This is a genomic window from Streptomyces sp. 4N509B (assembly GCF_052245655.1).
In the GTDB taxonomy this organism is placed as follows: Bacteria; Actinomycetota; Actinomycetes; order Streptomycetales; family Streptomycetaceae; genus Streptomyces.
Genome location: NZ_JBQQBZ010000046.1, coordinates 1 through 50,075, shown reverse-complemented (window position 1 = coordinate 50,075; position 50,075 = coordinate 1). Strand labels below are relative to the sequence as shown.

42 protein-coding genes and 2 pseudogenes are annotated in these 50,075 nt (G+C 72.3%); 28 read left to right on the top strand and 16 right to left on the bottom strand.

The genetic code is table 11. The annotated features are described in order from the left end of the window. The first annotated feature begins 1,279 nt into the window (after positions 1-1,279). The 5 genes and pseudogenes from ACTWP5_RS28660 (at position 1,280) to ACTWP5_RS28640 (ending at position 5,683) form a co-directional block, all read left to right on the top strand. Positions 1,280-3,232: an ATP-binding SpoIIE family protein phosphatase gene (locus tag ACTWP5_RS28660; protein WP_443224061.1), complete on the top strand. Its 1,953-nt coding sequence runs from the start codon at positions 1,280-1,282 to the stop codon at positions 3,230-3,232. A 4-nt stretch (positions 3,233-3,236) separates the two neighbouring features. Next, positions 3,237-3,461 (top strand): annotated as a pseudogene (locus ACTWP5_RS28655) (transposase family protein); the annotation flags it as partial. A gap of 65 nt (positions 3,462-3,526) precedes the next feature. Next, positions 3,527-3,694, top strand: coding sequence for a hypothetical protein (locus tag ACTWP5_RS28650; protein WP_443224062.1), 168 nt, complete (start codon positions 3,527-3,529; stop codon positions 3,692-3,694). Positions 3,695-3,710: 16 nt separating this feature from the next. Continuing rightward, positions 3,711-3,866, top strand: coding sequence for a hypothetical protein (locus tag ACTWP5_RS28645; protein WP_443224059.1), 156 nt, complete (start codon positions 3,711-3,713; stop codon positions 3,864-3,866). A gap of 1,124 nt (positions 3,867-4,990) precedes the next feature. Next, entirely contained in the window at positions 4,991-5,683 is a 693-nt protein-coding gene (locus ACTWP5_RS28640) for a hypothetical protein (RefSeq protein ID WP_443224058.1), read from the top strand. A gap of 803 nt (positions 5,684-6,486) precedes the next feature. Here ACTWP5_RS28640 and ACTWP5_RS28635 read toward each other — a convergent pair. The 4 genes from ACTWP5_RS28635 to ACTWP5_RS28620 form a co-directional block, all read right to left on the bottom strand. Continuing rightward, the gene (locus ACTWP5_RS28635) at positions 6,487-6,792 is read right to left on the bottom strand and encodes a hypothetical protein (RefSeq protein ID WP_443224057.1); all 306 of its coding nucleotides are present in this window, start codon (positions 6,790-6,792) and stop codon (positions 6,487-6,489) included. A gap of 93 nt (positions 6,793-6,885) precedes the next feature. Further along, entirely contained in the window at positions 6,886-7,458 is a 573-nt protein-coding gene (locus ACTWP5_RS28630; RefSeq protein WP_443224056.1) for a hypothetical protein, read from the bottom strand. 529 nt (positions 7,459-7,987) lie between these two features. Next, entirely contained in the window at positions 7,988-8,194 is a 207-nt protein-coding gene (locus ACTWP5_RS28625; RefSeq protein WP_443224055.1) for a DUF397 domain-containing protein, read from the bottom strand. After that, complete coding sequence (locus tag ACTWP5_RS28620; RefSeq protein WP_443224060.1) at positions 8,191-9,003, bottom strand: helix-turn-helix domain-containing protein; 813 nt, start codon at positions 9,001-9,003, stop codon at positions 8,191-8,193. The genes ACTWP5_RS28625 and ACTWP5_RS28620 overlap by 4 nt, the downstream gene beginning before the upstream one ends. Positions 9,004-9,210: 207 nt before the next feature. Here ACTWP5_RS28620 and ACTWP5_RS28615 point away from each other — a divergent pair, with 207 nt between their 5' ends. The 10 genes and pseudogenes from ACTWP5_RS28615 to ACTWP5_RS28570 all read left to right on the top strand — a co-directional run bounded on the left by ACTWP5_RS28615 (position 9,211) and on the right by ACTWP5_RS28570 (position 18,194). Beyond that, positions 9,211-9,447, top strand: a complete 237-nt coding sequence (locus ACTWP5_RS28615) for a hypothetical protein (protein WP_443224054.1) — start codon at positions 9,211-9,213, stop codon at positions 9,445-9,447. Beyond that, positions 9,444-9,611: a hypothetical protein gene (locus ACTWP5_RS28610; protein ID WP_443224053.1), complete on the top strand. Its 168-nt coding sequence runs from the start codon at positions 9,444-9,446 to the stop codon at positions 9,609-9,611. Before ACTWP5_RS28615 ends, ACTWP5_RS28610 begins: the two co-directional genes overlap by 4 nt. 298 nt (positions 9,612-9,909) lie before the next feature. Beyond that, the gene (locus ACTWP5_RS28605) at positions 9,910-10,104 is read left to right on the top strand and encodes a hypothetical protein (protein WP_443224052.1); all 195 of its coding nucleotides are present in this window, start codon (positions 9,910-9,912) and stop codon (positions 10,102-10,104) included. Positions 10,105-10,318: 214 nt separating this feature from the next. Continuing rightward, positions 10,319-10,813 carry an NUDIX domain-containing protein gene (locus tag ACTWP5_RS28600; RefSeq protein WP_443224051.1) on the top strand — a complete coding sequence of 165 codons (495 nt, stop codon included), beginning with the start codon at positions 10,319-10,321 and terminating at the stop codon, positions 10,811-10,813. A gap of 154 nt (positions 10,814-10,967) precedes the next feature. Next, positions 10,968-11,213 carry a hypothetical protein gene (locus ACTWP5_RS28595; RefSeq protein ID WP_443224050.1) on the top strand — a complete coding sequence of 82 codons (246 nt, stop codon included), beginning with the start codon at positions 10,968-10,970 and terminating at the stop codon, positions 11,211-11,213. 48 nt (positions 11,214-11,261) lie between these two features. After that, positions 11,262-12,116, top strand: coding sequence for an SAM-dependent methyltransferase (locus tag ACTWP5_RS28590; RefSeq protein ID WP_443224049.1), 855 nt, complete (start codon positions 11,262-11,264; stop codon positions 12,114-12,116). 149 nt (positions 12,117-12,265) lie between these two features. After that, positions 12,266-14,068 (top strand): arginine--tRNA ligase, encoded by a 1,803-nt coding sequence (gene argS, locus ACTWP5_RS28585; RefSeq protein WP_443224048.1) that lies wholly within the window; start codon positions 12,266-12,268, stop codon positions 14,066-14,068. 199 nt (positions 14,069-14,267) lie between these two features. After that, entirely contained in the window at positions 14,268-15,227 is a 960-nt protein-coding gene (locus tag ACTWP5_RS28580; protein ID WP_443224047.1) for a phosphotransferase family protein, read from the top strand. A 211-nt stretch (positions 15,228-15,438) separates the two neighbouring features. Continuing rightward, positions 15,439-16,881: pseudogene (locus ACTWP5_RS28575) on the top strand (NF041680 family putative transposase). A gap of 17 nt (positions 16,882-16,898) precedes the next feature. Beyond that, positions 16,899-18,194 (top strand): methyltransferase domain-containing protein, encoded by a 1,296-nt coding sequence (locus tag ACTWP5_RS28570; protein ID WP_443224046.1) that lies wholly within the window; start codon positions 16,899-16,901, stop codon positions 18,192-18,194. A gap of 250 nt (positions 18,195-18,444) precedes the next feature. On the opposite strand, the gene gap is transcribed toward ACTWP5_RS28570, so the two are convergent. Together gap and ACTWP5_RS28560 are read right to left on the bottom strand one after the other, a co-directional pair. Then, positions 18,445-19,443 carry a type I glyceraldehyde-3-phosphate dehydrogenase gene (gene gap, locus ACTWP5_RS28565; RefSeq protein ID WP_443224045.1) on the bottom strand — a complete coding sequence of 333 codons (999 nt, stop codon included), beginning with the start codon at positions 19,441-19,443 and terminating at the stop codon, positions 18,445-18,447. A 108-nt stretch (positions 19,444-19,551) separates the two neighbouring features. Then, positions 19,552-20,508 (bottom strand): GlxA family transcriptional regulator, encoded by a 957-nt coding sequence (locus tag ACTWP5_RS28560; protein WP_443224044.1) that lies wholly within the window; start codon positions 20,506-20,508, stop codon positions 19,552-19,554. 99 nt (positions 20,509-20,607) lie between these two features. Here ACTWP5_RS28560 and ACTWP5_RS28555 point away from each other — a divergent pair, with 99 nt between their 5' ends. Both ACTWP5_RS28555 and ACTWP5_RS28550 read left to right on the top strand, forming a co-directional pair. Then, a complete protein-coding gene (locus ACTWP5_RS28555) occupies positions 20,608-21,147 on the top strand; it encodes a GNAT family N-acetyltransferase (RefSeq protein WP_443224043.1) in 540 nt (179 codons plus the stop codon). Positions 21,148-21,207: 60 nt separating this feature from the next. Beyond that, a complete protein-coding gene (locus ACTWP5_RS28550; protein WP_443224042.1) occupies positions 21,208-22,221 on the top strand; it encodes a hypothetical protein in 1,014 nt (337 codons plus the stop codon). A 69-nt stretch (positions 22,222-22,290) separates the two neighbouring features. On the opposite strand, the gene ACTWP5_RS28545 is transcribed toward ACTWP5_RS28550, so the two are convergent. Both ACTWP5_RS28545 and ACTWP5_RS28540 read right to left on the bottom strand, forming a co-directional pair. Next, positions 22,291-24,798 (bottom strand): ABC transporter permease, encoded by a 2,508-nt coding sequence (locus tag ACTWP5_RS28545; protein ID WP_443224041.1) that lies wholly within the window; start codon positions 24,796-24,798, stop codon positions 22,291-22,293. Continuing rightward, entirely contained in the window at positions 24,795-25,568 is a 774-nt protein-coding gene (locus ACTWP5_RS28540) for an ABC transporter ATP-binding protein (protein WP_443224040.1), read from the bottom strand. The genes ACTWP5_RS28545 and ACTWP5_RS28540 overlap by 4 nt, the downstream gene beginning before the upstream one ends. 252 nt (positions 25,569-25,820) lie before the next feature. Between ACTWP5_RS28540 and ACTWP5_RS28535 the strand changes: the two genes are divergently transcribed. From ACTWP5_RS28535 to ACTWP5_RS28525, 3 genes are all read left to right on the top strand, one after another. Next, positions 25,821-27,257, top strand: coding sequence for a sensor histidine kinase (locus ACTWP5_RS28535; protein WP_443224039.1), 1,437 nt, complete (start codon positions 25,821-25,823; stop codon positions 27,255-27,257). Further along, positions 27,254-28,021 (top strand): response regulator, encoded by a 768-nt coding sequence (locus ACTWP5_RS28530; RefSeq protein ID WP_443224038.1) that lies wholly within the window; start codon positions 27,254-27,256, stop codon positions 28,019-28,021. The genes ACTWP5_RS28535 and ACTWP5_RS28530 overlap by 4 nt, the downstream gene beginning before the upstream one ends. 139 nt (positions 28,022-28,160) lie before the next feature. Then, complete coding sequence (locus ACTWP5_RS28525) at positions 28,161-28,898, top strand: S1 family peptidase (RefSeq protein ID WP_443224037.1); 738 nt, start codon at positions 28,161-28,163, stop codon at positions 28,896-28,898. Between the two features lie 89 nt (positions 28,899-28,987). Here the strand turns inward: ACTWP5_RS28525 and ACTWP5_RS28520 are convergent, their stop codons facing one another. The 3 genes from ACTWP5_RS28520 to ACTWP5_RS28510 form a co-directional block, all read right to left on the bottom strand. Then, complete coding sequence (locus ACTWP5_RS28520) at positions 28,988-30,061, bottom strand: hypothetical protein (RefSeq protein ID WP_443224036.1); 1,074 nt, start codon at positions 30,059-30,061, stop codon at positions 28,988-28,990. Positions 30,062-30,248: 187 nt separating this feature from the next. After that, entirely contained in the window at positions 30,249-31,130 is an 882-nt protein-coding gene (locus ACTWP5_RS28515; RefSeq protein ID WP_443224035.1) for a hypothetical protein, read from the bottom strand. Next, a complete protein-coding gene (locus tag ACTWP5_RS28510) occupies positions 31,127-31,984 on the bottom strand; it encodes a hypothetical protein (protein ID WP_443224034.1) in 858 nt (285 codons plus the stop codon). Before ACTWP5_RS28510 ends, ACTWP5_RS28515 begins: the two co-directional genes overlap by 4 nt. Before the next feature lie 69 nt (positions 31,985-32,053). Between ACTWP5_RS28510 and ACTWP5_RS28505 the strand changes: the two genes are divergently transcribed. The 4 genes from ACTWP5_RS28505 to ACTWP5_RS28490 all read left to right on the top strand — a co-directional run bounded on the left by ACTWP5_RS28505 (position 32,054) and on the right by ACTWP5_RS28490 (position 38,030). Beyond that, positions 32,054-33,643, top strand: coding sequence for a hypothetical protein (locus ACTWP5_RS28505; RefSeq protein ID WP_443224033.1), 1,590 nt, complete (start codon positions 32,054-32,056; stop codon positions 33,641-33,643). Next, a complete protein-coding gene (locus tag ACTWP5_RS28500) occupies positions 33,640-34,743 on the top strand; it encodes a hypothetical protein (protein ID WP_443224032.1) in 1,104 nt (367 codons plus the stop codon). The genes ACTWP5_RS28505 and ACTWP5_RS28500 overlap by 4 nt, the downstream gene beginning before the upstream one ends. Positions 34,744-34,902: 159 nt before the next feature. Beyond that, entirely contained in the window at positions 34,903-36,600 is a 1,698-nt protein-coding gene (locus ACTWP5_RS28495) for a hypothetical protein (protein ID WP_443224031.1), read from the top strand. After that, a complete protein-coding gene (locus ACTWP5_RS28490; RefSeq protein WP_443224030.1) occupies positions 36,594-38,030 on the top strand; it encodes a CHAT domain-containing protein in 1,437 nt (478 codons plus the stop codon). The genes ACTWP5_RS28495 and ACTWP5_RS28490 overlap by 7 nt, the downstream gene beginning before the upstream one ends. A gap of 81 nt (positions 38,031-38,111) precedes the next feature. Here the strand turns inward: ACTWP5_RS28490 and ACTWP5_RS28485 are convergent, their stop codons facing one another. Then, positions 38,112-39,047 carry an NAD(P)-dependent oxidoreductase gene (locus ACTWP5_RS28485; protein WP_443224029.1) on the bottom strand — a complete coding sequence of 312 codons (936 nt, stop codon included), beginning with the start codon at positions 39,045-39,047 and terminating at the stop codon, positions 38,112-38,114. A 554-nt stretch (positions 39,048-39,601) separates the two neighbouring features. Between ACTWP5_RS28485 and ACTWP5_RS28480 the strand changes: the two genes are divergently transcribed. Further along, the gene (locus ACTWP5_RS28480; protein ID WP_443224028.1) at positions 39,602-41,008 is read left to right on the top strand and encodes a dicarboxylate/amino acid:cation symporter; all 1,407 of its coding nucleotides are present in this window, start codon (positions 39,602-39,604) and stop codon (positions 41,006-41,008) included. Positions 41,009-41,060: 52 nt separating this feature from the next. Here ACTWP5_RS28480 and ACTWP5_RS28475 read toward each other — a convergent pair whose 3' ends face one another. From ACTWP5_RS28475 to ACTWP5_RS28465, 3 genes are all read right to left on the bottom strand, one after another. Then, entirely contained in the window at positions 41,061-44,669 is a 3,609-nt protein-coding gene (locus tag ACTWP5_RS28475) for an NACHT domain-containing protein (protein ID WP_443224027.1), read from the bottom strand. Positions 44,670-44,855: 186 nt separating this feature from the next. Beyond that, positions 44,856-45,458: a TIGR03086 family metal-binding protein gene (locus ACTWP5_RS28470; RefSeq protein ID WP_443224026.1), complete on the bottom strand. Its 603-nt coding sequence runs from the start codon at positions 45,456-45,458 to the stop codon at positions 44,856-44,858. Positions 45,459-45,596: 138 nt separating this feature from the next. After that, complete coding sequence (locus ACTWP5_RS28465; RefSeq protein WP_443224025.1) at positions 45,597-46,604, bottom strand: NAD-dependent epimerase/dehydratase family protein; 1,008 nt, start codon at positions 46,602-46,604, stop codon at positions 45,597-45,599. A gap of 107 nt (positions 46,605-46,711) precedes the next feature. Here ACTWP5_RS28465 and ACTWP5_RS28460 point away from each other — a divergent pair, with 107 nt between their 5' ends. Beyond that, the gene (locus ACTWP5_RS28460; protein ID WP_443224024.1) at positions 46,712-47,581 is read left to right on the top strand and encodes an AraC family transcriptional regulator; all 870 of its coding nucleotides are present in this window, start codon (positions 46,712-46,714) and stop codon (positions 47,579-47,581) included. On the opposite strand, the gene ACTWP5_RS28455 is transcribed toward ACTWP5_RS28460, so the two are convergent. Next, on the bottom strand, positions 47,524-47,979 hold the full coding sequence (locus ACTWP5_RS28455) for an Lrp/AsnC family transcriptional regulator (protein WP_443224023.1): 456 nt from the start codon (positions 47,977-47,979) through the stop codon (positions 47,524-47,526). The two genes, ACTWP5_RS28460 and ACTWP5_RS28455, sit on opposite strands and share 58 nt — an antisense overlap. A gap of 93 nt (positions 47,980-48,072) precedes the next feature. Between ACTWP5_RS28455 and ACTWP5_RS28450 the strand changes: the two genes are divergently transcribed. Both ACTWP5_RS28450 and ACTWP5_RS28445 read left to right on the top strand, forming a co-directional pair. Beyond that, positions 48,073-48,582 carry a rhodanese-like domain-containing protein gene (locus ACTWP5_RS28450; protein WP_443224022.1) on the top strand — a complete coding sequence of 170 codons (510 nt, stop codon included), beginning with the start codon at positions 48,073-48,075 and terminating at the stop codon, positions 48,580-48,582. Between the two features lie 262 nt (positions 48,583-48,844). Further along, on the top strand, positions 48,845-49,939 hold the full coding sequence (locus tag ACTWP5_RS28445; protein ID WP_443224021.1) for a family 43 glycosylhydrolase: 1,095 nt from the start codon (positions 48,845-48,847) through the stop codon (positions 49,937-49,939). The last annotated feature ends 136 nt before the right edge of the window (positions 49,940-50,075 follow it).

Below are 50,075 nucleotides of genomic sequence, written 5' to 3'. Positions count from 1 at the left end.
CGCAAGCGCTGGACCAGCCGCTGGAAGACCGCCCTCAACGCCTTCGACATCACCTTCGACGGCCGCCTCACCGCAGCTCGCCACTAATCCCCACACAACTCACATACACCGTTTATTTGACAGACCCGGCCGCGCCGAGGACGGCGACGGGGACGACGGCCTCAGTGTGACCGGTGACCAGGAGTAGCAGCAGCGTTGCCGAAGTCAGCAGTCCTGATGCCGCCGAGATCCAGCCGAGGATGCGGGAGGTCCGCAGGGTGCGGCGGGTGCGGTGAACGTGCGGTTCGGCGGCCATGTGGTAGAGAGTCCCTTCAGGTTCGCTCGTGCCTGGGATGGCGGGGAAGCGTGAACTTGACGATGCACCAGCACGAGCAGGCCCCCAAGCTGTCCGGGGTTGTTCGTGCGACAACCCCGGGTTGTTGCGTGAGTACCTGGGTGGAACGGAGTGGGGATGGGTGGGAAGCGTCCAGGTCGGCCATGGGCACCGGCGCGCGGAAACTGCGCCGAGATGAATCAGCTTGTCGAGGAGGTGCGGTCATGGCTGGATGAGTCCTTGGTATCCGTCCCCGAACTACACGCGCGGTTGACCAACGACCACTTCCGCACCGGAGCCGTACCATCGCTTCGCAGGTTGCGGGCGTGGCTGTCCGGGCAAGACATGCCTTGGGAGCTGGCCGAGGCCGTGGCAGACGTCTGCTTTCCCGATGAACCGGTGTCGACGACCGAGCGCCGTCTGGTCCCCCTGAGGCGTCTGTGGGATACGGCACAGAATCCGTCGGAGTCGGCCGGCGCCGAGCTCGTGCGCCGTCAGACGCGGGAGCTCTTGGATGAGAAGGACCGGACGATCCGGCTCCTGCACGAGATCGACCGCGCCCGTCGCGCCTTTCAGACCAGCGAGCAGGGACGGCTTCAGGCCATGAACTTGGCCACCTTCTTGTTCTCCTTGCTCGGTCACACGCAGGCTCGAGTCGCTGAGCTGCGTCGCGAAGTCGATGCCCTGCGTACTGCGGCTTCCCTCGTTCCCGGACGTACGACGGCTGATCACCGCCTCGAGCGCGCTGTCCAGCAGGAACGTGACCTGCGCAGTGCCCTGCAGCGCGCCGAGCAGGAGCGGGACACCGCCCAGCAGGTAGCCGATCACGCCGCGCGCCGCATCCAGAGCCTCGAACAGGAAATCGCTCTCCTCCGAGTAGGCACTCCCCCCGACGATGGCGGCGCACTCCCAAACCCCGAAATTCAGGTGCCCGACGTCGCCCTTGAATCAGACACCAGCGACGCGATGTTGGACGATGTCGATCAAGTGCTGGCCAAGGCCAGTTCTGTCCTCGACCGCGAACACCAAGCGGTCCGTGACGCGGCCGAGGAGGTGGGCCTGCCCCGGCCCTCCTCCGAAGGCGACAGGAGCGCGGGGTTGTTCGGAACAACCCAGAACAACATCTCGCGCCCCAGCGAAGCCCGGGAAGCCCCCGAGCAGGGCGCAGAACTGACTGCTGACGACCACACGCGATACCTGGGTTCCGCGACCCGCCGCATCGCCCGCGGAATGGATGCCGATGAGACGGTGCTCGGTCTGTGCCGCGCCTCAGTCCCGACGTTCTCGGATGCGATCCTGGTCTACTTGCGCGATCCCATTCCAGTAGGCGACGAGCGACCCGTCGCCCCGTGGACGCTTGTGCTGCGACGCACGGACAGCGTGCCGAAGGAGCATGTGTCGGACATCGCCCGTCTCGACGACGGGCCTGGCGATGCCATCGATCCGCTGTCGCTCGTCGGCAGTGCCAACCCGCTGCTCGACGTGTCACGCAGCGGTCCGCTGGCCCACGTCCTGCGGGGGGTGCGATCGGTCCTGTGCGCCACCAACCGGTCCCGGGCGGCGCTGCGGGAACTCACGGGGTGGGCCGAGGCTCCCGGAGGACGGCAGGCCATCCTCGCCCCGTTGCGTGGCCGCCGCCGGGTGATCGGGGTGGCGGTCTTCCTGCGTGCGCAGGGACGCACCCCATTCGAGGAGGAAGACCTCCAGGTGGCGCAGCAGTTAGCTACACACTCCGCGTTGGGCGTGGACAAGGCGCTGCACTACGGCCGCGACACGTCGCTCGCGGACGAGCTGCAGCGCAGCATGCTCCCGGATCACCTGCCGCAGCCGACCGGCGTCCAACTGGCCAGCCGATACCTCTCGGCCGCCCAGTCGGATCGGGTGGGAGGAGACTGGTACGACGCGATTCCCCTGCCAGGCGGCCGGGTGGCGCTCGTGGTGGGCGACGTGATGGGCCATTCGACGACCTCGGCGGCGATCATGGGCCAGCTTCGCACCACGGTGCACACATTGGCGGGTCTCGACCTTCCCCCGCAGGAGGTGCTGCACCACCTCGACGAGCAGGTGCAGCGGCTGAGCACCGACCGGATGGCAACCTGTCTGTACGCGGTCTACGACCCGGTGATGCACCGCATCACGATGGCCAATGCCGGCCACCCCCCACCAGTACTTCTGCGGCCGGACGGCAGCACCGAACGGATCGATCTCCCAACAAACGTGCCGATCGGCGTCGGTGGAGGCGACTTCCGCAAAGCAGACATCGAGGCGATGGTCGGCGCCACGCTCGTGCTCTACACCGACGGACTGGTGGAGAGCCGGACTCGCGACGTGTGGCGCGGCGTGAATCAGCTCCAGGAGAAGCTCACCGCCGTTGCCCGGACGTCCCAGCTCAAGGGGCCACCGCCGCTGGAGCCGCTGTGCGACGAAATCCTGAACATCCTGCCCCCGGGCGACCGGGACGACGACGTGGCACTGCTCGCCGCACGTTTCGAGGGCATCGCTCCCGACCGGGTGGCACTGTGCGAGCTTGAACCGACGGCTGAGTCGGTCCGGAAGGCGCGTCGCTTCGCACGTGCATGCCTTGAACGTTGGAAACTGACTGCGCATCAGCACACGCTTGAGCTGCTGGTCAGCGAGGTGGTGACCAACGCCGCCCGCTACGCCGAACGCCCTGTTAGCGTACGCCTGTTGTACACCAACGTGTTGCGCTGCGAGGTTGGTGACGACGTACCCCTTCTCCCACGCCTGAGGCAGGCGATGCCGTCGGACAGGGCCGGACGCGGACTGTATGTGGTCGACAGGCTGACCGCCGGCCGTTGGGGCGCAACCCGACTGTCCACTGGGAAACTCGTGTGGTTCGAGCTCCCTCTCCCACCCTCCGCAACCGAACCTTCCACACCTCCAGTCAACCCCTCATAACCACTTGGCGAAGCGGCATCCCCTCACCGTCGCGCCCGCGCTGACCGCGTGCGCCGTGCTGGCTGGATCGACCTCGCTCCTGGCGATCGGCGAATGGATCGCCGATGCACCGGCTCACGTGCTGGAACAGCTCGGATCCTGTCCGGATCCGCTCCTGCCCATGTGTCTGATCCCCTCGGAGTCAGCAGTGCGCCGTCTGCTGACCCGGGTCGACGGCGACGCGCTGAACCGGGCCGTGGGCCGCGGACTGGCCGACGGCCCCCAGCCGACGGCGCGGCCCGCGGGCCTCGCGGCGTGGCGGTCGACGGCAAGAGCCTGCGCGGCACGGCCAAAGCGAGAGGGCGGAAGATCCACCTACTCGCTGCAGTGGGACACGCCTCCGGCCTGGTCCTGACCCAGGTGGACGTCGGTGAAAAGACGAACGAGATCAGCCGCTTCCAGCCGTTGCTGAAGACAGACTGACGCCGACCTCGTCGGAGTGGTTTTCACCAGCGAAGCGATGCACACCCAGCGCGAGTACGCCGATTACCTCCTGAGCCGAGGAGCCCACCACTACATCGTGATCGTCAAACGCAACCAGAAGAACCTGCGCAAGCAGCTCAAAGCCCGTCCCTGGCAGGACGACCCACTCTAGGGCCGCACCCGGGGTACCGGCCAGGACGCTCCGAGATCCGCCGGATTAAGGTCGCCACCGTGCACAACCTGCTCGTTCCCGGAGCCCGCCAGGCCATGCAGCTCAAGCGCCGCCGGACCGACCGGATGACCGGCAAGACCAACCATCAATACCGTCTACGCCGCCACCAGCCTCACTGCCGAGCAGGCCGCCCCACATGACAACGCAACGGGCATCACGCGACGACACCGAAGCCTGCCTCAAGATCCACTTCGATCGCCCCATTGCCAGGCCATCACTGATGTCGTAGGGTCCGATTACCCGACGCATTCCCAGGAGGGGCATGTTATTCAAGAAGCGCCACTTATTCGTGACGGTCGTGCTCACGGTTGGGCTGACGAGCCCTGCCTTAGCAGCCCCGCAGGCTGATGCGAGCGGATCGTCAATTGCCAGTTTCGATCGTGTGTCGTACGGAGAGGCCGTCCCCGGGCTCGCACCGGCAAACGCCTCTGCGACTTCGGTCTACCTGGACTCTTCGGGGCAGGTGATTCCCATGCCAGGCACCAGTCAGGCGACTGGCTCCGCTGCCGAGGCATCGCCGCTGGCCGCCTGCACGCCCCTGAGCAGGAGAGACAACCCTCATCGGTCCAGCACCGGAACGGCTGTTTCCGGACACGGGTGGTGGGAGAGAGGTACCTGCACCGGCGACTTCGCCGATGTGTACAACTGCCTCTACGAATGGTACACGGACGACACCTGGCGGCAGAAAGCCTGCTCACCCGTCGAAAGAATCCGCCCAGGGGGTGGCAGTTCCTGGCGTACGACGGCACGCGCAAACTGCGATGCCACAAACGAGCAGATATCGTGGCGCAACCACGTCGACGTCGACGTGGTAGGAGAAGGCGACACGGGCGAGTGGCCCTATAATCAGGCCGAAGTCTACTGCACGGTGAACTAAGAATCGTTGAAAGGCGGCAGTCGCGATGACAGCTGGGGGAGCGCCGCGTCCCGGACGAGCCCCTGGGGCACGGCCGACCGCCGGAACGATGTTTGCCGCTATCTACGGGAGTTTCGCCCGCCATGAGTGGTGGAGTGGCGATTCGCAAAGCGACGCATACTCGCTTTTCCTTCAACGATCGCTAGCCATGGGTTGGCACGATGAAGCCGAGATAGTGGACACCGGAAGCGGCTTGCAGCGTCGGGATACCGGCGCAGGCGGGCTATGGGCGATGAACGATGCAGGATGGGACCATCCGCTCGTACCCGCCGAAGCACGCCTAGCAGCCTGGTTTCAGGTCGAAGCTCAGGCAACACCCTGTGATAGGCCACTGCCCGTGCAGCCCTTCCTGCGGTGTGCCGCGGATACTCTGAATCGAGTTGGCAAGCTGCATCTTGACGCCGTGCAACTGCTTCTTCCGGTCCAAGGGATTGATCCTTCTTCGCGCCCCATCTACGACTCCGTGCCATCGATGCGATCGCTCTCCTGGTTCCAGGAGAGCGATCCGCACGCACGGGTCGAGGTGAAAGTCGTCATCGACAGTGGTCTAAGCTCTCTGATCCCCGAAGTGGCTGAGCAGCTAGTCGAACATCTTGGACAGGTGGATCAGACAGTTTTCGTGTGCACGTCCCACAGGGCCGACACTCCGGAGGATGTCCCGCCACCTCCGTTTCACGATAGTTTCTGGAACGGCCCGCCACTGCACGGGATGACCCTGATCGGAGAACTCTCCGAGTGGTCACTTGATGCGATCGGCTGGCTGAGCGAAGTTGTCGCTGACTCGAGCGCCATCCTGGGTGTCCATTCACCGCTTCTTCTCACCGTCGAACGGTCGTCGTAGCCCAATACCAGCGACTTAGTATCGATCATCAGCGGTGTTCGGTCACTGAAAGTTCTCGGTGTAACGATCTTCCGAGGATGGCGTAACTCGCGCGCGTGGGTGCGGGTTAGTGGCCACATCGGCTCTACTTCGCTCTGCCGAAAACACCCGGCCATCCCCAAGCACGTACCGCGATTCTTGGGAAATGTCACCTCCGCCTGCGATCGAGCAGGCCGCCCCCGCCCAACTCGCGCGGTTCACCCGAGACCACTGGAAGGTGGAAGCCCTGCACGTCCGCGACACGACGTTCGCCGAGGACACCTCCCAACTGTGCACCAGCAACGCACCACACGCCATGGCCACCTGGCCCAACCTGGCCATCAGTTGCCCTGAAGCTCGTCGGCGCCACCAACATCGCCGCCGCCCTCCGCCACCCCGCGACCCGCGCCAACCGCTCGCGCTCCTCGGGCTCACATGGCTGGCTCTGTCCGCGAGAACGGGCAGCGGATGTACACCGGTTTGTGTCTGTTGTCATTCAGTCAAGTCGCCTGACAACGAACGCAGTCCTTCGGCTGGCTTTGCTTGTGAACCTCATCGCGTGGGGTGAAGATGCTGGTGGGCGCGTGTAGCGGGTGGTGGCCGAGGGCCCCTTCCGTGAACGTCTCGTACACCGCGGCGTTGGGAACGTTCTTCAAGCGGTCTGTCGCCGCCGCCTGATGTGCATCCCCGCTCTTTCGTGGAACGCCCGACCATTATGGTCGGCGGCGGTCCGCGACCATCCCCGTCGGGGGCTGCTCGCGGTCACAAGCCATGCGCTGGTCGTCCTACAGATGATCGAGGGGTTCGGCGGCGTACGTGCCGTCGCCGAGCGGGGCGTCGGTCAGCTCGAAGCGGTGTGAGAGGCCGCCGATCCGGCGGGTGATGATGCTGCCGGGCGCCCGAGTGGTTTCGTAGTACAGAGGGGCGCCGTCGGCGCCAGTGGTGCCCAGCAGACTGAACCGGCGCAGCACGCGGGGAGGTGTCGGGGCGGTCCGGCGCCGCCGGTACAGCCAGCCGGCTGCGGCGGCGAGACCGGTGACGAGCAGGCCGACGGCGGTGGGGATCAGGAACTTGTCGAAGAGTGCCGACACGACTGCATCACTCCTGCAAGGTAGGTAGGGCCCGCCGCTGTGACAGGCCGCGCCGACCATGCCGCAGCCGGGGGCTAGCCGCGCAACTCCCGTTTACCTGGCTGCTCCATCAGGGAAGTTGGGAGTGGTCGGCGGCTCGTCGGCCAGCGCCCTCGGTACGTCGGCATCGGCGGCCCAACTCGGATGCACGGCGAACGCGGACGGTGCGTCCTCCTCTCCCCAGGCGGGCCGGGGCGCGAGGCCGCAGTGGGCAAGGGCGGCACGGAAGACGGCCAGAACCTCACCGGACATCTCGTAGGCCGATGCCTGCCGCCATCCGTCCTGCGGGCCGCCACCGTAGACCACGGTGACCGGTGCCTCGGTGCCCTCGGGCCACCAGCCATGCTTGACGCCGCGCTTGAGGGCGTTGGCCAGGGCCACGGCGGGGCCGCGCAGCCCGCGCGGGAATACCTCACGCAACACGGCGGCCTCCAGGTGGCCGTCGGACTCGACGACCAGGCGCACGAACAGGCGGGCGCTCACGTTGAGGGTGTTCAGGAAGAGCATCGCCCGGTCGACGTCCCATACGGTCTCGACGGAGACGGCCAGTTCGTCACGGTGCTCAGCGAGCAGGTCGAGCAGTTTGCGCTCGAACTCCTCACTCGCGCCTTCGATGGTGATCCGCACAGAACCCTCCGCAGCACTCTATGTAGTCTCTATCAGATCACTATAGGAGCGCTGTGGACCGGGACCTGGTTTGTCTATGTCGATGACATGGCGCTCTACAGAATCTCCTGCCTTACGAGACGGCTCGTCTCGACTCGAGCGATGTCGGCCCCCGCCCGTTTCGTGGTTCCGGCTATGCCAGATATGGCATGACTTGGTTCGATGGCAAAACGGCTGGGTTTGATGTCAACGGACAGTTTGGGAGGCAGCCGCCACCCGAGAGGGGAATCGAAATGTTCACGGGTTTCGGCTCTGGCTCAACTTCCGAGCCAGAACCACTTGAAGTGAACGAAGCCACGCCGACCACCCACGCAGACCGGCGGGGCTTCTGCTACTGGGGGGATGAGGCACCTGCTCACGTGAGTAGGTAGTCACGGACCGGGGTTCCGGGCACACCGAAAACCCCCGCTGGCCGTGCCAGGGGGGCCACCTCAGCAAATCTCGGCGCCCCGGGCACCTGCCAGCGGTGCCCGGGATCGTCCTGTCAGGCTCAGTCCTTGACGTGCTCCACGAACGCCTGCCAGGCGGCGGCGCGCACGATCAAAGCGGGGCCGGGGCTGTTCTTCGAGTCCCGGACGGGAACGACGTCGGGGAACCCGTCAGCGACCTCGACGCAGTTCCCGTTGCCCTGACTTCTACGGGGCTTGCGCCACGTGGCGCGGCTGAGGTTCATGTCCGCGCCGTACTCGCTGGTCATAGCTGGTCCATCCTGTTCTTGATCATCTTGAGCGTCTGTGGAACGGAAGCGGCGTGGGCCCGGAGGTTGTCGAACAGCGCCTCGTATCGTTCCGCGTCGCTCGGGTACTGATCGGAGTTGCCTTCGACATAGACGACGTCGGGATCGTCCTGATGCTCGTACCGGAGTATGACGAACGGCCCCTCCAGTGTCCCCGGATGAGCACCCCCAGAGAAGGGGATGACCTGCACGATTATGTTGGGGCGCTCGCACAGCTCCCGTAGATGCTCAAGCTGCTTGCGCATCACGGCGGGTCCGCCGACCATCCGGCACAGCGCCGACTCGTCCAGGACCGCCCGGACCTCCATGGGGTCCTGCTGGGTGAGCAACTGCTGGCGCTGCATGCGAACCTCGACGCGCTGGTCCAGCCCGTCCTCCGACAACCCGGGCACCGTGGCGAGGTTGATCGCCTCAGCGTACTCGCGTGTCTGGAACAGGCCGGGGACGACGTTCTCATACGTCATGAAGACCTTGGCCTCAGCCTCCAGCCCGATGTACGTCGAGTACGGAACGTCACTGTAGAGCTGCCACCAACCCTTCCGTCGAGCCTCCTTGGTCAGTGTGGCCAGCTTCTTCCGCTGCTCCTCGTCGGTGACCTGGTAGAGGTCGAGAAGCTTGTTCACGTCGGTGGACGTGGGCGCGAAGCGGCCCGCCTCGTAACGCGAGAGCTTGGAGGCCGACCAGGTCATGCGCCTCGCTGCTTCGGCACCTGTCAGCCCGGCCGCTTCCCGGAGTCGCGCCAGCTCCAGGCCAAGGCGCCTGCGTCTCACTACGGGGCTCGATGTAGTCACAGCAGTCAGTCTTCCAACACAGAGCACGCCTGGCAACTGAGAATGCAATTGCAGTTGGTCGGCAGTCTTGCAATGACTGCGGCATGACGGGCACACTGCTGCAAGAGTCAGGACACGTTGCAAGTCGCGGTCCACTGCACGTAGTTGGAGCCCGCGGCGGTCGGCAGACCAACGGAAGGCACCCCCATGACACTCAGCACACAGGACGAGCCGGACGCCGAGGAGGCCGTCGAACAGCTCAGGAAGGCCCTTGCCCGCCACGGGGTCACGCTCCCGTCGCTCGACGTGGACAAGGGGACGTACTCCCACCTCACCCCCCGTCCGTTGATCGAACTCGGGCGCTGCAACGTCGCGACCGCTCAGCGGCTCGCTGCCGCCCTCAACGGTGAGGGCCAGTGCGCCGAGAAGGGGGCGGCTCGGTGACGGCCCCGTCCCAGCCGGCCGGGGGGACGCCGGGGCGGGGACAACAGGCGGCTTGCGGGCACGCGGAATCCGGTAGCGGCAGCGTCCTCGACCAGCTGCGCGAGAAGGTCAGGGAGGCCAACGCGCAGAGCGAGGCCAACCGGCTGGGCAAGAGCGGGGGGTGATGGCCGTGGGACGTCACGCCGCCCAGTCACGGCCCGTCATTGACCTGACCATCGGCATTCCGGCGAAGCCCGACCCGAACGGCCCAGGCGCGTGGAGCATTGGCGAGTGCTGGCTGTGTGACCACGACGGGACCAGGCCGGTGACATGGGTGGGGCCGGTCAAGCTGCTCGGTGCCCTCGGGCCCCAGCAGGCACCCATGGACGCGTGCGAGGACTGCCATGTCCGCCTTCGTGACCGAGTGTTGGCGTACCTGCGCGCACAGAGGGAGGCGTAGTGCCCCAAGCCCGGACCCACGCGGTGACCACCGACACGGTGATGGTCGGCGACACGTTCATGTTCGGTGGTGCGCCCCACCAGGTGGTTGCCATGCGTCCGACGCGGAAGGGGAAGGAACTCACCTTCCACAACGGCGCGCAGTACATGCTGCCCGGCGGCATCGAGTTGATCGCCACGAGGCGCTTTCCCAACACGCGTGCTCGTCGGGACCAATAGACCCCCTCGCCATGCCCGTTGGAGCCCCGGTGCGCCCCAATCGGGCTCCACCCCCGGGCGTGCCGAGGGTCGGGGGCCCGTCTTCCTCCCTTTCGAGGGGCGGGCCCCTTCCACCCTCCCCAGGCGGCCGTTCGGGTTAGGGCCGTGAACCACCAGCAGGACAGGAAGTGAGGGCCGGGGGCAGGCCCTATGAGACCGGACAAGGAAGGGCTAGATGGCACATTCGGACATCGACCCGAGGGGACGAGTGAGCCGCCGCATCGGCGTTCAGGCTCTCGTGCAGGACGAAATGGGTCGGCTTCTGATGGTGCGGCGCGGCCAGCGATGGCAGATGCCCGGGTGCGTGGTGCACGGGGGAGAGAGCTTCGCCCAGGCCGGAGAGCGCGCGCTGAGGGAGGCAACCGGCCTGAAGATCAGCCCGAGCCATCTGGTCGCGCTGAACCAGGTGCCGGCGGACGAGCAGACGGGGGCAGGCGAGGGACTCATCGTCATGTGCGACGCCGGGGTGATCAGCGATGAGGACGCCAACGCTGCGGCTGTCCCCGCGGAGTCGGCGCACGAGCTGGTCGGATCGGCATGGGTCCACCCCGACGACCTGGGCCAGTTCACCGAGCCCCATGAGTCCCGGTTCATCGAGGAAGCGCTTGACGCCATCGGCTGTGAGGTCTCGCTGCCCCTGCTCAGCCGTGGCGAACGGGTCCGAACGTAAGCAGGCTCCTGCACACGTGTGTAGGTGGTCGTCCTCCGATCCTGTAGAGGCTACAGGGTCGAGGCCGGCACCCTGGACAGCATTTCGCGGCACTTCTAGCGTGAGAAGTGGTCCAGGAAGAGAATCCAAGAAAGATAAAGACAGGAGAAAAGAAGTGGTCTCAGCTCTTCAGGACGTTCTCATCCGCACCAATGATGACCCCCAGTTCCGCTCGGCTCTGCTCGACGGAGACAGCAGTGTCCTCGGCGACTACCAGCTCTCCTTGGACGAGGTGACGGCGATCATCGCGGGGGACGAGGACAGGCTGTACCGGCTTCTCGACAGCACGAAGTACTTCCACCTTCGGGAAAACGGCAACTACGGGGATGACGGCGACGTGGACGAGGACCGTCGGTTCTGACGCCCATCCCCCCTCGCCGGTAACCACATCCGAATCGGAGAAGAACGCGTGACAGTCCCCTCCCCTTCCACTTCCGCGCGCATAACCATCGTCGGCATTGGCACTGTCAGTGTCATGCAGATGACGAAGGAAGCAGACGCGGCGCTGGCGAACGTCGATGCCCTGTACGTCCTGCACGCACAGAGCATCGTGCTTGACTACCTGCGCCGTCACTACGACGCTCCCGTGACGGACCTGTCGGTGACCTACGCGGAGGACAAGCCACGGAGGCAGACCTACCACGAGGTTGCCCAGGCCGTGATGGACGCCGCAACGGAAGGGGCGGGGCGCCACGTCGCGTACGTCACCTCCGGTCACCCGCTCGTGCTGGTCACCCCGTCACAGCTGATCCTCAAGGCGGCGGAGAAGCGAACCATCCCCGTCGCAATCGTCCCGGGACTGTCCTCGTTGGACACTGTGTGGGCGGATCTGCGATTCGACCCCGGGCCCGATGGTGCGATGATGTTCGACGCGACAAGCCTTCTTCTGCGCCGGTATACGCTGGACTCCACCGTTCCGCTGTTCCTGTGGCAGGTCAACACCGTCGAGACTTCGCTGTTCTCGACACACAAGAACCGACCCGAGCGCTTCACGCGCTTGCAGGAATACCTGCTGCGCTTCTACCCGGCCGATCACGTGGCCAAGCTGGTCCATAGTGCATCGTTCCCGATCTCTCGCGCAGAAGTTCGCGATGTCCCAATCGGCGAAATGGGGATCCTCGCGGAAATCGCGACCTCTCAACATATTCTCTACGTGCCGCCCGTGGTGCGAAGGCAAATCGTTGACATGGAGCTGTCTGCAGGAGTGTCCAGCGTCGCACACCTGGACCGCCTGATTGACAGGGGCGACACCAGCACGGGCTGACCTGCCATGCTTAGGGGCAACACCAGATAAGGCGGCGCGGCGTCCCGGCCGGTGAGCGAAGTCACCGACAGGCGGCCCGCGCCGCACGCAACAGTTGTCCCAGCCCAGGCCAGCGCAACGCACTGGCCACACGGAGGTTGTACGCGCAGATGAGTGAGCAGGTTCAGTCGTTGGCTGACGAGGTTGAGGCGGCCGTCTCGGCGGCGATGGGCACGGTTCTGCCCGCCGAGCTGGCGACCGAGGACCCGTTGGTACGACGTTCGGACCACGCCGACTTCCAGTCCAACGCGGCCCTGCCGTTGGCCAAGCGACTCGGACGGAAGCCGCGTGACCTCGCCACCGAACTGCGCGACCAACTGGCAGCAGTGCCGTGGATGACGTCGGTTGAGGTGTCAGGGCCCGGCTTCCTGAACATCTCGCTCTCCGACGCCGCGATCCTGGGCCGGCTGGCTCTGCGGCTGGACAACCCCAGGCTCGGTGTCCCCGCGACGCAGACGGCCGAGACGGCGGTCATCGACTACTCAGCCCCGAACGTGGCCAAGGAAATGCACGTCGGTCACCTGCGCTCCACACTCATCGGTGACGCCCTGGCGCGAGTGCTGAGCTTCCTCGGCGCCACGGTGGTACGGCAGAACCACGTCGGGGACTGGGGAACACAGTTCGGCATGCTGATCCAGTACATCCTCGAACACCCCGAACGGCACTGGCGCGGCGCAGAACTGGACGAGGGCGAGAAAGCGGCCGGGGGCGCGGTCTCCGCGCTGGACGAGCTGTACCGCACAGCCCGTGTGGAGTTCGATGCCGATCCGGCGTTCAAGGAGCGCGCACAGCGACGCGTCGTCGCCTTGCAGTCCGGCGACGAGGAGACCGTTGCCGCATGGCAGGAGATCGTCACCGAGTCCGAGAAGGCGTTCCAGCAGATCTACGCACGCCTCGGCGTACTGCTGACCCTGGAGGACGTCAAGGGCGAATCGTTCTACAACCCGTGGCTCAAGGACGTTGTGGTGGAGCTGCGGGACAAGGGCATCCTGGAGGAGAGCCAGGGGGCGCAGGTCGTCTTCTTCGACGACATCCGAGGCCCTGACGACACCCCCGTGCCGATGCTCGTCCAGAAGCGCGACGGCGGATTCGGCTACGCCGCCACCGACCTGGCCACCATCCGCTACAGCATCCAGGAGCTGAACGGCACGCGCCTGCTGTACGCCGTGGACGCTCGCCAGGCCCAGCACTTCGACATGATCTTTCGCACGGCGCGCCGCGCGGGCTGGCTCACGGACGCCATCGAGGCCGTCCACGTCAAGAACGGCACCATCAACGGCCCGGACGGGCGACCGTTCAAGACCCGGGCTGGCGGCACCATCCGACTGGCTGACCTGTTGGATGACGCCCTCCGACAGGCCCGGCAGGTCATCGCGGAACGCGAGGCGGAGCAGCCCCGGAACCACGACCTCACCCCGGGCGAGCTGGAAGAGATCGCCCGCGTGGCCAGCATCGGCGCCGTGAAGTACGCCGAGCTGTCCACGTCCCGAGTCAAGGACTACGCCTTCGACGTCAAGCGGATGGTTTCCTTCAGCGGGCAGACCGGGGTGTATCTCCAGTACACCCATACCCGCATCGCCTCCATCCTCCGCAAGGCTTCCGAGACCACGGAACTCCCAGCGGAGTTCCACGCCACCCTCCCTCTCGAACCCGCCGAGCACGCCTTGGCCCTCCTCCTGGACGAGTTCAGCGCCACCCTCAACGCCGTCGCCACGACCCTGGAACCGCACCGACTGGCCAGCTACCTCTACGAGCTGGCGAAAGCCTTCACGACCTTCTACGAGTCGTGCCCCGTCCTCAAGGCGGACACAGCGGAGATCCAGGCCAACCGACTGGCTCTCTGCCGTCTCACCCGTGCCACCCTGGCCCAGGGACTAGACCTACTCGGCATCGCGGCGCCTGAGCGCATGTAAGGGAACGGCGTTTAAACTTGTTCCTTAACATCGCTGGTCACGTTCGGTGACGCTGGCCGGGCGCTTGCGCGTCCTACTGATGTCGAAAGACACCTCCCTTGAAGCCGGATGCGGCGTGGCGGTGATGGTACGGCTCGGAGTCGCTCTCAGGTTAAATCGTTCGTTCCGGCCACCGTCCGGATGATGAGGTGGCACGGTGATGGACCACGATGAGACTGCGCCTGTCCGACCGTCGACGCTGACTTGGGTGGGCCGGCACCTGGAGGCCGGCGAACGGATCGTCGGAGTCGAGGCGCTGCACGGCGGTATCACCGCCGAGGTACGCAGACTGATCATCGGCAGGCCGGACGGAGGCACCCGTGCCCTGGTGCTTCGAAGCTACGTCGACCCGTTCCATTTGGAGCACGCCGAGGGCGGGCTGATCGGGGAGGCCGACGCTCTGACCCTGCTCGCGGGGACCGGTGTGCCGACTCCCTCGCTGGTCGCGGTTGATCCGACCGCCGCGCAGTGCGAGTATCCGTCGCTCTTGATGACTCATCTGGCGGGCCGTACGGTCCTCGACGATGAGGGAATGGAGGCGCGGGTTCGCCTGCTGGCCCGTCAACTCGTCGCGATCCACGCAGTGCGCCCCGCTGAGCGGCCCCGGGAGTACACGACGTTGACGACCGCCGACACCGTTGTGGTTCCCAGGGGCGCGGACGCGGCCGTGTGGGCCGCGGCGATCGACGTGATCCGCAGGCCCGCGCCGCCCTACGAAGGGCGCTTTCTGCACCGGGACTTCCAGCCCGGCAACGTGCTGTTCGACGTGCCGTCCTCGAACCCGGACGGCGCCCGGATCACCGGCGTCATCGACTGGGCAGGGGCCTCCTGGGGCCCGGCCGATCTCGATGTGGCGCACTGCTCCGTCAATCTCGCACTGCTGCACGGCCCGGCCTGGGGCCTGCGGTTCGCCGTGGCGTACGAGGAGGCGGGCGGCGTGCTGGCTGCGAGCGTAAGCGAGCGGCTGTACTGGCGGGTGCGGGACGCGCTGGCCGCCTCGGAAGAAGTGCAGTCGGTGTCGCAGCCGTGGCGGGAGGCCGGGAGGACGGATCTGACGACGCGTTCTGTGGAGGAGCGGCTGGACGCCTACGTCACCGCCCTGATGAACGCGTCGGGCTGACACACGCGGCATAGCGGCAGTTGCCCGAGATTGATCGAGACCTACGGCGCGATGCGTCCCATCGACCGAGACTGCCTTGGCTTCGGCTTGTCCTCGTCCTCAAACCCGGTCGTGTGGTCACTCTTTGGAGTGATCGCAAGGTATGGGGCGGCCTTCCTCGTGATCCTGAACTCTGCGACGAAATAGCGGAGTTCACCAGGAAGGCCGTGGGATGAGTGTGCTGACGCCGGTCGGCAAACGGAATGGGTTCTCGGAACTGTCACGCTTCCGGACGGCCTTCCACGGGTGTCTGTCCGCGCGGCCCGACGCGTTCTTCGAACTGACTGATGCCCTGCTGTGTGCGGACGGTCCGACCCGGGCGCCGGTGGAGTTGTCGCTGCTCGCCGAGCACCAGCGCGGTTACGGCTCGTTGTACGGCGCTCTGAACCATGGTCGGCTCGACACGGACGGCCTGCGTGACCTGCTGGTTTCCTTGCCTCTTCCGCGGTTCGACGGGCGGATCGTGCTCACGGTGGACGTCTCGCCGTAGCTGCGGTCGGACGCTGCCTGCTCGCCGGAGCGGTTGTTCTGCCTGGTCCACGGCCGCAATGGCCGCTCATCGGACCACGTGGTGCCGGGCTGGCCGTACTCGTTCGTCGCCGCGCTCACCCAGGACCGCACGTCGTGGACGCAGGTCCTGGACGCGGTCCGGCTCGGGCCCGCCGACGACGCCGCGGCCGTCACCGCCGAACAGCTGCGGGCCGTGGTCGAGCGCCTGGTCACGGCGGGTCAGTGGCAGGACGGCGACCGGAACATCCTGGTCGTGATGGACGCGGGCTATGACGTGATGCGCCTGGCCTGGGTGTTGCGCGATCTGCCCGTCGAACTGGTCGGACGGCTGCGTTCCGACCGCGTCCTGCGGCTGCCGAAGCCGCCGCGTGTCTACGACCCCAAGGGCGGCCGGCCGCCGAAGCACGGACCGGAATTCCGCCTGGCGAAGCCGGAGACCTGGCCCGAGCCAGCGGTGGTGACCCTCAATGACACGCCCCGCTACGGCAAGGCCGAGGCCCGCGCCTGGGACCGGGTCCATCCCCGGCTCACCCACCGCTCGGCCTGGATCGACCTGGACGGCGAACTCCCCCTGGTCGAGGCGACGTTGGTCCGTCTCAAGGTCGATCACCTGCCCGGTGACCGGGATGCGCCACCGGTCTGGCTGTGGTCCTCCGCAACCGACGCAGGCCCGGACGATGTCGACTTCGTCTGGTCCTGCTACCTGCGCAGATTCGACCTGGAACACACATTTCGCCTGTTCAAGCAGTCCCTGGGCTGGACGAGGCCCCGGCTTCGTGACCCGCAGGCGGCCGACCGGTGGACCTGGCTTGTCATCGCAGCCCACACCCAGCTCCGCCTCGCGCTGCCGTTGGCAGCCGACCGGCGCAAGCCCTGGGAGAAGACCACCCGCCCCGGCATCGCGCTTACCCCGACCCGGGTCCGGCGCGGGTTCAGGAACATCCGCCCTCACCTCGGCAGTCCGGCCCGTGCACCCAAACCCACCCGGCCGGGGCCAGGGCGACCACCCGGCTCCAAGAACCGCAACCCCGCCACCCGCTACGACGTGGGCAAGACTGTCCAACGACCCGAGACACTCGTCGCTCTGCGTAATGGCCGACGATAAGGAACAAGTTAAAGTATGTGAGCGAATGCTCCAGCCAGCCGTCACTGATGGCCCGCATGCTCGAAGCCTTCACCGTCAGCGAAGGCGACCGGGTACTGGAAATCGGCACCGGCACCGGATACAACACCGCGCTGCTGTGCCACCGCCTGGGCGCCGAACACGTCGTGAGCGTGGACATCGACCCGGCACTGACCGAAGCAGCCCGCCACAAGCTCGGCAGCATCGGCTACGAGCCAGAGATCATCACTGGGGACGGCACCGCCGGCCACCCCGCGAGGGGACCCTACGACGGCATCCTGGCCACCTGCGGCGTCCACCGCATCCCCCACGCCTGGCTCCACCAGCTCCGCCCCGGCGCCGTCATCGTCACCAACATCGGCGCCGGCATCGTCCGCCTGGTCATGCAGGACGACGCCACCGCCACAGGCCGCTACCTCCCCGAAGAAGCCGGCTTCATGCCCGCCCGCCCCACCAACGACCACACCACCCCCACCCCAGCCCACTACACCGCCCAGATCGTCAACGCCCCCGGCCACACCCGCACCGAACCCCTCCCCGTACCACCAGAGAAGGCCGCCGACTTCTACCACTCCTGGGCACTCAGCCGCACCATGGAAGTCGTGCTGCTCCACCACGACGTCCTGGGCATGACCCTCCACAACGCGGACACCACCATCCACGGCCTCATCCACCCACCCACCCAGTCCTGGGCCCGAGCCATCCCCAACACCACCGGCACCACCGCCGACGTCACCACCGCCGGCCCACGCGACCTGTGGACCGAACGCCTCGACCTCCTCACCCCCTGGGCTCCACGCCAGACGCCCCGGACCCGCCGCCTACAGCCTGACCGTGAACCCCACAGGCGAGCACACCCTGCGGCGGGAACCCGACAACCTCACCTGGACCTTCTGAACGAACCCACCGCAGGGGCTCCTCCACCCGACGGCCTTCGTTTCCATTGCCGAGCGAAACCGACCGCGCGAACCACGAAGCATGCCCTGCGTGCGTTGGACAGCTCCCGGTTGACGGTGTTGGCTCCATTTCGTCCGCCCGGGCCGCGCGAGCTCCGCCAGCGCCTCCGGCAGTGCCGGGTCATCGATCGCGGAGACGGTGAAGGCGGGCGGCTTCGCATCCCGGCGGGCGGGTCCGGTCGGTGTCGGTTCGCCGGCAAGCATCCACCCCCAGGTCGTCAGCGAGATCCGGGCGGTGTTCGCATCTGCCGCAAGCGCACTGACGACCACACAGAGGTCCAGCAACCTGTGGCGGCGTCGCGCTGCTCGGGCCTGAGCAATTCCATGGACCACGCCTGACGGCGAGCTTGGCTCTGGGAGAAATCTGGGAGATGATCTTCCTCGCGAGCCCACGCCAAACTTTACCGAACCAACCCGGAATGCTCCTTTGACCTGCACGTTTCCCGGATTCGCTGGTAGCGATCTCGCCCGAACCTCATTCGGGACGAAGAGGTCGTGGGTTCAAATCCCGCCACCCCGACACACGCCAGAAGGGATCTACTCATGTGAGTAGATCCCTTCTGGCGTGTCAGGGCCGGACGGTGTCCGGTCAGTGGGGGGCGAGGAGTTCGAGGGTGTCGATCACGCGGTGGGAGAAGCCCCACTCGTTGTCGTACCAGGCGACCACCTTGACGTGGCGGCCGTCGACGCGGGTGAGGGCCGAGTCGAAGATCGAGGAGGCGGGGTTGCCGGTGATGTCGGAGGACACGAGGGGGTCCTCCGAGTACTCCAGGATGCCGGCGAGTGGCCCCTCGGCCGCGGTGCGGTAGGCCGCCAGGACGTCGTCGCGCGTCACGTCGCGGGCGACGGTCGTGTTGAGTTCGACGATCGAGCCCACCGGCACCGGGACGCGGATGGAGTCGCCCGACAGCTTGCCGTCGAGGTTCGGCAGCACCAGGCCGATCGCCTTGGCGGCGCCGGTCGTGGTCGGCACGATGTTGACGCCGGCGGCCCGTGCGCGGCGGGCGTCGCGGTGGGGGCCGTCCTGGAGGTTCTGCTCCTGCGTGTAGGCGTGCACCGTCGTCATGAAGCCGTGCTCGATGCCGGCGAGTTCGTCGAGGACCGAGGCCAGCGGCGCGAGCGCGTTGGTGGTGCAGGAGGCGTTCGAGACGATCGTGTGCGTGGCCGGGTCGTAGGCGTCGGTGTTGACCCCGAAGGCGAGCGTGACGTCGGCGCCGTCCGACGGGGCGCTGACGAGGACCTTCCTCGCGCCCGCGTCGAGGTGGGCGCGGGCGGCCTTGGCCGAGGTGAAGCGGCCGGTGGCCTCCAGGACGATGTCGACGCCGAGGGCGGCCCACGGCAGTCGGGCCGGTTCGCGCTCTGCCAGCACCGTGATCCGACGGCCGTCGACGACGAGGGCGTCGCCGTCGACGCTCACCGGGCGCCCGAGCCGGCCGGCCGTGCTGTCGTAGGCGAGCAGTCGGGCGAGGGTGGTGGGCTCCGTCAGGTCGTTGACGGCGACGACCTCCAGGGCGCTGTCGCGTTCGAGCAGTGCCCGCAGCACGTTGCGTCCGATACGTCCGAATCCGTTGATGGCGATGCGAGTCATGAGTGATGTCCCTTTCCTTCGCCACCAGCGTCGCTCGCGGCTCGTGCCGCTGACAGTGGCGGGATCGCCAGGGTCCGGAAGGATCTCGCCACGCCCGGGGCGAGTGGGTCACTCGCCCCGGGTGAAGGTGCGCCGGTACTCGCTCGGCGTGGTGCCGAGGATGCGCTGGAAGTGCAGGCGCAGGTTGGCGCCGGTGCCGAGCCCGACGTCGGCGGCGATCTGCTCGACGCTGCGCTGCGAGCGTTCGAGCAGCTCGCGGGCCAGGTCGACGCGGGCGCGCATCACCCACTGCATCGGCGTGTACCCGGTCTCCTCGACGAAGCGCCGGGAGAAGGTGCGCGGCGAGACGCCGGCCTGCCGCGCCAGGGTGTCGAGGGTGAGGGGCTCGCCGAGGTGGCGCAGGGCCCACTCGCGGGTGGCGCCGAAGCGTTCGCCGAGCGGCTCGGGGACGCTGCGTGGCACGTACTGGGCCTGGCCGCCGCTGCGGTACGGGGCCGCGACCAGGCGTCGGGCCGCGTGGTTGGACGCGGCCACCCCGAGGTCGCCGCGCAGGATGTGCAGGCACAGGTCGATGCCGGAGGCGGCGCCGGCCGAGGTGAGCACGGTGCCCTCGTCGACGAACAGCACGTCCTCGTCCACGTGGACGAGCGGATGCCTGGCCGCGAGTGCCCGCGTGTAGTGCCAGTGCGTCGTGGCGCGCCTGCCGTCGAGCAGGCCCGTGGCGGCGAGCGCGAAGGCGCCCGTCGAGATGGCGGCGAGCCGCGCGCCCCGGTCGTGTGCGGCGACCAGGGCGTCGACGACGGCGCGTGGCGGGTCGTCGCGGTCCGGGAACCGGTAGCCGGGGACGAAGACGATGTCGGCCCAGGCGAGGGCGTCGAGGCCGTGGGCGACGCGGTACGACAGGCCGTCGCCGCCGGTCACGAGACCGGGTGCCGCCCCGCACACCCGCACCTCGTACGGCATGCTCGCGCGGGTCGTGAAGACCTGCGCGGGAATTCCGACGTCGAGCGGCTTCGCGCCCTCCAACACGAGGACGGCGACGCGGCGCAGGCGGGGGGCGGGCACAGGACGAGGCTACGAGGGGTGTCGCGTCGACGCGTCCGGCCGCGCGGACCGCCGGGGGCGCTTCGGCCGTCGGCGTGCGGCCACTCGTAGGCTGCCGGCGTGAACGACACCAGAGGTGACAGGGACGGCATACGGATCAGGGCGGGCGGTCTGGACGACGTCGCGCTCGTGCTGGGGATGCTCGACGGCGCGGTGGCGTGGATGAACGCGCGGGGGAACACCGAGCAGTGGGGGACCGTGCCGTACTCGGCGAGGCCGGGTGGGGTGGAGCGGATCGAGGGGTACATGCGGGACAACGAGCCGCACCTCGCGGAGGTGGGTGGGGTGCCCGTCGGGGCCCTGGTGTTGGGGGTGGGGCCCAGTCCGCAGATGCCGATCACGCCGGCCGGGGAGCCCGAGCGGTACGTCCGGCTGCTGGTCTCCGACCGGGAGCACGCCGGGCGGGGGATCGGTGCGGCGCTGCTGGCGCACGCGGTGGAGGAGACCCGGCGGGCCGGGGTGGGGCTGCTGCGGGTCGACTGCTGGGCGGGCGGCGGGGGTGAGTTGGTGGCGTACTACGAGCGCAACGGGTTCGTGCCCACCGAGCGTTTCGCGTACGGGGAGTGGCCGGGGCAGGTGTTGGCCCGGCGGGTCGGCTGACGGGTGGAAGGGCTGACGGGCGGGAGGGAACCGGTTGGGTCGTGGCCCCGTCCGAGGGGAATGCGTCACTCAACCACGTGGGCCACTCGGGGCCGTTGGGGCACGCGCCTGCTGACGGGGGTCCTCGTCGCCGGCGTCCTCGGCTGCGGCGCGGACAGCGACCCCGGCGGCGGCAGCGACACGGACACGGGAACGGACAGAGGAACGGGCACAGGCGCGGAGTCGGGGCGGAGCCCGGGGCCGGAGGCGGGCGACGACCCGTGCTCCCCCGAGCCCGACCCCTCGCGCGAGCACCTGCCGCGCATGTGCGCCGTGGCGGACGCGTGGGAGGGGTCGGAGGCGGCACGCCGGTGGATCGAGGAGTTCCAGCCGCTCGACTCCGTCGTCCAGCTGCCCGAGGGCGGCCTGCGCGGCGAGAAGGACGTCCTGGCCTACGAGAACGGCAGCTTCAGGGCGCTGACGGCCCTGCCCGAGGAGCGGGTCGACGGCGCGATCCGGTGGGAGGACGGCGAGACCAGGCCCGTGTCCCTGATGTCGGCCGCCGACGCCTTCGGGGAGATGAGCAGCGGGATCGCCGACAGCTCACCGGGCTTCGACGCGCTGGAGGTGACGGGCGTCGCGTCGGGTGAGATGCGGGTCCGCACCAGCCGGGGGCCCGCCCAGGTCCCCGCCTGGCTCTTCACGCTCGACGGCTACGACACCCCGCTGCGGCACGCCGCCGTCCCCTTCCCGGAGCCGCTGGCCGCCCCCGTCGACCAGGGGGACGGCGGTGGCGGGGAGTTGCGGGGGCTGGAGGCGCTGGGGGAGGTGAGCGAGGACGGCCGGCGCGTCACCGTCACCTGGTGGAACGGCTCCTGCACGGAGACGGCCTTCGACGTGCTGGAGACGGAGGAGAGCGTCGTCCTCGCGGCGTGGATCGCCGGCGGGCCACCCGAGGGAACGGTGTGCACCGCCGAGGTGCGCATCGTGCGGAAGACGCTGGAGCTGGAGCGTCCGCTCGGGGAACGCGCCCCGCTCGACGCGTTCTCGGGCGAGGTGCTCCAGCCCGGACCGCCGGAGCCGGCGGCGGAGTAGCGCCGGAGGGGCGGGCCCGCCCCCGTGCCGTCCACCGGGGTGGGTGACGACGGCACGGGGAGCGGTGGGTCACTCCGTGCGCAGGGCCGTGGCCGTGCGGGACCTGGCGGCCCAGGTGGCGGGCGGGAGGGCGCCGAGGGCGGCGATCGCGATGCCGCCCAGGGCGAGGAGTGCCAGCTGCGGCGCCTCGTACACGTCGAGGACGGACGACGGCAGCGGGGTGCCCGCCGCCTCTCCCATCAGGGGCACGACGAGGTCGTGCAGGGCGAAGCCGGCCGGGACGCCGAGCAGGCCGCCGAGGACGCCGATGCCCACAACCGAGGCGAGCACGAGGCTCACGGTCTGCCGGGGCGTCATGCCGAGGGCCTTGCAGACGCCCAGGTCGTGGACGCGCTCGCGGGTGTCGAGGACGACCGAGTTGAGGACGCCGAGGCCGGCCACGGAGACCAGCATGAGGGTGAGGAGCGCCGCCATCGCCTGGAGGATGAGGAGCGTGCTCTCCTGCTCCGAGGAGGAGTTGGCCATGGCGCCGCCGCCCAGCGGCTCCACCGCCGCGGCGAGGTCCTCGGCGTACGCGGTGGCGGAGACGCCCGGCTCCACCTCGATGAGGAACTCGTCCGGCTCGCTCGACGGGAAGTCGCCGAGCGTCGCGTGGAGCGACAGCCCGTCGTCGGAGGTGTCGAACGCCTCCCCGACGATCCGCAGGGTCGCCGTGTCCTCCCCGACGGTGACGCGCACCGTGTCGCCGATCGTGGTGCCGGTCTTCTCCAGGAAGCGGGAGGGCACCACCACCTGCCCGGCGCCCGTGAGCCAGTGTCCGGCGATCATCGCGTAGCCGCCGGCCCGCGAGTCGCCCTGGTAGAGGGTGGCGCGGGCCGTGCCGGTGACGCCGGCGACGGTGGCGTCCGTCTGCGTCCGGCCGTAGTACGAGGCGGTGCCGGCCTGGGCCTCGACGGCGGCGCGGATCTCGGCCGGGTCGGCGGCGGTGGGCGCGGGCGACCCCGCCGCGCGTCCCGGGTCCGGGGCCGTCCCCGGGGCCACACCCGGGTCCGTGCCCGGGTCCGCGCCGGCCTCGCCCCCGGGCGGCGGACCCGGCGCCGGCCCCGGCCCCGGCCCGTGGGCCAGCCCGCCGCTGATGGCGGTCACGTCGGCGTGGTCCTCGGGGTCCTGCGCCTCTCCGACCGCGCTCAGGGAGGCGGTCAACCCCATCGCGAACGTCGCCGTCACCGTGCCGAAGGCCACCGCGAGCAGCATCGCCAACGTGCGGACGGGGTGCGCGAACGGGCTGGCCAGCCCGTAGCTCACCGCCCGCGGCAGCGGCAGCCGCCCCGCCGCCCGGTGCGCCCACTGGCCGCGCCCCGTGCGCGGCGCCCGGCCGACCGCGATGGCCTCGACGGTGCGCAGCCGTCCGGCCCGCAGCGCGGGGACCAGCGCCGCGACGCCGACGACGAGCAGCGCGGCGGCCGGCACCACGAGGTTCACCCACCAGGCGACCGAGAGCGACGGCGTCCCGTACACCGACCCGGTGTCCTCAAGCAGCGGCATGGCCAGCACGTTTCCCAGGGCGACCCCGAGCGCGACGCCGACGACGGCCGGGATCATCGCCTGGGCGACGTAGGCGCGCACGACCTCGCGCGGCGTGAAGCCGATGGCCTTCAGGACGCCGATCCGGCGCAGGCTGGTGCCGACGGCGCCGCTGATGACGCTGCCGACGATGATCACCGACATCACGATCCCGAGGACGCCGAAGGCCATGAGGAACGGGATGGTCGGCGCGGCGCCCCGGTTCGCGGACCGTCGGGCGTCCAGCCAGGACTCGGTGCCGAGCAGCGCCCCGGAGGGGACGGCCGCGGCGATCGCCTCCCGGTGGTCGGCGATCCGGCCCTTCGTTCCCGCGGCGTCGAGACGGTAGAGCATCTGGTTGGTGACGGGGGTGTCCGCGCTCCCGTTCCCGCCCCCGTTCCCGTCGCCGTCGCCGTCCGCCGAGGCCAGCGCCGTGACCTGTGCCGCGGTGGCCCACGCGGTGGCGGTCCTGGTGGCCGAGAGGGCGAAGCCGACGACGGTGAGGGTCGGGCTGTTCGCCGCCTCCGTCGCGTTCAGCGTGGTGCCGAGCTCCAGGAAGGGCCCGGAGAACGTCGCGGAGAGCACGATCTCGCCCGGCCCGGTCGGCCACCGACCCGACGTCAGGTCCAGCTCGTCGACGTCGGCGTGCGGGCTGTCCCGCCCGACGAGGGTCAGCGCCGGCAGGTGGCCCCCGTTCTGATCCACCGGCCGGATGGTGGTGGACGGGAACGGCCCGGCGCTCGCGGTGACGCCGGCCAGCCGTCCCGTGGCGTCGAGCTCCGCCTCGCTCGCCCGGTCCGGGTCGAACTGCGCGGTCAGGTGCGCGCCGTGCTGGCTCGCGAAGGCGCGGTCGAACGGCGCGCTCGCCGCGACCATGAGCGATCCGGCGACGACGGCCGACGCGACGGCCATCGTCGTGGCCAGGGCGATCACCACCGTCTGCACCCGTCGCCGGCTCACGCCGGAGCGCACGACGCGGCCGAGCGCGCCGGTGCCGAGGAGCCCGTGCCTCATCGGACGGCCTCCGTCGGGGTGCCGGGGGTGCCGGGGGTGGTGGGGGTGCCGGGCCTGCCGGGGATGCCGGGCGCGTCGGTGGCGGGGGCGGACGCGTCCGACACGGACGCGGGCCGGCCGTCGACCAGGTGGATCGTGCGGGTCGCGCACGCGCGGGCCAGCGCCAGGTCATGCGTGACGAGCACGATGGTCTGCCCCCCACGGTGCAACTCCAGCAGCACCTCCCGCACGTCGTGGCCCGAGGCCGTGTCGAGGGCGCCGGTCGGCTCGTCGGCGAGCAGCAGCGCGGGCCGGTTGACCAGGGCGCGGGCGACCGCGACCCGTTGGCGTTCGCCGCCCGACAGCCGGCCCGGGTAGGCGTGGGCGTGCCGGGAGATGCGCAGCAGCTCCATGAGCTCCTCGGCGCGGGCCGCCGCCTCCCGCCGTGAGGTTCCCGTCAGCTGGGCGGGGAGGCGGATGTTGTCCAGGACGGTGAGGTCGTCGAGCAGGTTGAAGAACTGGAAGACCATGCCGATCCGCTCGCGGCGGAACCGGGCCAGCGCGTGCTCGCCCAGCCGGTCGATCCGGCTCCCCGCGACGGTGACGACGCCGTCGGTCGGCCGGTCCAGGCCGGCGACGAGGTTCAGCAGCGTGGACTTCCCGCTGCCGGAGGGACCGGTCACGGCGAGGGCCTCACCCTCGTCGACGGTGAGGGTGAGCGGCCCGAGCGCCGGTGCGCCGGCGCTGTCGTACCGCTTGGCCACGCCCTCCAGGGCGATCGCATGCGTCATGGGAGTGTCCGTCCGTCCTTCGGGCCCGCGGGTTCCCGCGGTCGGGAGTTCGTGTGTGTCGGTGTCGGCCCGGGAAACGTAGGGGCGGGCGCGGTGACGGCGCGTCGGCCGTCGCACCGACATCGGGCCCTCCTCGCGGCCGAGTCGCCGCGGTGTCATCCCCGCGGCGTACGTCCCGGGGACGGGGGCGGGGGCGGGGTCGTGCCGTCCGGGCTGATGCGGTCCGAAGCGGGCCGCCCGCACAATGAGCCGGTGCAGAAGGAGGACCGGCGCGGCTGGCGTCGGCAGCTACGCGACGCGTTGCGCCCGGAGGCGGTGCCCGCTCCGCTGTCGCGCCGGGCGCTGCGCGCCGACGTGGCGCTGGCCGCCGTGCTGACGGCCGTCGCGCTGTTCTGGGCCGCGCGGTATCCCGACACCGGGCAGGTGTGGCTGGACCAGGACGCCCGCTCTCCGTTCCCGGACGTGGAGACGGGGCCCGACGGGGGACCGGAGCCGGTGCCCGATCCGTCCCCGCCGCCCGAGGTGCCGCCCCCCGAGCCGCCGACTCCCGAACCGCGGGCCCCCGAACCCCAGGCCCCCGAACCGCAGGCCCCGCGCACGGACCCGGACCTCCGCCACGTCGGCCCGGACTCCGTGACGCGCGAGGAGGAGACCTCGGCGGCCGTGTGGCCGCTGGTCGTGCTGTCGGCGGTGCCGTTGGCGCTCCGGCGCCGGTTCCCGCTGGCGGCGTTCGCGGTGGTGATGCTCGCGACGCTGTGGATGGTCGACGACGCCTCCTGGATGAACGTCGCGACCTGCGTCGTCGGCGCGTACAGCGCCGTCGTCCACAGCCGTCACCGGACGTGGGCGATGGCGGGGATGGTTCTCGCCGCCGTGCTGGCCGGCGTCGCGTTCCGGGAGACGGAGCCCGTCCTGCCGGGCTGGTCGAGCCCCGCCGTCGTGCTGCTGCTGGCCGGGGTGCTCGCCAGCCTGGTCCGGTTCTGGCGACGTCAGCTCGCGCTCAGCCGCGACCGCTACACGCGGCTGCAACGGGACCAGGAGGAGGCCACGCGCCGCGCCGTCGAGGAGGAACGGGCCAGGATCGCCGCCGAGTTGCACGACGTCGTCACCCACAATGTGAGCGTGATGGTGATCCAGGCGGGCGCGGCGCGCAAGGTGATGGACGTGGCGCCCGAGCAGTCGAGGGAGGCGCTGCTCGCGGTCGAGGCCGGCGGGCGGGCCGCGATGGCGGAGCTGCGGCACGTGATGGGCCTGCTCGCCGCCCCGGACCACGAGAGCCCCGACGGCCTGGTGCCCCAGCCGGGCCTCGGGCAGCTCGACGCCCTCGTCGAACGGGTGCGCGCGGCCGGCATCCCGGTGAGCGTCGAGGTGTCGCTGCCGACCGAGCCGCTGCCGCCGGGCGTGGACCTCACGGCGTACCGGGTGGTCCAGGAGGCGTTGACCAACACGATCCGGCACGCGCCGGGCGCCGAGGCGTCCGTCGTGATCGGCCACGACGAGGAACGCCTCGCGCTGGAGGTCACGAACACGCGGGGCGGGCGGGACGCCGTGGCGGTGGGCGGAGGCAACGGCCGCGGCCTCATCGGGCTGCGCGAACGGCTCGCGCTCTACGGCGGCGAGCTGACGGCCGGCCCGACGCTCGCCGGCGGGTACCGGATCACGGCCCACGTCCCGTGGCGGGCCGCGTGAGCGGGGCGGCGCCGCTGCGCGCCGTCATCGCCGACGACCAGGCCCTGGTGCGGACCGGCTTCGGGATGATCCTGGCCGCCGACGGCATCGAGGTGACGGCCCAGGCGGCCGACGGCGACGAGGCCGTCGCCGCGGTCCGCCGCACCCGGCCCGACGTCGTCCTCATGGACATCCGGATGCCGCGGATGGACGGCATCGAGGCCACCCGGCGCATCCTCGCCGACGGCGGGCCGGGCGGCGCCCACGCCGGCGGGCCGGGCGGCGGGCCGGGCGGCACCCGCGTCATCATCCTGACCACCTACGACCTCGACCACTACGTGTACGCGGCCCTCACCGCGGGCGCCAGCGGCTTCCTGCTCAAGGACGTCACGCCCGAACACCTGGTGGCCGCCGTGCGCCTGGTGCGGTCGGGCGACGCCCTGCTCGCTCCCACGATCACCCGCCGCCTGATCGAACGCTTCGCCCACCGCGACGAGCCGGCGACGGCCGCCCCCCACCGTGACCTCGCGGGCCTGACCCCGCGCGAACTGGAGGTGCTCCGGCTCCTCGCAACGGGCCTCAGCAACGCCGAACTCGCCGACCGCCTCTTCCTCAGCCCGGCCACGGTCAAGACCCACGTCGGCCGCATCCTCTCCAAGCTCGACCTCCGCGACCGCGTCCAGGCCGTCATCCTCGCCTACGAGACGGGCCTGGTCGCCCCGGGCGACCAGGCCCACCGGGGCCGGGAACAGCCGCCGGGGCACGGCGCGGACCCGCCGGCCTGACGGGCAGCCCTCCGACCGAAGGACAGCCCCGTCCGACTGGCGGGCGGACACGGCCGGCTCGGCGGGCGCGGCGAGCCCTCGGCCGGCCGCGTCGTGGGGTTGGCTGGGCGGACCCCGCCGAACCCCTCCAAGGAGGAGCATGTCCGTCCGCTTTCCCGCGCTGGTCGCCGCCGGCGCGGCGCTCGTCTCCGCCGCGCTGGTCGTGGGCGGCACACCCACCGCCACCGACGCGTACCCGTTCGTCGTGCAGCTGGAGAGCGGCCGGGGGCCCTACTGCGGGGGCGCCCTCGTCGCGCCGACGAAGGTCGTCACCGCCGCCCACTGCGTGGTGTACGAGGAGATCAGCGCCGTCGGGGGGCGGACCGAGCGCGACGGGACGGACGGGCGGGCCGCGGACGTCGTCGACCGGTGGGTCCATCCGGACCACGACGGCGACACGAACGTCAACGACATCGCCGTCCTCACCCTGGGCGAGGCGCTGCCCTACGAGACCCTGCCGGTGGCGGAGCCGGGCGACACCGGGCTGTACGCGCCGGGCACCACGGCCCGCGTCCTCGGGTGGGGCCAGACCTCGGAGGTCGGTCCCGCGGCCGAGCGGCTGATGACCGCCGAGGTGCCCGTCCTCTCCGACGCCGACTGCGCGGCGGCCTACGCGGCCTTCCCCGTGCGCTTCCACGCCGCGTCCATGGTCTGCGCCGGCCTGCCCGAGGGCGGCGTGGACGCGTGCGCGCAGGACAGCGGCGGCCCGTTGGTCATCGACGGGGTGCTGGCCGGCGTCGTCTCGTGGGGCAACGGCTGCGCCCGCGCCGGATACCCCGGGGTCTACGCCCGGGTGACCGCGTTCGCCGAGGACGTCAGGGAGCAGCTCGGGCGCTGAGCCGGGTGTCGCTGAGCCGCGCGCCGGTGAGTCGCGTGCCGCTGAGTCGCGTGCCGGTGGCGTGCCGGTGGCGTGCCCGGCGCCGTGGCTCAGCCCAGGGGCGGCTGCGGCGGCGTCGTCGGCGCGTGGCCGCGCTGCTGGAGCCACTCGTTGTCCGCCTGCTCGTTCCTGGGGGTCGGGAAGAACCGCTCCCGGGTGAGGGCGAAACCGATCAGGGCGGCCCGCAGCGGCTCCGGGATGCCGGGCTGGTACCCGACGACGGTGGCGGACACGAAGCCGGACTCGGTCAGGACGGTGCCGAGGCGTTCGCCGAGCGGGCCGGTCACGACCCGCACGGCGTCGCCCGTGCCGGGCGCCGGGTCGATCGTGGCGAGCGGCGACGCGTTCGGGTCGGGGCCGACGACGTCCGCGTGGGTCTGGCGCATCAGCTGCCGGCGGACGGTGGCCAGGCGCTGCCCGTCGGCGCCGTACACGACGGTCTCGCGGCGGCGCGGGTCCTCCACCGCGAAGTCCACCGTGTAGTACGGCTGGCCGGTGGGGGAGGTCACCGAGATGCGGCAGGCGGAGGGCGGGTAGTCGGGCCCGGGGTGGGTGAGCTGCGCCGTGGCGAACGGCGTCCCGTTCTCGTTGCGGATCTCCGTCTCGGTGACGCGCAGCTTCTGTTCGCCGGAGACCGCCAGGTGCTGCTGCACGTAGGTGCGGGCCCGGGCGCGGCGCCTGAGCACGATGGTCGGCACGGCGATGACGGCGGCGGCGACCGCGACGAAGAACAGGGTCGACAGGACAGTGAAGATCCACTGGTCGATGCTGGCGTCCACGACCGAGTCGCCCATGACGCGCACGGGGAAGGTGCTGCCCGGCTCGCCGACCGTCTCCATGCGCTCGGTGCCGGACTCGTCGCCCGCCGTCCAGTCGATGATGCAGGAGCGGTCCTTGCCGCTGCCGGAGCACTCCCGGACGGTGCCGGTGCCGGCCGTGCCGAAGATCAGCGTGGACAGCTGCCACACGGTCACGACGGCGAAGACCAGGGCGACGCCCACGACGAACAGCACCCACTTCGGGAAGCCGCGCCGCCGGGGTTGGGGCTGTGGCTGGGGTTGGGGCTGCGGCTGTGGCTGCGAGTGCGGCTGCTGCGGGTACCCGCCGCTGTTGATCGTGGCCACGACGACTCCTCCCTGACGACCCGTGCCCGCCCAGCCTACGGGGATTCGCGCGCGTCGGTAGGGTGCCTTCGCACCCTCGTGCCGGGAACGTGCCGGGAAGGCGCCGGGTGCCGCGCGGGGAACGGCGGGTTCCGCGCCGCCGCCTTGCCGCGCAACCGCCTCGCCGCGCCGCCGGTCAGCGGAGAGGTCACAGGAGGCCGGGCACGTCGGGCAGTTCGAGGAGCATCGTGTCCTCGAACTCCGGCAGGTACCGCACCCGCAGCACCCGCCCCACCTGGAGCCACCCGAGGCTCTGGTCGGGCACGTACCGGGTGAGGCGCTGGGAGAAGACGAGGCCGTCGGGCCGGCTGACCGCCAGCTCCAGTTCCAGTTGGGGCATGCCCTCGGCGATCTGGCCCGTCGCGGCGAGGGCGCGCACCACGGCGTGGGTGGCGATCCCGCGCCGGGCGACGTCCAGCTTGCGGTCGGTGACGACCGCGTCGTTGAGCATCAGCCGGTCGAGGGCGGCCTGGCCGGCGAGGTGGTCGGTGCTGGAGCGGTCGAACTCGACGCGGGCCGGCTCGTCCGGCAGGTACCTGACCGGCAGCAGCAGGCCGGCCCTGGGCTCGGGGAAGGGCAGCGGCCTCATCCGCTCGGTGCCGTACTCGTGGGAGACGAAGCGCATCTCGGAGCGGAACCGCTCGCCGTGGGCCCCGGTCACCTCCAGGTCGACGGCGTAGACGCTCCGTTCCTCCGAACTCCACTCGGAGACGCGCCGCGGCGTCCCCGACGTCACGCGCCCCACGCCCACGGGGGCCCGGCGGAAGCGCTCGCCGTTGGTGCCCTCGCGCCAGGCGTCGAGGAAGTCGGACCTGCCGTCGACGTCGCCGGCGAAGACGGCCAGGAGGATGACCGGGATGGCGTAGGCGAGCAGCAGCATGGTGATGCTGCGCCCCAGGCTGCCCCAGACGTCCCAGAGCGTCGTGACGGTGGTCCACGTGCCGACCAGGAGGACGGTGACGGCGATGACGGCCAGGCGCCGGGCGGTCCACCGCCTCGCGGGCGCGGGCGCGACGGGCTGCTTCGTCACGGCTGCCTCCGGCGGGAGCCGGGGCCGGCGATGTTCGGGTTGGCGGGGATGGCGAAGACGACCTCGTCCTCGTGGCCCGGCAGGTAGTGGACGTCCACGACGTTGCCCGCCTGGAGCTTCGGCAGGACGTTGCCGGGGACGAAACGGTCGACGCGCGCCTCGAACGTCGTGCCGTCGGGCCGGGTGACGACGAGGTCCAGCAGGAGCCGGGGCCTGCCGTCGCGCATCTCGCCCGTGACGTGGAGCTCGCGCACCACCGCCCGCGCCGCGACGCCGGTCCGGGAGATCTCGATGCGGCGCGGCGTGGTGAGGCCCTGGCGGATCATCACCTCGTCGTAGGCGGCCTGTATCTGGGCTTCGAGGCGCGCCACGTCCTCGGGGGTGCGCCCGCCCTTCACGAGCTCCACCCGCTCCGTCGCGCCCGGACGGTACCGCACCGGCAGCACCGTGCCCGGCACCACCAGCGCCAGCTCGGTGACCGGGACCACCTGTTTCGCGTGGGACTCGAAGGTCATGCCGTCCTGCCCGACGACGGTCATGTCGATCCGCAGCTGCGGCTGGTCGTTGATGACGGTGCCGGTGGGCGTGGCGGAGAGCACGGTGCCGACGCCGATCGGCGCGTCGCGGAAGCGGGAGCTGTTCCTGCCGCCCGACGACGGCAGCAGGCCCTCGCCGAGGAGGGACGCCAGCATGGGGACGACGATGACGGTGACGACGAGCAGGGTGAACAGCTCACCCATCCAGGGCCCGGGGGGCGTGGGGTCGTCGGCGGTGAGGCCGTTGACCAGGTAGAGGCCGACGACACCGAGGACGACGGACCAGGCGACGACGCGTACGACGATGGGAGATGTCATGGCGGCGACGGTAGGAAGCCGCCGCGCGCTACCGATCCCAGCTTTCGCCCTGCCGTTACGCTGGGTTCCATGCCGATAGCCCGTCCGCCGGCCCGTCCGCCGGCCCGTCCGCGCGCCATGGTGCTGCACGAGCTGTGGCGGGAGGTGGGGGGCGTCGAGGCGTTGAGCAACGCCCAGGGCGGGCCGCTCAGCCGCACCGTCAAGCTGATCCTCGACCCGCTGGTGTTCCGGCCGGTCCAGCATCCGCTGTGCGCCGGGCCGTTGGTGACGCGGGAGGGGGAGCGGCAGCTGGCGGCGCTGCTCGGCGAGTCCGCCGGGGTGCTGCGGGACACCGCCGCGTGGTTCGTGCTCTTCAAACGGGTGCGCAGGGAGCGGCGCATCACGGACGGGAACCCGCAGGACCGGTACTTCCAGCGGTGCTTCGAGCTCGCGACCGTCGTGGGCGGCCCGCCCGAGGGGCCGTCGGGGCGGGCGCTCGTCGAGCGGGCGCTGGACGAGCTGCACGGCGCGGCGGAGGGCCGCACCACGGGCGCGCTGCGGGAGTACCTGGCCGATCCCGCGCGGGCCGCGCGGCTGGCGGCGCGCGTCGAGGCGGCGTGGGCGGAACGGGCCCTCGACGGGGCCCAGTCCGCGTCCGAGCGGTCGGAGCCCGCGACCGACGGGGCCGTCGCGGCGGTGCTCGACGCCTGCCCGCACCCGGCCCCCGACGGCCCCGCGTCCCCCGCCCTCGACGGCCTCGTCGCCGGCCGCGCCGGCTCGGCCGCCGGCCGGCGGTTGTGGACGGTCGACGGACGCGCCCGCGAGCTGGGTCTGACCGGCCATCGGCTGCCGCCGATGCCGCGCGTGGGCGAGCCGGGGGAGACGGTCTCCACGGCCTCGCTGGGGCCGCCCCTGGACCGGAGCGTCCACGAGCGGGTCTTCACGGCCCTGCGGTCGGCGGCCTCCGTCGACCGCGACGAACTGCCACCCGTGGACCGCCTCGTCGCCGAGGAGATCGACCGCGCCTGCGCCCCCTGGGCGCTGCGCGAGGAGTCCCTGCGGGTCGTCGCGGCGGTGGGCGAGCGGCTCGCTCGCGGCCTGCGGCCGTTCGACGGCGGCGGGGAGACGGCCGGGCACCGCGCGGTCAACGCGCGGTGGGGGCGTGAGGCGTACGTGCTGCGGGCCCGGCGGCTGAGGTTCACCGTCGTGCCGTCCGGGCCGGAGGCGGGAGGGGAGGCACCCGGGTCGTCGGCCGGATCGGCGGCCGGGTCGTCGGCGCGGGGCGGTGTGGGCGCCGAGGGCTCGGAGGGACGCGAGGAGCGCGAGGGGCGCGAGGGGAGTGAAGGGCGCGAGGGGCGTGAGGCTGCCGAGGCGTTGGGGCGTGTCGCGGCCGAGCTGCGGCGGCCCTGGCAGCCGTACGTCCGCCGCCTGTGGGCCCGGCTGCACGGCCGGGACGTGCGGGCGGCGCCCGTCGGGACGGTGGGCGAGCTGTGGGACCTGCTGGACGGCGTGGCCCGTTCGGTGATCCTCGACCAACGAGCGCGGCTGCGCCGGGCGTTGAGCGCGCGGCCGGACACGGCGGCGGTCCCCGTGTTCGATCCGGCGGTGGGTCCGGCGGTGAATCCGGCGGTGAATCCGGCGGTGGGTCCGGCGGTGGACACGGCACCGGAGGCGGCGTGACGGCGACACTCCGCGTCCACGGGGACGACGGCGGGGGCATCCGCGTCATCACGCCCCACCCGGGCGGGGCGCCGGCCGAGCCGGGCGTCGACGCGGCCGTGCTCGACGTCGCGGGCGGGCACCTCACGTGGAGCGTCCTCGCGCTCGACGCCCCACCCGTCGCGGTGCTCGACGACCCGGTCGCCGCCCAGTCCTGGGCGTGGGCGCTCTACGGCGAGGCGGCGGCCCTGGCCCTGGCCGCGCCGTCGCCCGCCACCGTCGAGGTGCGGGCCGCGCCGGTGCTCGGCGAACTGCTCGTGGCGGCGCGGCGCCTGGCGTTCGCGCACTGGGCGGCGCGCTGGTGGCCCGCCTCGACGGTCGACGCCATCCCGCCGCTCGACGAGGACCTGCTGCACCGGGAGATCGCCGAGCTGACGGAGGAGTGCGAGCTGGTGACCGGCGGCGAGGAGCCGGAGACGCTCCCGTTCGCCGTCCGGCCGTCCGTCGCGTCCGCCGGCTCCACCGCCGCCGACGGGTACGCGCTCGCCGCCGGCGGCACGCCGGCCGGTGGCGGGGGCGCCGCCGGGGCGCTGACGTTGGCGCGCGGCTCGGCGGGTTCGGACTGGCGGCGGTACCCGCCCGGTCTGTTCGACGCCTCGGAGCGGGCCGTGGCGTGGGAGGCGCGGCGGGTCGCCGGCCGCACCGTCGTGACGGTCAACGCGGCCGCCGCGCCGCCGCCGCTCGCTCGGCACCTGGCGCCCCGCGCGCTGGTCACCGTGGGAGGTGGCGCGGGCGGCGCCGTGGCGGCCGGCGAGGCACGGCTGCGCCTGGTCGACGACGCCTGGGTGGGCGAGACGACGCTGGCCGCCGCTCCCACGGCCGGCCAGGCGCTGGACGTGCGGCTGTACCTCCCGGCCTTCGCCGACCCCCCGCCGCCCGGTGTCGACCCCGGCCTCGACCCCGACGACGACCCGGCCCGGCAGCGGGCGCTGCGCGACCGCCTCCGCGCCCTGGCCCGCGACCGCCTCGACCACGCCCTCGCCGCGCGCCCCGAGGCCACCCCCCACCCGCTCAGGGCGGAGATCGCCGCCGCCGTCGCCGCCTCCGACACGGACTTCTGAGAAACGGACGCCGCCTTCGTGCCAGACCCAGACGACACCCCGCCCAGCTCGCCCACCCCGAACATCCCGCCCACTCCGCCTGAACCGCCCACTCCGCCCGAACCACCCACTCCGCCCGAACCACCCGCTCGGCCCGAACCACCCGCCGGATTCGACGACATGGCGGGCATCCTCCGCGACGACGCCACCGTCGCCCGCCTCCTCGCCGAGGGCGGCGAGGCCATGGTCCGGGGCGACGCCCGCGCCGGGCACCGGGCGTTCGACGAGGCCGCCCGGCTGGCGGCCCGCCACCCGCACCTGGTCAGCCAGTGGGTCCAGGCCCTCCAGAACCGCGCCAGCGCCAGCCACCAGCTCGGCGACCACACCGCCGCCGCCGACGGCTACCGCCGGGCCCTCGCGATCTGCGAGAGCCTCCCCGGCGACCCGCTGCTGTGGCTCCGCGCCCCCCTGCTGACGGGCCTCGCCAGCGTCCTGGTGCACGTCAGCGACCTGCCCGGCGCCACGGCCGCCGCGCGGCAGGCCCGCGAGCTGGCCCTCGGCCCGCTCGTGCCGCTGGTCGACGAACCCTCCCGCGTCTCCGTCCTCTTCGGCGCCCTCACCTCCCTCACCCAGGCGGCGATGCAGGGCGAGGAGCTGGTCCGGGCGCAGGAGCTGGCCACCGAGGCGCTCGACGTCGCCACCCGCCACGGGATGACCGACCAGCAGTGCTACCCGCTGATGAACCTCGCCGACATCCACCACACCCTCGGCCACACGGAACTCGCCGAGGACTTCGCCCGGCAGGGCCTGGCCGCCGCCGAGGCCAGCGGCAGGCCGAACGGCATCGCGCAGCTCGGGCACTGCCTGGGCCAGATCCTGCTGCGCCAGGAGCGCCTTGAGGAGGCCGAGCCGCTGCTGCTGGGCGCGCAGGAGCACTTCGAGGAGGCGGGCCTCGCGCACAAGGCGGCCCAGGGCTGGCAGTACCTCGGCCTCCTCGCCGGACTGCGTGAGGACCTGACGACCGCCGTCGAGCGGTTCGAGCGCAGCGCGCGGCTGTTCGAGGAGTGCGGCGCCGCCACCTTCGCGGCCGGGACGTGGGTGCGCTGGGCGACGGCCGCGTTCGCCCTGGGGTGGCGCGAGGCCGGGGAGGAACGGCTCACCCACGCCGCCGACATCTACGCCGCCCACCCCGGGATGGGGGCGTGGCGGGCCCACCTCCACTCCACCCACGCCCAGCTGCTGGCCAACCACCTCGCGGAGCTGGTCGAGGCCGACCCCGAGGGACGGCTGGGCCCCGAGGCGCAGGCGGTGCTGGCCCGCGCGGTGGACCTGGCCGTGCCGGCCGCGCTCGCCATCGACGCGGTCCGGTTCACGCTGCCGAACGGCGCCCAACGCGACCGGTGGCGGCGGCAGATCGCGGAGCCGGCGATGGCGCTCGCGTTCCGGCTGGCGACCGTCGCCGGGGACGCGGCGCTGGTCTGCCAGCTGGTCGAGTCGCAGTGCGCCGGCACGCCGTTGCAGGAGTCGGGCGTCCCCGCGCTCGGCGCCTCGACGGACGGCGGCATCGTCCCGCCCGACGAGCTGTCCGGCTTCGACCTCCCGACGGCCCAGGCCGAGACCCCGGCCGAGACCCAGGTCGAGGCTCCGCCCGACGCGCCGCCACCGTCCGGGACGGGCCCGGGGGCCGGCGCGCTGGGCACGGGCCTGGGCGGCGCGTTGGCGAGCGTCGCGGCCAGCGCGGGTCTGCCCGTCGCGCCGCCGCCACGGCTGGCGTTCACGCCGGAGGGCCGGGAGATCGTGCTCGCGGAGGCCGTGGCGCGCGCCGAGGAGCGCTACGGCATCCGGGTCCGACAGGAGAGGGTGGTCCCGTCGTGGTGACACGGAGATTCCGCGAGCGGCGTGCCGGACAGTCGCGCTCGGAGCCGACCTCGCGGCAGCCGCGGCACGAGCGGCAGCACCAGCACCAGCACCAGCAGCGGTCCCGGTCGTGGTCCCGGTCGCGTTCGCGGCCGCAGGCCCAGCCCACCGCGCTGCTGCGCTTCGCCGACGCCGGCCACCTCTTCGCCACCTGGCGGTGGACCGACGACCTCGCCTCCCCCGGCGCGGCCGTCACCGAGCCCGGCGTCGTGGCCGACGCCGTCGCCGAGCTCGCCGCGGCGCTCCCCAGCCCTGAGAACCCCGTCGCCGCCCTCACCGGCGGCGCGTTCGCCTCCTACGACGCCGAACTCGCCCTCGGCCGGCACCTGACGCGCGCGCTGCTGCCGCCCGGGCTGGCCATGCAGCTCGACGAGCTCCACGGGCGCGGCGTCCGCCCGCGCCTGCGGATCCAGCCCTCGCCGTCCGTCGCGCAGGTGCCGTGGGAGCTGCTGGCGACCGACCCCGAGGACATCCGGCTCGTCGAGATCGCCGACCTCAGCGTGTTGGCCCCCGCGAGCGTCGTCCACGCCGCCGGCCGCACCCCGAGCGACTGGCACGCCGACCGCGCGCTGCCCGTCGTCGCCGTCCTCGACCCGCGCGTGCCGGGCTTCCGCGCGGACTCGCGCCTCGGCTCCGTCCTGGGGCGCATGACGCCCGAGGCCCCGCTGGCCCGCCGCGTGGCCGAGCACGCGCGGCTTCGCCGCCTGCGGCCCACGCTCGACGCCGAGACGTCCGACGGGTCCGACGCCGAGACGCCCGACGGGTCCGACGCGGCGCTGGCGGCGTTCCGCCGCACCGACCTCGACCGTGACTGGCTCGCCGCCGCGCTCGACGCGGGCGCGAGCCGCCTCCTCTACGTCGGCCACGTGACCGCCGCCGCGCCCGAGAGCGGGGAGAGCGAGCACGCCCAACTCCACCTGGCCTGCCCGGCCGAGGCCGCCGGCTTCGCCCCGCCGCTGCGCGCCCACCGCCCCCTGTCGGCGAAGGACCTGCTGCTGGGCACCCCGGGGCCCGCCGGCCGCTGGCGGTTCCCCAGCCGGGTGGCGTTGGTCGCCTGCGAGAGCGGCGGCGAGCTGCGGTTCGGCGAGGCGCTGGGCCTGGCCACCGCGATGGTCCACGGCGGCGCCGAGCTCGTCACCGCGACCCGCTGGCCCCTCCCCACGGACCACGCCTTCCCCACGGGGCGCCCCCTCCAGGACGCGATCTGCGCCATCGACGCCGCGCACGACGCCGACGACCCGGTGGCGGCGCTGTGCGCCTGGCAGCGTGGGCGCCTCGCCGCCTGGCGCGAGCACCGCACGGTCGACCACTCCCCGGTCCTGTGGTCCGCCTTCGCCACGATCGACGCCCGCGTGGACGCCCGCGTGGCCGCCCCGGCGGACGCCCCGTGACCGCCCCCGCGACCGTCCCCGAGCGCCCCGGGCGGCGGCCCTGAGCCCGCGTCAGGCCGTGGACGTCTGTGACCCCGCGCGTCACGCCCCGCTCGGGCGCGGCGCGCGGAGCACCTCCACCAGCGCCGAGATGCTGTGGTCGCGGTGGCCCGCCTCGACGGCGCGCGCCACGAGCGCGTGCATCGGCAGCTGCCAGGAGCCGTCGACGCCGGCCTCCTCGGCGAGTTGGAGCTCGTCGGGCAGCACCTCGTGGAAGATGCCGACCGAGGCCAGCGGGCGCGTGTAGTCGCCGCTGTCGATCTCGTCGGCCATCAACGGCAGCTGCTCGGCGATCATCTCCAGCCACTTGATGGTGTACGGCACGAGCGTGCGGGCCTTCAGGCCGCGCGCCGTGACCAGGGCGGAGCCCTGGAAGAAGCCGAGGAGGGCGGGGAGCAGCAGCCCGCCGACGGCCTGCTCGTAGAGGGCGGCCAGGTCGACCTCCTCGCCGAGGTGGACGGTGTCGCCGCCCAGCACCCGCAGCGTCTCCTCGTACTCGTCGAACACGGCGCGCTCGCCCGCGTAGTACAGCAGCGTGTCGGGCCTGCCGACGGCCGGGGGCACGTTCTTGACCGCGCCGTCGAGGAAGCGCGCGCCGCGCGCCGCCGCCCAGGCGGCCATCTCGCGGGCGGCGGCCGGCGTCCCGCTGTTGAGCGTGACGAGGGTGCGGCCCGCCAGCGCGTCGGAGGCCGGTTCGAGGGCCTCGAACGTGGCCGCGTAGGTCGTCAGGCACGCGACGACGAGCGGGCTGGCGGCGACCGCCTCGGCGACGGTGGACGCCCGTGTGGCGCCCAGGGCGACGAGGGGCGTCGCCTTCTCCGGGGTGCGGTTCCACACGGTCGTGGGGTGCCCCGCCCCGACGAACGCGCCGGCCAGCGCGGACCCCATCGAACCCAGGCCGACGACGGTCACGGGCGTGCGGGCGGCCTCCGGGCGGACGGCCTCCGTGCGGGCGGTTCCGTTGTCGGGCACAGACATGTTTCGACTCCAGCGGCTCGTCACGGGGAATGAACTGAGAGAACTCGGAAAGCTCCCGGCGGCTCCAGCCGGCCGGGGCCCTCCCATGCTGAGGTCGCCACAGATGCGTGATCAAGTACGAACAACTTTGTCGGATACTTACCACCTGGTGCGTGACCGCCCGCCGCCCCGGCGTCCCCGCCGCTGTGACGGGAGAGACCCGCCCGAGCCCGTGACGTCCCCCGCGGCCGGTGTTACCGTGCACAGCATGGACACAGCAGCGATCACCGCCTTCTCGCCGGGTGCGCTGCTCGTGGCGCGCCTCGACATCGACCTGTGCCGCCACCACTCCGCGTCCTGTTGCTGACGCCTCCCCCCTCGCGGCGCCCTCCCGCGCCCGCCTGCCGCGTTCCCGCCGCGCCTCCCGCGCTCCCGTAGCGTTCCGCGGCTCCCGCCAGCCGACCGCCGCGTCCAGCGGCCCGCCCCGCGCGTCCGCCTCCGCGTCCGCGCGGTGACGTGCCGCGTCCCCCGACGCGCCCGCCCCTCATCCCCCCTGTCCTCACCGGAGTGTGCCCGTGTCCTCGCCCCCGCCCGCTTCCCCCGACTCCCGCGACTCCTCCGGCTCCTCGCCCGGCGCCCCCGCGTCGGGCCGCCGCCGGATACCCCTCCCCCCGTTCTGGGCGCAGATCCTGCTCGGCCTCGCCCTCGGCGTGCTGCTCGGCTGGGTCGCCCGCACCTGGAACGTCGACTGGCTCGGCCGCACCCTCCAGGAGGTGGGCGACACCTTCGTCCAACTGCTGCGCCTGGCCGTCGGCCCCCTCGTCTTCCTCGCCATCGCCGTCTCCATCACGCGGCTGCGGAACGTGTCCAACGCCGCGCGCCTGGCCGGCCGCACGCTGCTGTGGTTCCTCGTGACGTCGCTGATCGCCGTCGCGATCGGGATCACCATCGGCCTGCTCACCAACCCCGGCGACGGCACCGGCCTCACCCCGGCCGACGGGGCGCGGCCCGACAGCGAGGGCTCCTGGCTGGACTTCCTGACCGGCATCATCCCGACCGACGTCGTCACCCCGTTCACCGAGCTGAACGTGCTCCAGATCGTCTTCCTCGCCGCCGTGACCGGCGTCGCCGCCCTCCAGCTCGGCGAGCGGGCCGCGCCGGTCGTCACCTTCGGCGAGACCACGCTGGAACTCCTCCAGAAGGTCCTGTGGTGGGTGATCCGCCTCGCCCCGCTCGGCACGGTCGGCCTGATCGGCCGCGCGATCAACGAGTACGGCTGGGACCTCCTCGGCGACTACGCGACGTTCACGGTCGACGTGTACGTCGGCTGCGCGCTGGTGCTGTTCGGCGTCTACCCGCTGCTGCTGCGGGTGGCCGCGGGCGTCAGCCCGGTGCGGTTCTTCCGCGCCGCCTGGCCGGCGCTCCAGCTCGCGTTCGTCTCCCGCTCCTCCGTCGGCACCCTCCCGGTCACGCAGAAGGTCACCGAACGCCTCGGCGTGCCGCGCGAGTACGGCTCCTTCGCCGTCCCGTTCGGCGCGACGACGAAGATGGACGGCTGCGCCGCGATCTACCCGGCCCTGGCGGCGATCTTCGTCGCGGAGATCTTCGGCGTCGACCTCGGCCTGCGGGACTACGTGCTGATCGTCTTCGTCTCGGTGATCGGCTCCGCCGCCACGGCGGGCCTCACGGGCGCCACGGTCATGACGACGCTGACCCTCTCCACCCTGGGGCTGCCGCTGGAGGGCGTCGGCCTGCTGCTGGCCATCGACCCGATCCTCGACATGATGCGCACCGCGACCAACGTCGCCGGGCAGGCGGCCGTCCCGGTGATCGTCGCCGCCCGCGAACGCATCCTGGACCGCGAGGCGTACGAGAACGCGACCAGCTTCGAGATCAACGACGTCAACGACGTCAACGCTGACGCCGACGGCGCCGCCACCGCCGCCCCGGCCGAGGCACGGGAGGTGAAGACGGCGGCGTAGGCCGCGCGGGCGGGCGGCCGACCCAGGTCGTGGGGCGGCGTCCCCGAGGCTGTCAGGAACGCCTCGGGGACGCCGCCAGCCACGTCAGCATGCGTTCGAGACGCGCCTGGTGGAACGGAGCCGGCGGCGGGTCGCCCGCCAGCAGCTCGCGGACCAGCTCCGCCGTGGCCTCGTAGCCCAGGGCGCGGGCCATGTCCTCCACGACCGACACGACCGTGGACTCCCACTCGCGCCCCGGCACGCTCAGCAAATGCCGCCACACGACGCGGGCCGCCTGCTCCTCGCCGCTGGCGGCCAGCGAGTCGGCGAGGACGCGTTTGTCGTTGAGGGCGAGCTCGGGGTGCTCGCAGAAGCGGGCGGCCAGCCGCTCCATATCCGCACGGTCGCTGAGGACGGCGACCGGCCCGTAGGCCCACCGCACCTGGGCACTCTCGGAGTTCGGCCGGCTGACGACGTGTTCGGCGACGCGCAGCGCCAGCTCGTCGAGGTCGGGCATCCGGTCGTCCGCGATGGCGTCCAGCACGCCCGAGCCCCACGAGTCCGTCGCCCACGGCTGGTGGAGGTGGGACAGGAGCGCCGCCACCGCCCGCTCGCGGTCACACTCAATCATGACCGCCGCGGCCACCTTGCAGTCGGAGTCGCGCGCCATGGTCGGGCGCAGCGCCAGCTCCGCCACGCGGAACGCCTCCTCGACGAGGCCGCCGTCGAGCAGGGCCCGCGCGTACTTGGAGCGGTCGAAGGGGTGCAGCCGGAAGCCGTCGCCCAGCAGCTCGTGCAGCCGCGCCGCCCCCGCGGACCCGTGGACGACGCTCCACAGCCGCAGGATGTCGGAGGCCAGCGGCAGTTCGAACCCGCCCGACAGACACCGCTGGAGCCACTCGGCGGCCTGGCAGTCGATGCCGGCCTCCACCATGACCCGCATCAGCCACGCCTGCCGCCACACCTCCCAGCCGGCCTCGCGACCGCGTTCGAGGAGTCGCCGCACCGGCTCGGTGGCCTCCTCCCGCTGGGCCCGCAGCCACAGCTCGGCGGCGTTCACCTCGTGGCCCGTCAACGGGTGTTCCCACTCCAGGACCCGCCGCGCGAGGTCCGCCGCCTCCCGCCAGGCGCCCGCCGCCTCCAGCGCCGTGGCGATCGCGAGGCGGCCGGTGTGGTCCGCGGCGGGCCGGGCGTGGCCCAGCGCCGCGACCTGGCGTATCGCCTCCTCGGTGCTCTCCGCCGGGGCCGACTCCAGCCAGACCTCCGCCGACCGCTGGAGCGAGGCGGCGGCGAGCGGGTCCTCCAGCACGCTGCGCGCCAGGCGGGCCGCGTCGTCGTGCGCGCCGAGCGCGGCGTACGCCTCCGCCGCGTTGGCGCGGTCCCAGATCCGGGCGCCGGGCGAGCGGACGTAGTCGACGATGCGCCGCCGCACCGCCTGCTGGGCGGCGGGCCCGAGGTGCCTGGCGAGGTGGGCGGCCCGGTCCAGCCAGCCCGCCAGCAGCTCCAGCTGCGGGAGGAGGAGGGAGGTGACGACGTCGGGGGAGGCGAGCTTGTTGAGCTCGGTCAGCGCCAGGTACCGCTGGGTGATCCGCAGCTCGGGCGCCTGCGCCAGCTCCGTGAGGATCGGCGCCGTCTGGTAGCGCGCGCCGAGCGAGGACAGGGCGCGTGCCGCGTTCTCCGTGTCCTCGGTGTCGTCGCTTCGGAACAGCGCGACGAGCAGGCGGGTGACCCGCGTGGCCCGCTCAGGCGCGACCTCGATCCCCTCGGCCATGAGGACGGCGGCCAGCAGGGTGCGCTCCTCGTCGATGGAGGACAGCAGCCGGTCGATGATCGCGTCGGCCGAGCAGTCCTCACGCCGCGCCCACCGGCACAGCACGAACAGCGCCAGCGTCTGGCCCGTGCCGTGGCAGGCGCGGCGGAACCACGTCTCCAGCCCGTCGCCGTCCGCCGCGATCTCCTTCGCGTACTCCTCCGCCGCCAGGAACTCCGCGAAGCTCTGGTGGAGGAAGCGCACCTGCTCGCCGGCGACGACCATCAGGCCGGTCCCGGCCAGCGCGGCGGCGAGCTCGCTCTCCCAGCCGGCCGGCGGCACGCGGCCCTGCCCACGGTGGTGACGCACCCAGTCCCGGGCGGCTCCCAGCAGCTCCTCCTCCCCCTCCGTCCGCAGCCGGGCCAGGGCCCGGAGCAGCTCGTCGACCGAGTCCGTCAGCCAGTCGGGCACCCCGGCCCGGCCGCCGGGGGTGGCGGTGCGCTCCCGCAGATGGTCGAGGAAGGTCTCGTAGAGCCTCAGGCGGCTGGCGGCGGGCGGCTGCGACGGCTCCAGCGTGGCGTTCACCAGCGCCATGGTGGCCAGCAGGGGGTTGCTCACCACCTCGGCCAGCTCGTTCTCCTCGACGACCTCCTCGACGAAGCGGTTGGCGGCGGCGGCCGGGTTGGGCACGCGGGCGCGCTGCTGGGCGAACCAGCGCCGCGCGTAGTCGCCGAGCTCGGACCGCCCGAAGGGCTGGATCTCGAAGTGCCCGAGCGCCCCCGTGCGCAGCGGGGCGAGCTCGGTCGGCGGTAGCGGTCGGCTCATCACCACCACGCGGAAGTCCGAGTCGCGGTGGCAGTGTCCCGTCACCGTGCGGATCAGGTCCGCGCGGAGCCGCCGGTCGGTGACCTCGTCGAGCCCGTCGACGAAGACCAGCCAACGGGCGCCCTGCGAGCGGCCGTTGAACAACGACGGCGGCGGGGGCGTCACGAGGTGGCCACCGAGGGTCCTCAGGGTGGCGCGGCACAGCCGCTCACTCCAGGAGCCTGACTCGGAGGCGAGGAGGGAGGCGGACACCCGCAGCGGCACCACGGGTTCGGCGATGGGGGCCTCGCTGACCAGCATCCTCGCGAGCCACACGCGGCACAGCGAGCGCACCAGGTGGCTCGCCAGGGTCGACTTGCCCGCCCCCGCCTCCCCGGTGATCAGCAGGTGGTCGTGGCGGGCCAGGGCGTCGGCCAGGGACATGACGGCGTCGTTGGAGGAGGCGGAGGAGGCGGAGGCGGACGTCCCGCCGTCCGGGGCGGCGGAGCGGGCGGAGGACGCCCCCGGCACGGCGTCGGCCCCGGAGCGCGGTGAGCCGTCGGGCCCCGCGCCCCGGTCGCCCGCCTGGCCGCCCGGCCGGTCGGGCCGGTCGGGGGTGCCGTCAGCCGGGTCGGACCCGTCCGCCGTGGGGCGGCGCCGGACGCTCTGCCGGACGTAGACCGCCGACAGCGGCGGCTCCTCCAGGTCGAGGAGCCTGTACGGCAGGCAGTCCAGGACGCGTTCCTGGGCCCGCAGCAGGTCCCGCACGGCGGGCGACGGGCTCGGGATGTCCGCCCAGGTCTCCACGTGCGGCAGCTCGGACTCGCGTCGCCGGGCCTCCTCCTCGGCGCGGTCGCACGCCCGCTTCGCCTCGGCCCACAGGCGTCTGACCTCCTCCGGGTCGCGGCGAAGGCCCTCCCCCAGCGCGAGAACGGTGGGAAGCGGCAGCATGCGCACCGCGTTGACGAGCTCGAAGATGGCGCGCCGGTCGAGGCCGGTCATCTCCGCGGCGAGCGGGATGGAGCCGCAGACCTCGTCGATCGCCTGGGAGAAGTACGCGGCGATCGGCTCCAGCTCCGGGAGCCGTTCGACGCTCGCGTTCGGAGTTGACGGCTGCTCGCTCCGCATCCCGTTCCCCCTGCCCACGCGCGGAATCACACCCTCGTTCCACACTAGCCGGGAATCTGCTGTGAGCAGATGCTGACGGCGAGTTCGGGACGGCTGCTTCCGTGTCCGCCGGCCGGGGGCGGGAGGATCGGGCGACCCGGCGTCAGGACGGCGGCAGAACGGCGTCGGGTCGGCGGCAGAACGGCGTCAGGACGGCGTGCGGCCCGAGGCGCCGAGGGCGCGGTCGAGGAGCGGGGCGGTGGCGGGCACGGGCACGGGGTCGGCGAAGCCGTCGTACTGGCGGTAGAGCTCGCCGTGTTCCTCGACGACGGCGAGGACGAGCCCGGCCAGTTCGTCGTCGACCTCCACGCGCTGCCCCGTGGCCTGGGCGACGTCCCAGCCGTGGACGACCATCTCCTTGATGACCATCTGGGCGACCGTCGCGGCCGGCGCGCTGCCGCCGCCGAAGTCGATCTCGCCCTCCCACGCGGCGGGGTCGGCCCACGCCGCGACGGCCCGCTCCAACTGGGCGGCGTAGGCGTCGGCCCAGTCGGGGTCGGCGGTGAAGTCACGCTCGGTCAGCTCGGGCGGGATCGCCTCGCGGCGGGCCCGGCGCTCCAGGCCGTGGGAGGTGTAGAGCACCCAGTGGTTGACGAGGGTGCGGGTGTCGAACTCGGCGCACGGCGTCGGGCCGTCGAGCTGGTCCGCCCGCACGCCCCGGGCGAGGCGGGCGGCCTCCCGGGCGGCACGAGCCATCAGGGGGTGGTGCGGGTGGGCTTCACGGGCGGGGGAGTCGGTGGTGCTACGCATGGGGCGATCGTGCGCCGGGGGCGGGACGGGTGTCTTGAAGAAACGCGACAGCGCCGGTCCCCGCCCTTCCGGTCACCGCCCTTCCAGTCCCCGCCCTTCCGGCCACCGTCGGGAGGCACGCACCGGCCGTGAGCCGTGTCACGTCCCCGACCGGCCCGCCCCGCCGAGGGCGTCGAGCAGCGCGCGCTCGCGCTCGGCGCTGAGGCCGGCACGCCGCGCACGGTCCAGGCCCTGCGCGCGTTCCCAGCGCAGCGTGTCGGCCAGCAGCTCCGCCCGGGGCCGGTGCCGCAGCCCCGCGGCGCGCGCCGCGGACCCGTCCCGGGCGGAGAACCCCTCCCAGCCCGGTGCGACGAGCCACATCGGCAGCGACTCGGTCCCCATGAACTCGGCCACGCCGCTCGCGAGCAGCCATGCCGAGTCGGCGGTGACCACCGGGCCGGTGTGCCCGCCCACAGCCCGGGACAGCTCGATCCACTCCCCGAGCGGGACGACCGGACCGACGGCGTCGTAGGTGCCGACGGTCCCCGTCTCCGCCGAGTCGAGCAGCCAGGCGGTGAGGTCCCGCACGTCGACCACCTGGGTCGGCACGGCCGGCGCGTCGGGGACCAGCATCGGCCCTCGCGGGTCGCGCGCGGCGCGGGCCACCCAGTAGCCGGAGCGTCCGGTGTGATCCCCGGGGCCGCCGATCAGGCCGGCGCGTGCGACGAGGAGACGGTCCCCCACGGCGGCCGAGGACGCCTGTTCGCAGGCGACCTTCGCCTCGCCGTACACCGCCCGGTCGACCTCGCTCCGGTCGGTCGGAGGCAGCAGGGCCGCGGACTCGTCCGCGGCCGGTGTGGCGTGGGAGGCGTAGGCGCTGACGGAGGAGACGTACGCCCAGTGCCCGGCCCGGCCGCCCAGGGCGTCGAGCGCCTCGCGGACGAACCCCGGCTGCCACGACACCTCGACGACCGCGTCCCACGCACGCTCCGGGAGGGCCGCGTACGCCGAGGGATCGCGCCGGTCGGCGGCGACCAGCGTCGCCCCGTCCGCGACGCCTCCGCTGCCGCCGCGCGCCAGGCACGTCACCCGGTGACCGCGCTCGACCGCCTGCCGCGACAGCTCCCGGCCCACCCATGCCGTTCCCCCCAGCACCAGGATCTCCATCCCGACAGCCAAGCACCGCGAGCACGAGAACCGGGGCGAATACGCCGACAGCAGACCCGGGAACGGCTCCCGCACCGGTCCGCGGATCGAGGCTTAGTGTGGCGAGTGTGACGGAAGGGACCAACGGGGTCGACGCGGGACTCGGTCGCGGGGTGCTGCGCCCCGCTCGCGCGGCGGGCGTGGTCAGCCTGCGCCGGCACGAGCCGGCGACGCCGGCCGTGGCGCGGTTCGTCGAGTTCTACTGGCTGGTGCGGTGGGACCGCAGGGGCCAGGAGGCCCACGAGCAGCAGGTGCTCTCCCACCCCAACGTCCACCTGGTCCTCGAGGCGCCACGGGCCCACGTCTACGGGGTCGACCGCTCGCTCTTCGTGCGGCGGCTGGAGGGCGCGGGGCACGTGCTGGGCGTGAAGTTCAGGCCCGGCTTCTTCCGCCCGTTCGCCGAGGGGCCCGTGGCCGCGCTCGCGGACCGCGTCGTGCCGGCCGCCGACGTCTTCGGACCCGAGGTCGACCGCCTCAACGAGGCGGTGCTCGCCGCCGACCCCGCCGAGCTGGACGGCCCCGCCCTCGTCTCCCGCGTGGACGCCTTCCTGCTCGCGCGCCTCCCGGCGGAACCCGACCCGGTGGCGGCGGACGTCGCGGCGATGGTGGCGCGGATCGCCGAGGGCGCGGAGCTGCGGCGGGTCGACCAGGTGGCGGCCGAGTTCGGGGTGAGCGTGCGCCGGCTCCAGCGGCTGTTCCACGAGTACGTCGGCGCGAGCCCCAAGTGGGTGCTGCGCCGCGCCCGGCTGCACGAGGCGGCCCGGCGGGCGGACGAGGGCGGGGACGTCGACTGGGCCGGGCTCGCCGTCGGGCTCGGCTACGCCGACCAGGCCCACTTCACGCGCGACTTCACGGCCGCCGTCGGCGTCTCGCCCGCCCGCTACTCCGCCGACGGCGGCGGGACGGTGACGGGGCGGGAGGGCAGCGGGGAGGAGTAGACGACGTTGGTCGTGATGGCGCCGAGGGTGGCGAGGCGGCCGGCGACGCGTTCCAGGTGGCGCATGGAACGGGCCAGCACCTTCAGCACGAAGCAGTCCTCCCCCGTGACGTGGTGGGCCTCGATCACCTCGGGGGTGCTGGCGAGAAGGTCGTGGAACGGCTTGTAGTTGCTGGTGGGGTAGGCGAGCCGGACGATCGCGAGGATCGTCAGGCCGAGGCGTTCGGGGTCCACGACGGCGGTGTAGCCGCTGATCACGCCGCTGGCCTCCAGCCGCCGCACGCGTTCGGTGACGGCGCTCGGCGACATGGAGACGGCCCGCGCCAGCTCGGCGTAGCTGGCGCGGCCGTCGCGTTGCAACGCCTCAAGGATCCGGATGTCGGTCTCGTCCACGGTCACAGGGCGAGAATGCCGGGGAATCCACGGCGAAGCAAGGAGAGCGCCGGGGATCGTCCGTTCCACCGGCGGGCGTGCGGCCGTAGCGTTCTGGCCATGACCCAGACAGACCTGGCCATGAGCCAGACAGACACCCCGAGCCCGGCCCTGCGGGTGCCGCCCGCCGCGCCGGCCGAGGCCGCCGCCTTCTTCCTCGGCCGCCTCGGCTTCCAGGCCGACGTCTCCGACGTCCACCGGTCGATGGAGTCCGGCCGGCCGGGCTTCGTGCTCGTGGACTCCCGCGGCGAGGAGGGCTGGCGGCAGGGCCACGTCCCGGGCGCCGTCCACCTGCCCACCGCCGAGATCCCCGACCGCGCCCCCGCGCTGCTCGACCCCGCCGTGCCGGTCATCACCTACTGCTGGGGCCCCGCCTGCGACGGCGCCACCCGCGCGGCCCTGGCGTTCGCACGGCTCGGCTACCAGGTCAAGGAGATGATCGGCGGCATGGAGTACTGGGCCAGGGAGGGATTCGCCGTCCAGACGGGCCCCGGCGCGGACGGGTCGCTGGCGCGGCGCGCCCCCGACCCCCTGGTCGCCCCGGCGACGGGCGTCAGCTGCGCCTGCTGATCGCGCCCGGGCGGGTGGGACGAGGAGGTGGCGTCGCGGGTGTGCGGCGATGCTCCGGCCGTCTGACGGCACGTCATGTTCGCCCCCGAGGCGCCATTGCCATGGTCCTGACAACGCGCGTAGAGTGCGCGGACCGAAGCGTTGTCAGAAGGCCCGTGGCGCTGAGGTCGTCGTGGGCGTGCCCGAGGAGGAGGGTCCTGTGGGGACACGACCAGGTCGAACCGGGCGGCGAGCCGCCCTGGGGCGACGCGCTGGGATCGCCGTGGCCGTCGCCGTCGCGGTGATCGGCTCGCTCGTGACTGGCGGCGCCACCGCGCCGGCGGCCGAGACCGCGGCGACGGCCGAGACCGCGCCGTCGGCCGGCGACGGCGTCGTCACGCCGAAGCACGCCTCAAGCTTCCAACTGGCGGACCCCGACACCGTCCACACGGGGACCGGCAGCTTCGTCACCTACGGCACCACCGTCCCGGCCGGCCGCGGCCAGCGGTGCGCCGGCGCGCCGACAGGACGGCTCTACGTCCCGGTCCTGCGCCACGGCTCGGGCAACACCGTCGGCTTCACGAACTGCGCCTCCGGCGACGCGCTCCCCGGCGGTCCCGGCGCCTGGGCCGAACCGGGCGGCGCCATCTGGGCGCCCGGCGTCACCCGCCTCGGCGACCGCTACTTCATGTTCTACACGGCCTCGCGCAAGGGTTCCGGGCAGAAGTGCATCGGCCGCGCGATCTCGTCGTCCGCCTACGGCCCGTTCCGCAACGCCGGCGAGTGGGCCTGCCCGCCCGGCGGCCGGTGGGCCATCGACGCCAACCCCTTCATCAGCGGCGGGAACCTCTACGTCACCTACCGGGACGACGCCATCGTGAGCGGCGCCGAGACCGGCATCTCGACCGTCCGCACCGACAGCGAGGGCCGGGCGATCTGGAGCACCCGCCGGGACGTCCTGAAGAGCACCGACATCACCTGGGACACCCGGGGGACCAGCGGCGGCACCCACGTCGTCGAGAACCCGTCGATGTGGCGACGGGCCAACGGCACCTGGTACCTGATGTACTCCGCCAACAACTGGGACAGCGCCCGGTACGCCACGGGCATCGCCGAGTGCGGCAGCACGCCGCTCCCCTCGTCTCGCTGCCGGCCCCTCCGCAACGGGGTCGAGCGCCCGTACTTCGGCTACACCGGCTCCGGTGGCCTCGGCCCGTACCGGGGACTGCCGGGCAACCACCGGGGGCCGGGCGGCATGGACGTCTTCGCCGTCCCCGACGGCTCCCTCCGGGTGGTGTGGCACTGGTGGGACGGCGGTCCCCGCTACCCGATGAACGGCGCGCTGCGCCTCAACGACGGCGGCTACTACGTCCAGTAGTCCCCGTAGCTCCGGCAGACCCCGCCGCACCTGAACGAACGCGAGCAGTGGGGGCAAAGGGGGGGCACCACCATTGACCCCCCCCGTTGAGTGTCTGCTCCGGGGGGTGCGGGGGTCGTTCCACGGTGGTAAAGCG

What these genes read in the sequence shown, in the direction of transcription:
- ACTWP5_RS28475 (WP_443224027.1), bottom strand. Translation starts at nt 44,669, where the DNA reads ATGCGGAGCGAGCAGCCGTCAACTCCGAACGCGAGCGTCGAACGGCTC.
- ACTWP5_RS28545 (WP_443224041.1), bottom strand. Translation starts at nt 24,798, where the DNA reads ATGAGGCACGGGCTCCTCGGCACCGGCGCGCTCGGCCGCGTCGTGCGC.
- ACTWP5_RS28450 (WP_443224022.1), top strand. Translation starts at nt 48,073, where the DNA reads ATGACCCAGACAGACCTGGCCATGAGCCAGACAGACACCCCGAGCCCG.
- ACTWP5_RS28580 (WP_443224047.1), top strand. Translation starts at nt 14,268, where the DNA reads ATGGACCACGATGAGACTGCGCCTGTCCGACCGTCGACGCTGACTTGG.
- ACTWP5_RS28640 (WP_443224058.1), top strand. Translation starts at nt 4,991, where the DNA reads ATGGGTTGGCACGATGAAGCCGAGATAGTGGACACCGGAAGCGGCTTG.
- ACTWP5_RS28470 (WP_443224026.1), bottom strand. Translation starts at nt 45,458, where the DNA reads ATGCGTAGCACCACCGACTCCCCCGCCCGTGAAGCCCACCCGCACCAC.
- argS (WP_443224048.1), top strand. Translation starts at nt 12,266, where the DNA reads ATGAGTGAGCAGGTTCAGTCGTTGGCTGACGAGGTTGAGGCGGCCGTC.
- gap (WP_443224045.1), bottom strand. Translation starts at nt 19,443, where the DNA reads ATGACTCGCATCGCCATCAACGGATTCGGACGTATCGGACGCAACGTG.
- ACTWP5_RS28495 (WP_443224031.1), top strand. Translation starts at nt 34,903, where the DNA reads ATGGCGGGCATCCTCCGCGACGACGCCACCGTCGCCCGCCTCCTCGCC.
- ACTWP5_RS28510 (WP_443224034.1), bottom strand. Translation starts at nt 31,984, where the DNA reads ATGACATCTCCCATCGTCGTACGCGTCGTCGCCTGGTCCGTCGTCCTC.
- ACTWP5_RS28625 (WP_443224055.1), bottom strand. Translation starts at nt 8,194, where the DNA reads ATGACCAGCGAGTACGGCGCGGACATGAACCTCAGCCGCGCCACGTGG.
- ACTWP5_RS28540 (WP_443224040.1), bottom strand. Translation starts at nt 25,568, where the DNA reads ATGACGCATGCGATCGCCCTGGAGGGCGTGGCCAAGCGGTACGACAGC.
- ACTWP5_RS28525 (WP_443224037.1), top strand. Translation starts at nt 28,161, where the DNA reads ATGTCCGTCCGCTTTCCCGCGCTGGTCGCCGCCGGCGCGGCGCTCGTC.
- ACTWP5_RS28660 (WP_443224061.1), top strand. Translation starts at nt 1,280, where the DNA reads ATGTTGGACGATGTCGATCAAGTGCTGGCCAAGGCCAGTTCTGTCCTC.
- ACTWP5_RS28615 (WP_443224054.1), top strand. Translation starts at nt 9,211, where the DNA reads ATGACACTCAGCACACAGGACGAGCCGGACGCCGAGGAGGCCGTCGAA.
- ACTWP5_RS28600 (WP_443224051.1), top strand. Translation starts at nt 10,319, where the DNA reads ATGGCACATTCGGACATCGACCCGAGGGGACGAGTGAGCCGCCGCATC.
- ACTWP5_RS28485 (WP_443224029.1), bottom strand. Translation starts at nt 39,047, where the DNA reads ATGTCTGTGCCCGACAACGGAACCGCCCGCACGGAGGCCGTCCGCCCG.
- ACTWP5_RS28550 (WP_443224042.1), top strand. Translation starts at nt 21,208, where the DNA reads ATGCGTCACTCAACCACGTGGGCCACTCGGGGCCGTTGGGGCACGCGC.
- ACTWP5_RS28505 (WP_443224033.1), top strand. Translation starts at nt 32,054, where the DNA reads ATGCCGATAGCCCGTCCGCCGGCCCGTCCGCCGGCCCGTCCGCGCGCC.
- ACTWP5_RS28465 (WP_443224025.1), bottom strand. Translation starts at nt 46,604, where the DNA reads ATGGAGATCCTGGTGCTGGGGGGAACGGCATGGGTGGGCCGGGAGCTG.